The 57,671-nt window shown below is 68.3% G+C and carries 46 protein-coding genes and 2 pseudogenes; 25 read left to right on the forward strand and 23 right to left on the reverse strand.

Features of this window, described 5'->3' with window-relative positions:
• Together AC5Y43_RS12745 and AC5Y43_RS12750 are read left to right on the forward strand one after the other, a co-directional pair.
• A pseudogene (locus tag AC5Y43_RS12745) lies at positions 1–172 on the forward strand (class I adenylate-forming enzyme family protein); the annotation flags it as partial.
• A gap of 46 nt (positions 173–218) precedes the next feature.
• The gene (locus AC5Y43_RS12750; RefSeq protein ID WP_499972895.1) at positions 219–1,298 is read left to right on the forward strand and encodes an NAD(P)H-dependent amine dehydrogenase family protein; all 1,080 of its coding nucleotides are present in this window, start codon (positions 219–221) and stop codon (positions 1,296–1,298) included.
• On the opposite strand, the gene AC5Y43_RS12755 is transcribed toward AC5Y43_RS12750, so the two are convergent.
• Positions 1,295–2,077 carry an SDR family NAD(P)-dependent oxidoreductase gene (locus AC5Y43_RS12755; RefSeq protein WP_499972897.1) on the reverse strand — a complete coding sequence of 261 codons (783 nt, stop codon included), beginning with the start codon at positions 2,075–2,077 and terminating at the stop codon, positions 1,295–1,297. The genes AC5Y43_RS12750 and AC5Y43_RS12755 overlap by 4 nt on opposite strands.
• A 110-nt stretch (positions 2,078–2,187) precedes the next feature.
• On the opposite strand from AC5Y43_RS12755, the gene AC5Y43_RS12760 reads away from it, so the two are divergent.
• The gene (locus tag AC5Y43_RS12760; protein ID WP_499973398.1) at positions 2,188–3,000 is read left to right on the forward strand and encodes a mycofactocin-coupled SDR family oxidoreductase; all 813 of its coding nucleotides are present in this window, start codon (positions 2,188–2,190) and stop codon (positions 2,998–3,000) included.
• A 4-nt stretch (positions 3,001–3,004) separates the two neighbouring features.
• On the forward strand, positions 3,005–3,175 hold the full coding sequence (locus tag AC5Y43_RS12765; RefSeq protein ID WP_499972898.1) for a hypothetical protein: 171 nt from the start codon (positions 3,005–3,007) through the stop codon (positions 3,173–3,175).
• A 246-nt stretch (positions 3,176–3,421) separates the two neighbouring features.
• Here AC5Y43_RS12765 and AC5Y43_RS12770 read toward each other — a convergent pair whose 3' ends face one another.
• Positions 3,422–4,621: a cytochrome P450 gene (locus tag AC5Y43_RS12770; RefSeq protein WP_499972900.1), complete on the reverse strand. Its 1,200-nt coding sequence runs from the start codon at positions 4,619–4,621 to the stop codon at positions 3,422–3,424.
• Positions 4,622–4,920: 299 nt separating this feature from the next.
• Here AC5Y43_RS12770 and AC5Y43_RS12775 point away from each other — a divergent pair, with 299 nt between their 5' ends.
• Complete coding sequence (locus AC5Y43_RS12775; RefSeq protein WP_499972902.1) at positions 4,921–5,604, forward strand: TetR/AcrR family transcriptional regulator; 684 nt, start codon at positions 4,921–4,923, stop codon at positions 5,602–5,604.
• A 104-nt stretch (positions 5,605–5,708) separates the two neighbouring features.
• Here AC5Y43_RS12775 and AC5Y43_RS12780 read toward each other — a convergent pair.
• Positions 5,709–6,619 (reverse strand): annotated as a pseudogene (locus AC5Y43_RS12780) (dihydrodipicolinate reductase).
• 234 nt (positions 6,620–6,853) lie between these two features.
• Positions 6,854–7,903, reverse strand: coding sequence for a hypothetical protein (locus tag AC5Y43_RS12785; protein WP_499972905.1), 1,050 nt, complete (start codon positions 7,901–7,903; stop codon positions 6,854–6,856).
• A 123-nt stretch (positions 7,904–8,026) separates the two neighbouring features.
• Here AC5Y43_RS12785 and AC5Y43_RS12790 point away from each other — a divergent pair, with 123 nt between their 5' ends.
• The gene (locus AC5Y43_RS12790; RefSeq protein ID WP_499972907.1) at positions 8,027–8,785 is read left to right on the forward strand and encodes an SDR family oxidoreductase; all 759 of its coding nucleotides are present in this window, start codon (positions 8,027–8,029) and stop codon (positions 8,783–8,785) included.
• Between the two features lie 131 nt (positions 8,786–8,916).
• Positions 8,917–9,942: an NAD(P)H-dependent amine dehydrogenase family protein gene (locus tag AC5Y43_RS12795; RefSeq protein ID WP_499973401.1), complete on the forward strand. Its 1,026-nt coding sequence runs from the start codon at positions 8,917–8,919 to the stop codon at positions 9,940–9,942.
• Here the strand turns inward: AC5Y43_RS12795 and AC5Y43_RS12800 are convergent.
• Positions 9,939–11,177 (reverse strand): cytochrome P450, encoded by a 1,239-nt coding sequence (locus AC5Y43_RS12800; RefSeq protein ID WP_499972909.1) that lies wholly within the window; start codon positions 11,175–11,177, stop codon positions 9,939–9,941. The two genes, AC5Y43_RS12795 and AC5Y43_RS12800, sit on opposite strands and share 4 nt — an antisense overlap.
• 424 nt (positions 11,178–11,601) lie before the next feature.
• Here AC5Y43_RS12800 and AC5Y43_RS12805 point away from each other — a divergent pair, with 424 nt between their 5' ends.
• Positions 11,602–12,396, forward strand: coding sequence for an SDR family oxidoreductase (locus tag AC5Y43_RS12805; protein WP_499972912.1), 795 nt, complete (start codon positions 11,602–11,604; stop codon positions 12,394–12,396).
• 19 nt (positions 12,397–12,415) lie between these two features.
• Positions 12,416–13,579, forward strand: coding sequence for an NDMA-dependent alcohol dehydrogenase (locus AC5Y43_RS12810; RefSeq protein ID WP_499972915.1), 1,164 nt, complete (start codon positions 12,416–12,418; stop codon positions 13,577–13,579).
• A 145-nt stretch (positions 13,580–13,724) separates the two neighbouring features.
• Here the strand turns inward: AC5Y43_RS12810 and AC5Y43_RS12815 are convergent, their stop codons facing one another.
• The gene (locus tag AC5Y43_RS12815) at positions 13,725–14,447 is read right to left on the reverse strand and encodes a hypothetical protein (RefSeq protein ID WP_499972916.1); all 723 of its coding nucleotides are present in this window, start codon (positions 14,445–14,447) and stop codon (positions 13,725–13,727) included.
• On the opposite strand from AC5Y43_RS12815, the gene AC5Y43_RS12820 reads away from it, so the two are divergent.
• From AC5Y43_RS12820 to AC5Y43_RS12840, 5 genes are read left to right on the forward strand one after another with little or no spacing between them, the layout of a single operon-like run.
• Positions 14,440–15,294, forward strand: a complete 855-nt coding sequence (locus AC5Y43_RS12820) for an alpha/beta hydrolase (protein WP_499972918.1) — start codon at positions 14,440–14,442, stop codon at positions 15,292–15,294. The genes AC5Y43_RS12815 and AC5Y43_RS12820 overlap by 8 nt on opposite strands.
• Before the next feature lie 2 nt (positions 15,295–15,296).
• Positions 15,297–16,160 (forward strand): SDR family NAD(P)-dependent oxidoreductase, encoded by an 864-nt coding sequence (locus AC5Y43_RS12825; protein WP_499972920.1) that lies wholly within the window; start codon positions 15,297–15,299, stop codon positions 16,158–16,160.
• Between the two features lie 39 nt (positions 16,161–16,199).
• On the forward strand, positions 16,200–17,120 hold the full coding sequence (locus AC5Y43_RS12830; protein ID WP_499972923.1) for a ferritin-like domain-containing protein: 921 nt from the start codon (positions 16,200–16,202) through the stop codon (positions 17,118–17,120).
• Entirely contained in the window at positions 17,117–18,622 is a 1,506-nt protein-coding gene (locus tag AC5Y43_RS12835; protein WP_499972925.1) for a flavin-containing monooxygenase, read from the forward strand. Before AC5Y43_RS12830 ends, AC5Y43_RS12835 begins: the two co-directional genes overlap by 4 nt.
• Positions 18,591–19,514: a MerR family transcriptional regulator gene (locus AC5Y43_RS12840; protein WP_499972927.1), complete on the forward strand. Its 924-nt coding sequence runs from the start codon at positions 18,591–18,593 to the stop codon at positions 19,512–19,514. The genes AC5Y43_RS12835 and AC5Y43_RS12840 overlap by 32 nt, the downstream gene beginning before the upstream one ends.
• On the opposite strand, the gene AC5Y43_RS12845 is transcribed toward AC5Y43_RS12840, so the two are convergent.
• The 3 genes from AC5Y43_RS12845 to hemW form a co-directional block, all read right to left on the reverse strand.
• Positions 19,501–20,517 (reverse strand): acyl-ACP desaturase, encoded by a 1,017-nt coding sequence (locus AC5Y43_RS12845; protein WP_499972929.1) that lies wholly within the window; start codon positions 20,515–20,517, stop codon positions 19,501–19,503. The genes AC5Y43_RS12840 and AC5Y43_RS12845 overlap by 14 nt on opposite strands.
• Before the next feature lie 106 nt (positions 20,518–20,623).
• Positions 20,624–21,976, reverse strand: a complete 1,353-nt coding sequence (locus AC5Y43_RS12850) for a salicylate synthase (protein WP_499972931.1) — start codon at positions 21,974–21,976, stop codon at positions 20,624–20,626.
• A gap of 50 nt (positions 21,977–22,026) precedes the next feature.
• On the reverse strand, positions 22,027–23,199 hold the full coding sequence (gene hemW / locus AC5Y43_RS12855; protein ID WP_499972933.1) for a radical SAM family heme chaperone HemW: 1,173 nt from the start codon (positions 23,197–23,199) through the stop codon (positions 22,027–22,029).
• A gap of 151 nt (positions 23,200–23,350) precedes the next feature.
• On the opposite strand from hemW, the gene AC5Y43_RS12860 reads away from it, so the two are divergent.
• The 4 genes from AC5Y43_RS12860 to AC5Y43_RS12875 all read left to right on the forward strand — a co-directional run bounded on the left by AC5Y43_RS12860 (position 23,351) and on the right by AC5Y43_RS12875 (position 26,682).
• Positions 23,351–23,449, forward strand: coding sequence for an Ms4527A family Cys-rich leader peptide (locus AC5Y43_RS12860; protein WP_499972935.1), 99 nt, complete (start codon positions 23,351–23,353; stop codon positions 23,447–23,449).
• 121 nt (positions 23,450–23,570) lie between these two features.
• The gene (locus tag AC5Y43_RS12865) at positions 23,571–25,250 is read left to right on the forward strand and encodes a nitrite/sulfite reductase (protein WP_499972938.1); all 1,680 of its coding nucleotides are present in this window, start codon (positions 23,571–23,573) and stop codon (positions 25,248–25,250) included.
• Entirely contained in the window at positions 25,247–25,990 is a 744-nt protein-coding gene (locus AC5Y43_RS12870) for a phosphoadenylyl-sulfate reductase (RefSeq protein WP_499972940.1), read from the forward strand. Before AC5Y43_RS12865 ends, AC5Y43_RS12870 begins: the two co-directional genes overlap by 4 nt.
• On the forward strand, positions 25,969–26,682 hold the full coding sequence (locus AC5Y43_RS12875; protein WP_499972941.1) for a sirohydrochlorin chelatase: 714 nt from the start codon (positions 25,969–25,971) through the stop codon (positions 26,680–26,682). The genes AC5Y43_RS12870 and AC5Y43_RS12875 overlap by 22 nt, the downstream gene beginning before the upstream one ends.
• 12 nt (positions 26,683–26,694) lie before the next feature.
• Here the strand turns inward: AC5Y43_RS12875 and AC5Y43_RS12880 are convergent, their stop codons facing one another.
• From AC5Y43_RS12880 to AC5Y43_RS12900, 5 genes are all read right to left on the reverse strand, one after another.
• Positions 26,695–27,789, reverse strand: coding sequence for a sulfate/molybdate ABC transporter ATP-binding protein (locus AC5Y43_RS12880; RefSeq protein ID WP_499972943.1), 1,095 nt, complete (start codon positions 27,787–27,789; stop codon positions 26,695–26,697).
• Between the two features lie 20 nt (positions 27,790–27,809).
• On the reverse strand, positions 27,810–28,622 hold the full coding sequence (cysW, locus tag AC5Y43_RS12885; RefSeq protein WP_499972944.1) for a sulfate ABC transporter permease subunit CysW: 813 nt from the start codon (positions 28,620–28,622) through the stop codon (positions 27,810–27,812).
• On the reverse strand, positions 28,619–29,497 hold the full coding sequence (cysT, locus tag AC5Y43_RS12890) for a sulfate ABC transporter permease subunit CysT (RefSeq protein ID WP_499972946.1): 879 nt from the start codon (positions 29,495–29,497) through the stop codon (positions 28,619–28,621). Before cysT ends, cysW begins: the two co-directional genes overlap by 4 nt.
• Entirely contained in the window at positions 29,494–30,540 is a 1,047-nt protein-coding gene (locus AC5Y43_RS12895) for a sulfate ABC transporter substrate-binding protein (RefSeq protein ID WP_499972948.1), read from the reverse strand. Before AC5Y43_RS12895 ends, cysT begins: the two co-directional genes overlap by 4 nt.
• 320 nt (positions 30,541–30,860) lie before the next feature.
• Positions 30,861–31,055, reverse strand: a complete 195-nt coding sequence (locus AC5Y43_RS12900; protein ID WP_499972949.1) for a hypothetical protein — start codon at positions 31,053–31,055, stop codon at positions 30,861–30,863.
• A 156-nt stretch (positions 31,056–31,211) separates the two neighbouring features.
• Between AC5Y43_RS12900 and AC5Y43_RS12905 the strand changes: the two genes are divergently transcribed.
• The gene (locus tag AC5Y43_RS12905; RefSeq protein ID WP_499972951.1) at positions 31,212–33,239 is read left to right on the forward strand and encodes a glycoside hydrolase family 15 protein; all 2,028 of its coding nucleotides are present in this window, start codon (positions 31,212–31,214) and stop codon (positions 33,237–33,239) included.
• A gap of 19 nt (positions 33,240–33,258) precedes the next feature.
• On the opposite strand, the gene AC5Y43_RS12910 is transcribed toward AC5Y43_RS12905, so the two are convergent.
• The 3 genes from AC5Y43_RS12910 to lepA form a co-directional block, all read right to left on the reverse strand.
• Entirely contained in the window at positions 33,259–34,002 is a 744-nt protein-coding gene (locus AC5Y43_RS12910; RefSeq protein ID WP_499972952.1) for a sensor domain-containing protein, read from the reverse strand.
• A 139-nt stretch (positions 34,003–34,141) separates the two neighbouring features.
• Entirely contained in the window at positions 34,142–34,861 is a 720-nt protein-coding gene (locus AC5Y43_RS12915) for a sensor domain-containing protein (RefSeq protein WP_499973403.1), read from the reverse strand.
• Positions 34,862–34,896: 35 nt separating this feature from the next.
• Positions 34,897–36,804, reverse strand: coding sequence for a translation elongation factor 4 (lepA, locus tag AC5Y43_RS12920; RefSeq protein ID WP_499972953.1), 1,908 nt, complete (start codon positions 36,802–36,804; stop codon positions 34,897–34,899).
• 24 nt (positions 36,805–36,828) lie between these two features.
• Between lepA and AC5Y43_RS12925 the strand changes: the two genes are divergently transcribed.
• Entirely contained in the window at positions 36,829–37,443 is a 615-nt protein-coding gene (locus AC5Y43_RS12925; protein WP_499972955.1) for a type II toxin-antitoxin system PemK/MazF family toxin, read from the forward strand.
• 85 nt (positions 37,444–37,528) lie between these two features.
• On the opposite strand, the gene AC5Y43_RS12930 is transcribed toward AC5Y43_RS12925, so the two are convergent.
• On the reverse strand, positions 37,529–37,957 hold the full coding sequence (locus AC5Y43_RS12930) for a CBS domain-containing protein (RefSeq protein ID WP_499972956.1): 429 nt from the start codon (positions 37,955–37,957) through the stop codon (positions 37,529–37,531).
• 174 nt (positions 37,958–38,131) lie between these two features.
• On the opposite strand from AC5Y43_RS12930, the gene AC5Y43_RS12935 reads away from it, so the two are divergent.
• Positions 38,132–38,974, forward strand: a complete 843-nt coding sequence (locus tag AC5Y43_RS12935) for a ribonuclease Z (protein WP_499972958.1) — start codon at positions 38,132–38,134, stop codon at positions 38,972–38,974.
• On the opposite strand, the gene AC5Y43_RS12940 is transcribed toward AC5Y43_RS12935, so the two are convergent.
• A complete protein-coding gene (locus tag AC5Y43_RS12940; RefSeq protein WP_499972959.1) occupies positions 38,942–39,595 on the reverse strand; it encodes a hypothetical protein in 654 nt (217 codons plus the stop codon). The two genes, AC5Y43_RS12935 and AC5Y43_RS12940, sit on opposite strands and share 33 nt — an antisense overlap.
• A gap of 147 nt (positions 39,596–39,742) precedes the next feature.
• Between AC5Y43_RS12940 and rpsT the strand changes: the two genes are divergently transcribed.
• On the forward strand, positions 39,743–40,003 hold the full coding sequence (rpsT, locus tag AC5Y43_RS12945; protein ID WP_499972960.1) for a 30S ribosomal protein S20: 261 nt from the start codon (positions 39,743–39,745) through the stop codon (positions 40,001–40,003).
• 9 nt (positions 40,004–40,012) lie between these two features.
• Here the strand turns inward: rpsT and holA are convergent, their stop codons facing one another.
• From holA to AC5Y43_RS12960, 3 genes are read right to left on the reverse strand one after another with little or no spacing between them, the layout of a single operon-like run.
• Positions 40,013–40,972, reverse strand: coding sequence for a DNA polymerase III subunit delta (gene holA, locus AC5Y43_RS12950; RefSeq protein ID WP_499973404.1), 960 nt, complete (start codon positions 40,970–40,972; stop codon positions 40,013–40,015).
• A 30-nt stretch (positions 40,973–41,002) separates the two neighbouring features.
• The gene (locus tag AC5Y43_RS12955) at positions 41,003–42,511 is read right to left on the reverse strand and encodes a ComEC/Rec2 family competence protein (protein ID WP_499973406.1); all 1,509 of its coding nucleotides are present in this window, start codon (positions 42,509–42,511) and stop codon (positions 41,003–41,005) included.
• Between the two features lie 59 nt (positions 42,512–42,570).
• Positions 42,571–43,425, reverse strand: a complete 855-nt coding sequence (locus AC5Y43_RS12960) for a ComEA family DNA-binding protein (RefSeq protein ID WP_499972962.1) — start codon at positions 43,423–43,425, stop codon at positions 42,571–42,573.
• A gap of 196 nt (positions 43,426–43,621) precedes the next feature.
• On the opposite strand from AC5Y43_RS12960, the gene AC5Y43_RS12965 reads away from it, so the two are divergent.
• Genes AC5Y43_RS12965 through AC5Y43_RS12975 form a run of 3 tightly spaced genes read left to right on the forward strand, consistent with a single transcriptional unit; the run spans position 43,622 to position 46,332 of the window.
• Positions 43,622–44,782, forward strand: coding sequence for an acyl-CoA dehydrogenase family protein (locus tag AC5Y43_RS12965; RefSeq protein ID WP_499972963.1), 1,161 nt, complete (start codon positions 43,622–43,624; stop codon positions 44,780–44,782).
• Positions 44,783–44,789: 7 nt separating this feature from the next.
• A complete protein-coding gene (locus tag AC5Y43_RS12970) occupies positions 44,790–45,896 on the forward strand; it encodes an acyl-CoA dehydrogenase family protein (RefSeq protein ID WP_499972964.1) in 1,107 nt (368 codons plus the stop codon).
• 13 nt (positions 45,897–45,909) lie between these two features.
• A complete protein-coding gene (locus AC5Y43_RS12975) occupies positions 45,910–46,332 on the forward strand; it encodes a PPOX class F420-dependent oxidoreductase (protein ID WP_499973409.1) in 423 nt (140 codons plus the stop codon).
• A 12-nt stretch (positions 46,333–46,344) separates the two neighbouring features.
• Here AC5Y43_RS12975 and AC5Y43_RS12980 read toward each other — a convergent pair whose 3' ends face one another.
• Entirely contained in the window at positions 46,345–57,465 is an 11,121-nt protein-coding gene (locus tag AC5Y43_RS12980) for a type I polyketide synthase (RefSeq protein ID WP_499972966.1), read from the reverse strand.
• Between the last annotated feature and the right edge of the window lie 206 nt (positions 57,466–57,671).

Below are 57,671 nucleotides of genomic sequence, written 5' to 3' on the forward strand. Positions count from 1 at the left end.
GACACTCGACGGCGAAGCCCTGCGGACGCAATTGCGTGGGCGGCTGGCGGCGTACAAGGTGCCGAAGTTCATCTGGGTCACCGACAAGCAGGGCCTTCCGTTCACCGCGACCGGAAAGCTCAAGAAGTCGGAGCTGGCGCAGCAGCTCAGCGGACTGTTGGCGGGCCGCTGAAGGGTGGCAAACACCCGTGTCGAGATCAAGGCAAGGAGTAAACATGATGGGCGACAGAGTCTTACGCGTGGCGGTCATTGCGACGGGAGGGGTCGGCAGCATCGCATTGCGCGCGATCAGCCGCCGCCGGCACCTCGACCTGGTCGGTGTGTGGGTGCACAGTCCCGAGAAGACCGGCCGCGATGTCGGTGAGATCGTCGGGCTCGGCCCCATCGGCGTGACGACCACCGCCGATCTCGACGACATCATCAAGCTCAAGCCCGACTGCGTGGTCTACACGGCGACCAGCGCCGACATGGACGCGGCTGCGGTTCGCGACTACACCCGCTTGCTGAAGGGCGGCGTCAACGTGGTTACCACCAACACGCCGGGAATGATGTTCCCCGACAGGTGGATTCCCGCATTGGCCGACCAGGTTCGTGCCGCGGCGCTCGCCGGCGGTGTCACGATATACACCTCTGGCATCGAACCGGGATTCGCCGGCGACCAGTTCGCCGTCCTGCTGTCGACCCTGTCCAACACCATCCGCTCGGTCCGCGCGCAGGAGATCTTCGACTACTCGGCCTACCCGAACGAATACTTGATGTTCGACGCGATGGGCTTTGGCCGGCCGCTGGACTTCACGCCGCTGCTGGAGCTCGAGGGGGCACAGCAATTCGCCTGGGGCCCACCGATCGGTCTGGTGGCGCGCGCCCTCGGTGTCGAGCTCGACGAAATCACCGAAAGCTACGAACGCGTAGCCACGCCCAGGGACTTGCACGTGGCATGCGGGCTGATTCCCGCGGGCACCTGTGGGGCGGTGCGGGCCGAGACCACCGGGGTCGTCGACGGCCACCCGATGATCACCATCGAACACATCAACAGGATGGCGCAAGACCTGGCCCCGGAATGGGCGTCGGCGCCGAATGGCACCTACCGCATCGTCATCGAGGGCGAACCACACATCCACTGCGATCTTCGCTTCGGCACCGAGGACACCGCGGCTTCGGCGAATGACAACGCCATGGAGGCGACGGCCATGCGCGTTGTCAACGCCATCCCGTACGTCGTCGACGCAGCCCCGGGCATCGCGACGTCACTGGACCTGCCGATCACCGCGCCCCGCAACGCGTTGGATTTCGACTAGACGGTGAACATTGGGCCGCGCGGTGCGCCCCTGACCTCGTTGCCGCCGTCGATCGCGAAGCTCTGCCCGGTGATCCAGCTCGACTCGGGGCCCGCCAGGTACCGGACGCCGGGAGCGATATCGTCCGACGCCCCGAGCCGCCCCAACGGAACGCGCTCGAGAAAGCTGCTGGTCAACTCCTCCAGGTGTATGTAGCCCTGAGTCGTGGCCGCCTCGGTCAAGCCCGGACGGACGGCGTTGACGCGGATTCCCTTCGGGCCCAGCTCAGATGCTGCGACCCGAATCATCATCTCGAGCGCGGCCTTGCCCGCCGAGTAGTGTCCCAGGCCCTCCATCGGAATCTTCGAAGAGGTCGACGAGATGAACACGATCGACCCACCGTTCGTCATGAGCGGTGCGGAGTACCGCAACGCCAGGAAGTTCGATCGGAGATTTCCCATCACAAAGTTGGTGAAGGTGTCGAGATCTTGTTCGATAAGCGGGCCGGTGCCCCCGGATGCCACAGTGCCGACGACGATGTCCAGTCGCCCCTTGACGTCATAGGCCGCCTGCGCGGCTGCTGCGACGGTGGGTTCGTCCTCCGGATCTCCCTTCTGCAGCACGATTTCGGCTTCCGGAGCCACCGCAAGGATCCCTTCGCGAGTTGCGTCGAGGCGCTTGCTCGATCTGCCGAGCAGATACAGCGTGGCGCCGTCCGCGGCCAGGAGCCTGGCGCTGGCCTGGGCGATTCCCGCCGATGCTCCCAGGATGAACGCGGTCTGTCCGTTGAGCACGCCCATGGACCATTCCCTCTCGGTTGTGTACCACCGGTAGAATACTCATTCTCACAGCAAGGTAAAGACCATTCTCACCAGCTGGCGCGTTGGTGTAGCGTACCGGTGTGCCAGACATGACGGGCAAGGTCGTATTCATCACTGGGGCCGCCCGCGGCCAGGGCCGCGCTCACGCTGTCCGGTTGAGCGCCGACGGCGCCGACGCAATCCTTGTCGACCTCGCCGGCCCCCTGCCGCCAAGCGTCCCATACGATTCCGCAAGCCCCGATGACTTGGCGGAGACCGCCGACCTCGTCGCGGCCAATGGCAGGCGCGCTGTCACCGCGATCGTCGACACCCGCGATCACGACGGCCTGTGCGCGGCCGTCGACAAGGGGGTAGCCGAACTGGGCCGGCTCGACGTGATCGTCGCCAACGCCGGCATATGCTGTCCGGCTCCTTGGGATAAGGTTTCCCCCAGCGACTTTCAGGACACGATCAACATCAACTTGGTCGGTACGTGGAACACGGTGATGGCTGGCGCGAAACACCTCATTGCCGGGGGACGCGGCGGGTCGATCATTCTCATTGGATCGGTGGCGGGAGTGAAGATGGAACCCTTCATGGTCGCCTATACGGCAAGCAAGCACGGCGTCACGGGACTCGCGCGATCATTCGCGGTGGAGCTCGGCCGCTACGACATCCGGGTGAACAGCCTTCACCCCGGGTCGGTCGCGACGCCGATGGGGAGCGGCCGGATGATCGAAGCGATGCAGCAGGCGGCGGATTCCTATTCCCATCCTCAATATGGATTCAGCAAGCAGCTGCTACCCAACGCGGTGACGATGCCCGAGGATGTGGCAAACGCCGTCTCGTGGCTGGCCTCGGATGAGTCGAAATTCGTCACCGCGGCCGCGATCTCCGTGGATGTCGGAGTCGCTCAGGCGTAGCAGGATGGCGCTCAGTTCGGCCGGGCGGGAAAAGGAGGGTGAGTGGCCGCCGTCCAATTCGACGACCTGTGCCCTGATCCTGGCGACCGCACTGCGCCGGGCCCACGACTCCCCCACCGTGCGGTCGTCCCGCATCAGCACGTGGGGCGCGATGCCGCATCGGGCCAGCGGTTGATCGGGCACCGCTCGGTGAACACGGTGAACGATTGGTACCTCAGTTCGTCGAATGCATAACGCGCCAACGCTTCCGGGCAGTCGTGGTAGAAGCCTTCCGCACGACCCCCAGCTGAGCCCGAACGGCGTCACCATGCTCTTGTGGCTGAGGAGACGTGATCGCATCGGGTTGGCGTACGGGTGTTCGACGAACGACTGGCCGGGGACGGGCAGGAGACCACCGACGAACACCGCCGATGCGTCTGAGCTAGATGAACGCGGGCATCGATTCCCAGCCTCGGACAGCCGACGCTGATGATAAGTGTGCGTTCTGGGTGTCGATGTCCCATTCGGGGAAGCGCTTGAGGATTTCCTCGAGCGCGATTCGTGCCTCCAGCCTGGCGAGTGCCGCTCCTAGGCAAAAGTGCGCTCCCACGCTGAATGCCAGGTGCTGACGCGGCTGGCGATGGATGTCGAACGTGTCTCCGTCAGGCGGGAATTGGCGATGGTCACGGCAAGCTGATGCGATCAGCGGCATCATGACGCTGCCTTCGGGCACTGTGTGGCCGTACCACTCGGCATCACGGGTGACGTAGCGGGCGAGGTGCGGTACGGGGGGTTCGTAGCGCAGCAGTTCCTCGATTGTCTGTGCAATCAACCGATGATTGGCCGCGATTTGGCGCCGCTGGTCGGGATGATCGGCGAGAACCTTTCCTGCCCAGCCGAGGAGTCGGGTGGTGGTCTCGTTGCCTGCGGAGGCGACGAGGCCGATGTACAGCAGGATTTCGTCGCGGGTCAGCTTTCGGCGGACCCCTGTCTCGTCGTCGAACTCGACGTTGAGGAGTTCGGTGGTGATGTCGTCGGAGGGGTGTTCGGCGCGCCAGTCGAGATAAGTGGCGAACACCTCGTCGTAGTGGACGCCTTCTGAGGCCAGGGTCATGGGCTGGCCGGCCTCGGTGAGCAGCGCGGCATTCGAGCGTTCCCGGACCTGTTCTTGGTCGTGCTCGGGAATGCCGACCAGCATTCCGATGACTCTCATCGGCATCTGAGCGCCGAGGTCGGCGATGAAATCGAAACGTCCAGTGCCGACGAGAGGGTCGAGACATTGTGCGCAAAACGCACGGATCTTGTCCTCGAGTTCGGCAATCTTGCGGGGGGTGAACATCCGCGCGAGCAATTTGCGATGGATGTCATGAACCGGTGGGTCTTCGAAAACGATACAGCCGGGCGGTATCTCGATGTTGGCCTTGATCACTTCGAGGATCATTCCGCGGGCTGAACTGAAGGTGCCGGTGTCGACGAGCGCGCGGCTCACGTCCTGGAAACGACTGAGCGCATAGAAATCGTATTGCTCGTTGTAGTACAGCGGCGACTCCTCGCGCAGCCGCCGGAACACTGGATAGGGATCGGCCAAAAGTTCCATATCGTAGGGGTCGTACCGAATGTCGTTGACCTCAGTTACGGTCATGGTCCGCCTCCGGGTGCAGTGGAACCTGCCGCGATTCCTTTCATGTATCACAGCAGACCTAGCGCCAACTGACAAGACAAGTCACAGCAAAATGTTGCGTCGTCGTTGACTGTTGCGGATTCGCGTGGTGTGGTGAAGAGGAATTCCTGCGCGCCAGTCGCGCATGTGTTCTTGAGAGTTCATACGAACTGGCACGTGTGAAGCGACAAGATATCGTTGACCTCGGCCCCGGTTCGCAATACTACTAGCTACAGGTTGTCACGTCATACCGAACTGGAGCACGATGATGGGCCTTCCCCTTGCGTAGCCATGGATGGTCGGGCCGCACGCCGGCCTCCGATGAGGAAGCCGTCAACAGGATTCTCGACGCGGTTGACTCCTTGGTTGCCGAAGGCGGATCGGCCATCCGCGTCAGCGACTTGGCCCGCGTTCTGGGAGTGAGCCGCCAGACCATCTACCGTTACTTTCCCGGGGCCGAGGCGCTTGTGGTCGGCAGCCAGATGCGTTCGGCTAACGGCTTTCTCGATCGTTTAGCCGATCACCTGCGTGGGTGGACAAATCCGGCGGCTGCCGTCGTCGAGGGCGTCGCATTCGCGGCCGAGGAGTTCGCCGACGACCCGCTGATGGCGCGCGTCCTAGACGCACGGTTACCGGGTGGCACGTCGGCCTCGTTCACCGCCGGTGCGGCATTTGGCCTCGGACGAGAAATGTTCCGACGCTATGACGTCGACTGGGCCGCCCATGGCTTCGACCACGCTGCGATGGACGACCTCATCGAACTCGCTGTACGCACGCTGCAGTCGATTCTGCTCGATCCTCCCGAGCGGCCGCTCAACCCGGTGGCACTCCGCAGTCTCGTGGGCAGATGGCTTGGACCGGCCGTCCTCTACCACCAGCTGACCCGCGACATCGATGCACTAACCGCTCTCACGCAGGCCAGCCAACGGGCCTCCAGCGCTCGCGGATCAGTCAAATTGGCGTGACCAGAGCGCATCCAGCCACCCGGGGCTGGCGTCCCCCCGCCCGCTACGCTGCCGCCTGTACCCACCGATGAACGGCTCTCGTTCGTGCAGCAGCGCGAAAAGGGTCACCGTCGGGTGCGGGAGAGTCGACTAACGATTCCAGTTCCGGCCAGCGGTGATCCGATGACGCCCGGCGGCGCGTCCACCACGCACGGAATGGCGTTCACCGCGGCCATCGCGGTGGCCGTGATCCCCGGATTGATCCGGCTTTCGCTCGACTGTTCCAAATACAGTTCCAGGCTCATACTGGGGTCGCCTTCGACACGAAAAACCATGCCACCCTGTCCGTCGCGCGAAGGCTTGGGCCAATGTTCGGGCCACGGGGTGGAACTCACGGTCGCGAAGTATTGCACGGCCACCACTTTTCGGTCGTCGACGACTCCGGCCAGCTGCCAGCGGTGTCCACAAGTACCACGCCGAGGGCCGTTGGTAGATCGGACGGGGCCAGCAATGTCTCCCAGTCGAGTTCTACGCCGTCGAGTTCAATGCCGAGCAGGTCCGCTACATAGCGCACGACCGTCTCCCAGTCATGATTTACCTTGCCCGAGGCTATGCGGACCGGGACGTGGCCGTCCGGTTTGCCGAAACCCATCGATTCATGCAGCACATCCCAAATGGGATAGGCCTTGTCCAAGTCGACCGCGTATTCATCCATCCGGTACGAGGTCACCCTACCCGCGCCGGAGAGAAGGGCAGTCGGAAGATTGAGGCTGATGAAGCCGGGCTCACTACCGGTCGCGTAAAACGTTGAATTGCCCTTCTTGGCAGCCGGATCGAGCACGGCGCGCCAGCGTTGCGGCGCTGCCGCCGGGTACACCATCGGAATGGTCGAGATCGTGACGACGTTGATGCCCGATTCCAGGAGTGCGGCAATGTCCGCGATTGCCTCATCCTCGCGGCGGACCGCCGTCGCGCAGTAGGACACACAGTCGGGTTTCAGCGCAATGATTTCTGCCATGTCAGCCGTTGCCGTCACGCCAACGTCCGCCACACCGCAGAGCCGGCCCACATCGGTTCCGACCTTGCTCGGCGTCGAAACTTTTACACCGACAAGCTCCAGTGCCGGGTCGAAGATCGTGGCTCGAAGCGCCTCCCGGCCGGTAAGACCCGTCCCGATATGGACGACACGGTACCGATCGATGGCGTCATCACTCATCGTCGCTCCTTCCGTTCAAATATCACCGAGCCCGTACGGCTCGAACGAATTGGATCACTTGTAGAAAGGCCCCGGCTTACCCGATTCCTCGAGATGGCCGTACGGGTCGTACACCTTGACATTTGGATATGGGTTCTGCTCGTAGGCGGATTCGGACAGTCCCGCGGTCCGCAGCCCGGCCAGCACCGCCAGCGGTACCGCGAACGACACCAGGCCCACCGCAACCGAAACGAGCAGCTGGCGTGTCACCGTCACCTTGCTGCGGCCCGGTCGCGCCGGGAGTCCGCGGGCGATCCGGGTGATCAGCATCAACTCGCCGCCGTCGTCGCGGACGCACATGACGGCGACCATCGCGAAGATGAACGAGTCATACACCGCCATGATGAGCGGGAAGTGGATGTGGCCGATCCGCAGGGTCGGCCCGACCGCCTCGGTGTAGTAGAAGATGCCGAATTTCATCCAGGTGAACTGGATAAGGCCGTTGAGCGGTATCGCGATGACGACCGTTCCGAGGAAGACCGCGACGAGCCGGTGGCGCGCTAATCGGGTGCGCCGAGCCCACGGATCCAGCAGTCGGTCGTGCAGTTGCAGCATCCCCAGCCCGGTGAGCAGGTAGTAGGCCGCATAACCCCCGAGGAACGACAGCGCGGGCTCGAGGTCCGGAGAGATGTTCACATACGGCCAGGACAGCGGGAAGTGCAACATGCGCGGGTCGAAGATCGCGAACGTCGCCCAGTTGGCCAGCGGATCCAGCGCACCGGTGATGAGGCCCGCGAACGCGATCACCACCGCCCAGTGCACCTTGCGCTGTCGCACCGAGAGCCACACCAGCGTTCCGATCAGGCCGATCGCCATGGGGATGGAGCTAATAGACACCGCCAGCGGCCAATTTTCGACGCCGAGGAACGGCGGATACGGCGGCGGCCCCGGCAACGGGTTGGTGATCCGCGGATCGCCGTGCGTACCCGATTGGATGGTCGCGACGGTCGCGACCGCGAAGGCCAGGTACGCAAGGACGAACACGCCCCACCCCACGCTGACCGCCGACGGCGAACCGCCCGCCTCGACGGGCTCCGAATCGGGGTCGGCAACGGTATTCGTCATGTCACGCTTTCTGCCAAGTTCGCTTCCCACGCAGAGCGCGGTCTTACTTACCCTGCGCCCTCGCAGAGAATATTAATTCTCATATGCGAGAATCGGATCAACTTTGCGCAAGGGAAGCGGGATATGAGCGACCGGCACTCCAACATCGCGGGGACGCGCATGCTGATCATCGGGGCGTCCTCCGGCATCGGGCAGGCGCTGGCGATCGCCGCCCGCGCGAGGGGCGCCGACGTGGCCCTCGCCGCACGACGAGTGGGTCTACTCACTGAACTCGCCGATCGGCTCGACGGTTCGGCTTACGAACTCGACGTGTCCGACCCGCACGCGGTTGAGTCCGTCATCGGGGAGGTCGCGGCGAAGTTCGGCAAGCTCGACGCGGTGGTATTCACCAGTGCCGTCGTGCCGTTCGCGCTGATCGAAGACACCGACGTGGAGACCTGGCTGCACGCGTACGCCGTCAACGCCGTCGGCGCCTCGCATGTGCTGCGGACGGTCCTGCCGCACCTGGCCGACAATGCGACGATCGTCGTCGCGTCCAGCCACGACGTCGGCCGTCCCCGCGCGGGCGTGGCCGCCTACCACGCGAGCAAGGCCGCGCTCGACGAAATCCTGCGCTCGTGGCGGGCGGAGCATCCCGACCTCTCCGTCATCCGGGTGAGCGTCGGCCCCACCTGCGACACCGAGATACTGCGCGGCGCCGATCGCGACCTGTTGGCCGATCTGTACCGGACGTGGGCGCGGGAGGGTCAGATCCCGCTCGAGATGTCCGCAGTCGACGACGTGGCCAACGCGATGCTTTCCCTGATCGCGGTTTCGCGAGCGAACCCGACCGTGATCAGCGAGATCGTGCACCTGGCCCCACGAATCATCAAGAGCCGGTAGCTTTCACGCATACTGTCAACGGCGACGGCGGGTCGGACTTCGTCCGACATGCGAAGGGAGTCAAGCAGGTGACCGCAAAATCCCGACGGCTTCGAGTCGTCCAGTGGGCGACCGGTGCGGTGGGTACCGAAATGGCCACCACGATCCTCGACCACCGACCCGACCTCGAACTGGTCGGGGCGCGCGTGTATTCCGACTCCAAGAACGGTGTCGACATCGGCACGCTCGTCGGCCGCAGCCCGATCGGCGTCACCGCCACCACCGACGTCGCCGAAATCCTCGCGCTGGACGCCGATCTCGTGCTCTACGCGCCGTCGTTCACCAGCCTCGACGACGTGTGTGCGCTGCTGGAAAGCGGGAAGAACGTCGCGACCGTGTCGTTTCTGTTCCACCCCAGGCGCATTCCCGACGCCGACCGCCGGCGGCTGCTGGCAGCCTGCCAGAAGGGCGACGCCACGATCCACGCCAGCGGGCTCAACCCGGGCAACCTCTCCGGTGTGCTGCCCCTGGCGCTGTCCGGGATGAGTCGCTCGATCGAAAAGTTCACCCTGCAGGAGCGCGCCGACTGGTCGTTGTGGGAGAGCACCGACATCACCTTCGACGGAATGTGGTTCGGGCGGCCGACCGAGGACATCGGCCCGACGGCCAACGAGTTCTTGGCATTCAACACCGGCCTGTTCACCCAGCAGACTTGGTTCGTCGCCGATTCTTTGAACGCCGCGATCGACGATGTCACCGTCACGGTCGACGCGGTGCCGGCCACTAAGGACTTTGAGATCTTCGACCATCAGGTGCGCGCTGGCACCACCGCCGGGCAGCGCTGGAACTTCGTCGGGCACCGCAACGGCGAGCCGCTGATCGAGTTCGAGACGCTGTGGACGGTGGGCGGCGAGTACCCGGCGCACTGGCCCAAACCAGACGACGGCTGGACCCTCACGCTCGAAGGGGACCCGTCGATGCGCGTGCACTTCTTCTGCCTGGCCAGCTTTTCGCGGCCGGCCTCGATCGAGGAGCATGTGCGGGCCGGCCTCGTCGCCGTCGCGCTGCAGGTCGTCAACGCCATACCCGCGATATGTTCCGCCCCAGCGGGTTTCGCCACCATGGCGGATCTGCCGCTGATCCGCAGCTATACCGGTTTCGGCGACGGATCTCCTTAATCCCACACGACGTCGAGGCGCGGCGGCGAACGGAACATCGTGCCGGTCACGTAGGGCGGCGGGGCGTCGGGGTCGAGGCGCAGCCCCGGCAATTGATCGAGCAGCGCATCGAAGATCTTGGTGCTCTCCAGGCGCGCCAGGTGCATCCCCAAACACACATGCGCGCCGTGGCCGAACCCGATGTGCGGCTTGCGTTCCCGGAAGATGTCGAAGGACTCGGCGTCCTGCCATCGCGTCTCGTCATGGTTGGCGCTGCCCAGGTTCATCATCATCGTCGAGCCCTGCGGGATCTGGACGCCGAAGAAATCGATGTCGGTGGTGACTTCCCGCATGAAGTTCAGCAGCGGTGTCTCCCAGCGAATGCCTTCCTCGATCGCCTGCGGCAGCAGGCTGCGGTCGGCGCGCACCGCGTCGAGTTGGTCGGTGTGGGTCAACAGACCGAACGCGAGGCTCGCCGTCGACCGCGATGTGGTCTCCGCCCCCGCGGGCAGCAGATTGCGCATGAACCCGTAGATTTGCTCGTCCGACATCTTGACGCCGTCGATCTCGGCCCGCGACAGGATGCTCACCATGTCGTCTTTCGGCGACTTGCGGCGGTCGGCGAGCACGCCGACGAAGTACTCCTTCATCTCCGCCGACGCTTTCAGCGCGGTGTCCATGTCGCCGCGAAAACCCAGCAGGTCGATGGCGAGCCGGTGGAACTCACCGATATCGGACTGAGGCAAACCGAGCAGAGCCGCGATGATGCGCACCGGGATCGGCATGAACACCGCCTCGACCAGGTCGACCCGCTTCTTGTCTCGAAACTTCGCGATCGTGCGATCCACGAGGGGCCCGACGAGTTCGGTGTCCCAGCGTTTCATCGAGGACCTGGCGAACGCGAACTCGTGCAATCGGCGATAGGTCGCGTGCTCGGGCTCCTGCATCTCCAGAATCGTCGGCCCCTGCAGCGGCCGGACCACGTCCTCATAGATGCGGGTGCTGAACGTGATGTTGTCGGTGAAAACACCTTTGACGGCGTCGAACGAGTACGCGGTGAACGTCTTCTTGCCGTCGGCGCCGTCCCCGGGTACGCCCATCTCCGGCCAGCCCGGGTGGACGGCGGCCTTCGCGCGCAGTTCGCGCAGCAGCGGATAGGGGGTTGCGTCGCCGTCGGCGCCCATGCCGGCGTTGAACTTCTCCTGCGCCTCGCGGATGCGCTGGTCGATATCACCTGTGACGGTCGGCTCGGCCACGTGCCACCTCCCTACGGTCGTCGAACCTGGGTGCAAACCTACATGATGTATGTTGGTGCGACCAGGATCCGGCCGAATCGCGAAAGCACAGCCCGGCGCACCGAACATGGGTGTTATGGACGCAAATCCGAACGATCACATCCATATCCCCCACACTCGCCCGCCCGGTTGATGGCAACAGCGCGGTGTCACGCACCGGCGTCGGTCATTGGCACTCAACATACGACCTGCATGTTGCTACGATAATTCGTGCAGGCGGAGCGGTTCCTGTGGAAATGAATGTTTCCAGTAATCGAAATGGTTCCTTCTACCAGCTGATAACCTCGCTCTCAACTTAGAAGGAGACTGATGAAGCCAGACGACATGATCCTGGTGAGGTCGACCAGAATTGTGCGCCAAACTCGATGTCTGACAAGGGCTGACGATGCCTGACGACAAACAGCCACCGCTGCGGGTCGCGGTCGTCGGCGCCTCCGCCGGCCTGGGCCGGTGCATCGGCACCGGGCTCGCCCATCGGGGTGCACATGTCGCGCTGCTGGCACGCCGATACGACAGGCTGGTCGACGCCGCAAAGGACGCGGGCAACGGCGCGGTCGCCGTCGCCTGCGACGTCACGGTGACCGACAGTTGTCAGCAGGCGATGTCCGAGGTGGTCGGCGCGCTCGGGGGTCTCGACGCCCTGGTGTACACGACCGGCATGGGCGTGCTGGCGCCACTGCGCGATGTGACCGCGGAACAGTGGGCGCAGTTGTTCGCCACCAACGTCACCGGCGCCTCGCTGGTCACCGCGGCCGCCGCGCCACACCTGGCCGCGGCGGCGGGCTCGGCCGTATACCTGTCGTCGCTGAGTGCGTCCTACACGACGCCGTGGCCGCTGCTCGGGTCGTACGCGGTGACCAAGGGCGCGTTGGACAAGCTCGTCGAGGCCTGGCGCATCGAACATCCGGAGATCGGCTTCACCCGCCTCGCGGTGGGCGACAGCCTCGGCGGCAGCGGCGACGCCCAGACCGAGTTCAACAAGAACTGGGACCCCGACGCTCTGGAAACCGCGATCAAGTACTGGATGGAGAACAAGTACATGCTGGGCGGGCTGGTTGACGTCGAGCATCTGACCGAGGTCGTGAACGCCGTGATTCGGTGCGGCAACAGCAGTTTCATCCCGTCCCTAACCCTGGCCCCGCGCGCCTCCGATGCGGTGAAGGAACTCCGGCAATGGTGACCCAACGAAAGGGACCCAGATGAAGTCGAAAGCAGCGGTGTTGCGCGGTGTCGGTGTGGACTGGGAAGTCACCGAAGTAGATCTCGACCCGCCGCACGCGGGCGAAGTGCTGGTCAAGATGGCCTACGCCGGGATCTGTCACTCCGACGAGCACTTCTATACCGGCGACAGTGTGCCGACCGCGGAGATGGAAGAGATGATGCGGGTGGCCGGCGTACCGGTGCCCGAATGGTTCCCGATGCTCGGCGGACACGAGGGTTCCGGGGTCGTCGAGGCGGTCGGTCCCGAGGTGAAGGCGCTGAAACCCGGTGATCACGTGGCAATCTCGTTCTTTCCCGCCTGCGGTAGCTGTCGATGGTGCGCCACCGGCTACACCTACCTGTGCGACGTGGGCGCCGACATCTACGACAAGGCGATGACCACCGACGGCACCCGTCGTCGCCACCTCGGCGGCGAAGACCTCATGGCGATGATGCAGGTCGGCACCTTCTCCGAGTACGTGGTGGCCTCCGAGCGCTCGCTGGTGAAGGTGCACGACTGGATCCCGCTGGAGGCCGCCTCGCTGGTGTCGTGCGGTGTGACAACGGGATTCGGCTCGGGCTCGGTCGCGGCAGGTACCGAGGCGGGCGACACCGTCGTCGTGGTCGGCGTCGGTGGAATCGGGATGAACGCCGTGCAGGGCGCGAAGGTCGCCGGCGCCAAGCACATCGTCGCCGTCGACCCCAACGAGTTCAAGCGTGAGGTCGCACCGACGTTCGGCGCCACCCACACCGCCGTCGACACCGGCGCCGCGCTGGAGCTGGTCAGGGAGATCACCTGGGGCGTGATGGCCGACCGGGTCGTGCTCACACCCGGGGTCGTGCCCGCGGACATGATCATGACGGCGATGATGTTGCTGCGCAAGGGCGGAACGTGCGTGCTGACCGGGATGCCCAAGATCACCGACCTGATGGTGCCGATGGTCCTCACCGACATGGTCAGCTCGTGCAAGACGTTCAAAGGTGTGCTCTACGGCGAGATGAACCCGCGCGAAGCGATGCCGAAACTGCTGTCGATGTACGAGGCCGGCCTGATCAAGCTCGACGAACTGGTCACGCAGAAATACAAGCTCGACGACATCAACGAGGCCATGAGGGACCTTCGCGCCGGCAAGAACATCCGCGGCGTCATCGCCTTCGAGTAGCGTTGCGTCAAGGACGCGTCCCGGACGATTTCGTCGGCTGACCCGCGGAGGAGCTTCCAGCCGACCCGGAAGCCGAACTGCTCCAGGCCCTGTCGCGGATCTTGTGCCGACGCGAGCCTAACCACACGGCGAAATTTTCTGCGATTTATCGCAGTGCGGTTCGACTCGCGGCGAAAAAGAGCGGCTCAGCGCTGCCGTCCCAAAATGGGCTCAGCCCGGCCCAGTCCCGATTGGTGATGTGGTCTTCGAGGGTTCGCGCCGCACCGGTGAGCGGATGGTCATCGCCGAGCAGGCGCACGCAATCGTCGACGAGGTTTCGGGCGCGTTGTCCGGCGGGGTCGAATTCGTGGCCTCGCCATAACCACCAGGCGAGGTAGTACCTCGACTGCAGGGTCTCGATGTTGTCGTTACCGCGGGTTCGCGCGGTGCGGGCGAACGCCTTTTTGACCTCGATGCTGTGCGCCCTCAGGTCGGCCCGGTCGGAACGTTGTTCGTCGGCGTCTTCGGCGACCTTGTCGTGGGCGTCTTCGTCGAGGTTGCCCGGGTTCATCCGCTCCCGGCCGGGCATGACATCGATGCCACGGTCCTCGGACTCGGCATCGACATACAGGTCGAAGGCAATATTGCGGGTCTCGTTGGGCTGTCTTTCTATGTCGCAACAACGCCCAAAACTGCCATTGACGAATGTCACCATTTGTTGTTGACTCCATGGCATGACGGACGTCGTTCCGGCCCGGGGTTCACTGCGTTCGCGCGGCGCGGCAGCGGTGAGCACGTACACATTGCGGCCGATCAGCGGGGTGATACCGCCCGAGCGGGCGTGGGGAATCTGGCTGTCGCGCCAGATCGTCGCGCGGATCATGGCCACGTTCGGCCCGTCGCTGGCGGGCACGCGCGTCGAGCAGGTCGACACCAGGTTGCCCGACGGGCGCCGCGTCAAGGGTGAATGGGTGTACGGCCCGCGCACGCCCACCAGCGAGGCCGCACACTCTTCCGCGAAAGCCGGTGCGGTTTACTACGTGCACGGCAGCGGCTACGCCGTGTGCTCGGCGAAAACCCACCGCCGGCTGACCTCCTGGCTGTCGTCGCTGACCGGCCTGCCGGTGTTTTCCATCGACTACCGGCTGGCGCCGCGCCACCGCTTCCCCACCGCGGCCGACGACGTGCGCGCGGGCTGGGACTGGCTGGTGGAGACCTGCGGCGTGTCGCCGAAACAGATTGTGGTCGGCGGGGATTCGGCCGGGGGGCATCTGATCCTCGACATGCTGCTGCAGCCCGACGTCACCGCGCAGCCCGCCGCCGTGGTGCTGTTCTCCCCGCTGTACGACCTCTCCTTCGCGCTGTGCCAGGCGCAGGAACGGATCCAACGCGACCCCGCGATCCGCGCCGCCGACGCCATCCGCCTGGTCAGCCTGTACCACACCGGCGTCGACCCCACCCACCAGCGGCTCAAGCTCAACGTCGCCGGCGGCCCGCCGCTTCCGCCGACGCTCATCCAGGCCGGCGGGGCCGAGATGCTGCAGGAGGATGCGCGTCACCTGGCCGCCGACATCCAAACCGCCGGCGGCCGTTGCGATTTGCAGATCTGGCCGCACCAGGTGCACGTGTTCCAGGCGTTGCCGCGGATGACGCCCGATGCGGCTAAGGCGATGGCTTATGTCGCGCGGTTCATCGCCCACGCGCTGCAGGACGCGCGCGCCCTAGCGGAAGGATGACCATGTTGGGCCCGTTGGACAGGCTGCTGAAGAGGAACGCGCCGAGCCACGGCGCGTCGGCGGTGGTGACCGGCGCCGGCAGCGGCATCGGGGCGGCGTTCGCCGAGGAACTCGCCCGCCGCGGCGGCGCGGTGGTGTGCAGCGACATCGACGAAGTCGCCGCACAACGCACCGCCGACGCGATCACCGCGACGGGTGCGAAGGCCACCGCGATCCGTTGCGACGTCTCACGATTCGATGACGTCAGCGCTCTGGCCGCGCAGGCACAGGAGTGGTTTCAAGCGCCGCCCACGCTGGTGATCAACAATGCCGGCGTCGGCGCCGGCGGCGCGGCCATCGGCGACGTGCCGCTCGACGACTGGGTTTCGACACTGGGCGTCAACCTGTGGGGGCCCATCCACGGCTGCCACGTGTTCACCCCGATCCTGCGCGAGGCCGGACCCGCGCCGAGGGGCATCATCAACGTCGCCTCCGCGGCGGCGTTCGGCGCGGCACCCGGCATGGCCGCCTACAACGTCGGCAAGGCCGGCGTGGTCTCGCTGTCGGAGACGCTCGCGGCCGAATTGTCCGGCACCGGCATCAACGTCACCGTGCTGTGCCCGACGTTCGTCAGGACCAACATCGTCGACGCCGGAGTCGAATCCGGCCGCATCACCGCCAAATCCAGCGAGCTGGCCAACAAACTGATGCGCTGGGCCGGGTTCTCGCCGGACAAGGTGGCCCGCGTCTGCCTCGACGCCCTCGACCGCGGCGAGCTGTACTGCATGCCGCAGCTCGACGCCAAGATCGGCTGGAACATCAAACGCCTGGCCCCGCAGGCGTATACGCGCACGGTGGGCCTGGCATCCCGGGTCAACCTGCCCTGATCAACCTGCCCTGATCAACCAACGGAAAGGGGGCCTGCGGTGGCCATCGACATGGAAGTCATGCTCGCCAAGATCAAGGACCGACAATGGGCGCTCGCCGACATCGACTGGGATGCGCCCGGCGCCGAAATGATCAGTGATGAACAGCGGCCACAGCTCAAGGCGTTCATGGCCGACCTGTGCTGGATCGAGAACATCGGCGCCAGGGGCTTCGCGGCGCTGGCGAAGAAGGCACCCACACCGACCATCGCCGAGATCTACCGCTACTTCCACGCCGAGGAGCAGCGCCACGCCAACGCTGAACTGGCGCTGATGAAGCGCTGGGGGATGCTCACCGACGGTGAGATCCCCGAGCCGAACGTGAACATCCGGCTGGCGATCGACTGGTTGGACCGCTGGGCCGACGACATGCCGCTGTCTCTGCTCGGCACCGTCATTCCGATGCTCGAAGTCGCACTGGACGGCGCCCTGTTGAAATTCCTGCTCGACGAGGTGCACGACCCCATTTGCCACCAGGTCTTCGAGAAGATCAACAATGACGAATCACGCCATCTGGTCGTCGATTTCGAAGTTCTCGACATGATCGGCAACGCGAAGATCCGACGGTTGCTGATCGACTTCGTCGGTCACAATGCCACGCCGGGTCTCATCATCGGTGCGATCACGGGCGCACCGCTGATCAACAGGATCCGCAACGAGATCACCGCCATGGGTATGGAGCCGGAGCGGCTTTACCGGGCGGTGAAGCGATTCAAGGAGCTTGGCGATCGCGGCGAACGCACCAGGCGGGTACCGACTTATCGTTTCCTGAGGCGCTACGCCGGAGTGGTCACAAATCCACGCCACCCGTATCACCTGCTGGCGAATTCGATGGTGTGGCTTTCCGACCGATACCCGCGGCCCCTGCTTCCGTCGGTACCGACCTGGGTTCAAGAACTCACCCACGAACCGGCGGCGTGAGCATGGCGAACAACAACGTTGCCCATGCGGCGCTGATCATCGGCGCCGGCTTCACCGGCCTCGGGGCGGCAATTCGGTTGCGGGAGGCCGGCGTTGACGACATCGTGGTGCTCGAGCGCGCCGATCGGGTCGGCGGAACCTGGCGCGACACCACGTATCCCGGCGCCAGCTGCGACGTCCCCTCGCTGCTGTATTCGTACTCCTTCGTCAAGAACCCGACGTGGTCGCGCACGTACTCGCCGGCCCCGGAGATCTGCCGGCACCTCGAGGAGATGGCGACCAGGTTCGACGTCCGCCGCCACATCCGGTTCGGGCATGAGGTCAAGGACCTGACGTTCGACGAGGACGCCGGTGTGTGGACCGCGACGACCAAGAACCGCAAGAGGTTTCGCGCCCGCACCGTCGTGCTGGCCTCCGGCCCGCTGTCCGACGTCAGCTTCCCCGACATCCGCGGGCTGGACAGCTATGCGGGGCACAAGATCCACAGCGCCCGCTGGGATCACGACTACGACCTCACCGGGAAGCGCGTCGCCGTCATCGGCACCGGCGCCAGCGCCATCCAGATCATCCCGGAACTGGTCAAGCGGGCCGGGTTCGTCAAGGTGTTCCAGCGCACGCCGTGCTGGGTGCTGCCCCGCGTGGACACCGCCACCCCGCCCGCGGTGCAGGCCCTTTTCGCGAAAGTCCCTGCCACCCAACAGCTTGCGCGCCAGGCGCTGTTCTGGGGACACGAGGCCAGCGCCACCGCGCTGGTGTGGGACACCCCGCTGACGTCGCTGGTCGCCCGGCTGGGGCGGGCGCACCTGCGCTCGCAGGTCAAGGACCCGTGGCTGCGCCGGCAGCTGACGCCCGACTTCCGGCCCGGCTGCAAGCGCATGCTGGTTTCCAGCGACTACTACCCCGCGCTGCAGCGCGACAACTGCAAGCTCATCGACTGGCCGATCGCGACGCTGAGCCCGGCGGGCATCCGCACCAGCGACGGAATCGAGCACCACCTCGACTGCATCGTGTTCGCCACCGGCTACGACGTGCACTTGACGGGCCCACCCTTCCCCGTGACCGGACTGGGTGGGCGAGAACTGGCCGCCGAATGGACCGGCGGAGCCCAGGCCTACAAGAGCATCAACGCCCACGGCTACCCGAACCTGTTTTTCATGACCGGACCCAACTCCGGGCCCGGCCACAACTCGCTGCTCGTCTACATCGAGGGCCAGCTCGACTACGCGGTGCGCGGCATCACCACGATCCTCGACAACAACCTGCGCTACCTCGACGTGCGCGAGGACGTCCAGCGGCGCCACAACGAGAGCATCCAGCACCGGCTCACCAAGACGACGTGGATGTCCGGCTGCCGCAGTTGGTACCTCACGAAGGACGGGTACAACGGGTCCATGTACCCCGGCTTCGCGACGCAGTACCTTCGCCAGATGAGGGATTTCCGCTACGACGACTACGTGGCGGTGGCCCGCCATGCCCAGACCCATGCCGTCTCGTCCGCCTGAACCCGGCACGATCGCCAGCGTGCTGCACAACGTGCGGCGCGCGCCGAAGCGGGTGCGCCGCCAATCGCGCGATTTCATCGAGACCGCGGTGGCACAGCTTTTCGACGCGGCGGTCCGCCACCCGCAGGGTCTCGGGGGCTCCGGTGAGTACCGCATCGACGACCTGGCCCGGCTGGCCGGCACCACCACCCGCAACATCCGGGTCTACCGCGACCGCGGGCTGCTGCCGCCGCCGCTGCGCGTCGGCCGCATCGCGTTGTTCAACGACACCCACCTGACCCGGCTGCGGCTGATCACCTCGATGCTGGATCGCGGGTACAACATTGCGCACGTGCGCGAAATGCTCAGCGCATGGGAGCAAGGCAAGAACCTCGGCGACGTGCTGGGGCTGGAGACGGCCATCGTGGGCACCTGGACCACCGAGAAGCCGGAGACCATGGCGCTCGCCGACGCCAAGCGCCTGGTCGGCGACCCGCGCGCGTTCGAGCGGTTGGTCGCGCTCGAGGTGATCCGGGTCGACGGGGCGAGCGCGACCGTCACTCGGCCCAAGCTTATCGAGGCGTTCAACGAAATCGGCGGCTACGGTGTCGAATTGGACAAGCTCATCGACCTGCACGAGCAGATCGTGCCCGAGATCGACAAGATCAGCGACATGCTGGTGCGCGCCGGCGCCGAACACGTCATCGACCGCATCAAGCCCGGGGAGCCGTTGCCGCCGGATGCCGAGATCGCCGAGCTGATCACCATGTTGGTGCGGTTCCGCACGCAGGCCGTGGCGACGGTCACGGCCACCCTCGCATCGTCGATCGAATCGAACATCGAGTCACTCGTCAGCCGCATCCTCGCCGACTACCTGCAGCAGTCCCCGGAAAGCGGGGCTATCGCCCGCTGAGCGTCAGCGTCCCTTGGGTTTTCAGCACCGTGTCCGCGGTGATCTTCTCGGCCATGCGAGCCTCACGCTCGAGGTAGCGCTGCTTGGATTCGTCGAATTTGTCGCTGGCCGCCTCGAGTTCCTTGACCAGCACGGCGAGGTCGTCGCGCATCCGCGCGGCCTCGCCGGTGAAGTCTTCGCGTTCGAAGATGCGCCACTTCCTCAGCACCGGCATGACGACCTCGTCGAGGTGGATGCGTGGGTCGTAGACACCGCCAACCGCGATGATCACGGCCTTGCGCCGAAATTCCGGCACCGTGAACCCGGGCATCTTGAAATTGCGCAGGATTCGGTGCACCGAGCGCATTGCCTGGTCGGGCGCGATGTCCAGCCCGGCGGCGCTGACGTCCCGATAGAAGATCATGTGCAGGTTCTCGTCGTGCGACACCCTGGCCATCAACTGTTCTGCGATCGGGTCGGCAGCGGCTTTGCCGGTGTTGCGGTGCGCGACGCGGGTGGCCAATTCCTGAAAGGACACGTACATGACCGAGTCGAACAGACTCTCGGCGAACATGTCGCCCTGATGATTCTGGCCCGGGCTGAAGCCTCGAGTCATTTGCTCCATCCGCAGCTTTTCCAGCTCGACCGGGTCAACCGCGCGCGTGACCACCAGGTAATCCCGCAGCGCGGTGCTGTGCCTGTTCTCCTCGGCGGTCCAGCGATTCACCCACTGACCCCACGGGCCGTCCATGGTGAAGTTCATCGCGATCTCGCGGTGATATGACGGCAGGTTGTCCTCCGTCAACAGGTTTTGCACCATCGCCACTTGCGCCACGTCGGAGAGTTGGCTCTGCCCGGGCTCCCAGTCCCGACCGTCCAGCGCATAGAAGTTTTCGCCGTCCGACCACGGCACGTAGTCGTGTGGGCTCCACTCCTTGAACAGCGACAAATGGCGGTTGAGCAGCTGCTCGACCACGGGTTCAAGTTCGTGCAAGAGCTGTACGTCGGTCAAGCCGTCGGACACGGACCCTCCCAGTTATGTGTGTCATCCAGTAACACCAAGATCGCACGCTGGGAATACCACAACTAGGGCCTAAAGTCCCACGGCAACAACGGCTCCTGGGCGGCAGCTATTGCCGTTCGATCAGGTACGGCGCGAGGGTCGACAGCTTTTCGCAGGTCTCCTCGAATTCGCGCTCGGATTCGGACTCCTCGATGATTCCGGCGCCGGCCCGCAGCCAGGTCTCCCCATCGCATTCGTAAGCCGCGCGCAGCGTCAGCGCCGCGTCCAGGCCGCCGTCCGCCGAAACCATCACGACCGCACCGGAATACAGCCCGCGCGGGCCTTCGTCGAGGCGCAGAATGGCCTCGACCCCGGCCGCCTTCGGGATGCCCGACGCCGTGACCGCCGGGAACAGCGCTTCCAGCGCGTCCATCCGGTCGCTCGAGGGGTCCAGCCGCCCGGTGACCGTGGAACCCAGGTGCTGCACGCTCCCCCGCTCCCGCACCGTCATGAAGTCGGCGACCACCGCGGTGCCCGGTTCGGCGATCTCGGTCATCTCCTGCAGCGAGCTGCGCACCGAAATGGCATGCTCGACAATCTCTTTGGAGTTCGACTCGAGCTCGTCACGGGCCTGGCGATCACGCACCGCGCCACGGCCGAGCGCCCGCGTACCGGCCAGCGGCTCGGTCACCACGGCGCCGTCGCGGTGAACGGCGGCGACCAGTTCGGGGCTGTAGCCCACGGCGCGCATCCCGCCCAGGCGCAGCAAGAACGACCGCACCGGGGTGTTGTACCGGCGGCCCAGCCGGTAGGTGGACGGGAAGTCCACGGGGAACGGGACTTTGACGCAACGGGACAGGATCACCTTGTGGTACTTGCCCGACGCGATCTCCCGGACGGCGGCCGCCACCCTATCGCGGTAGCCGGACGGGTCGGGGGTCACGTCGACCGCGCGCGCGTCCGGCACGCCGCGCATGCCGTCGCCCAACAAGTCGCGCACCGCCTCGCGGTGGCCGGAGTCGGCGCCCTCGACGCGAACCTCCTCCGAGGTCACCACGATGCGGGTGGCGGGCCAAAACATCCGCGCCAACGGCGTTCGGGGCGCCAGCCGTTCCTGCAGCCCGTAGCGGTAGACACCGAATTCGAACGCGACCCAGCCGAAAAGCTGGTCGGTCTCGAGAAGCAGCCGGTCGATGGCCTCGCCCAGAACCGGTCCCGGCCGGCCGGACCATTGTTGCCGCTGAATCGCGCCGTCGCGGATGATGCGAAGCTCGTCGCTGTCCAGCTCGACCATCGCCTGCACGCCGCTGGCCAGCACCCACTGCCCGTCGTGCTCGTAGAGCAGGTACTCCTCGCCCAGTCGCTCGGGCAGCGCCGCGGCCAGCTCGGCCGCCAGGTCGGCCGGATGGATGCCGGAAGGCAACGGGATCGGCGGTGACGTGGAGCCTGCGGGACTCGTCTCGACGCTGACCTCGGTCACGGTTAGTAAATGTAGCCTAACCTATCTAAGCCCGCGCAACCGGGCGGCGACTACCCCAGCAGCGTGCGAACCACCGCGTCGGCCAGCAGCCGGCCGCGCGGGGTGAGCACCAGCCGGTCACCGTCGGACGACAGCAACCCGTCGGCCACCGCGGTCTCGGCGCGCCCGCATTCGGCCGCGCCCAGCCGATCCAGCGGAAGCCCGCGGCGCAGCCGGGTTTTCAACAGCACCTCCTCGGTGTGCAACGCGTCGCCGTCGAGCTGCTCGAAACCCGATACCGGCAGCGCGCCATCGGCCAGCGACTCCGCATAGGCGTTGGGGTGCTTGACGTTCCACCACCGCGTCCGCCCGACGTATCCGTGGGCCCCCGGCCCCGCGCCCCACCACTCGCCGCCGTCCCAGTAACCCAGGTTGTGGCGGCACTCGCCGCCCGGCCGGCACCAGTTGGACACCTCGTACCAGGCCAACCCGGCCGCCGACAGCCGCGCATCGACCAACTCGTAGCGGTGCGCCAGGACGTCGTCGTCGGGTGCGGCCAACTCCCCGCGCCGCACCCGTCGGGCCAGCGCGGTGCCCTCCTCGACGACGAGGGCGTAGGCCGACACGTGGTCGACGCCGGTCTCGACGGCCGTGTCGACCGAGCGCAGCAGGTCGTCGTCGGACTCCCCCGGGGTCCCGTAGATCAGATCGAGGCTGACGTGCTCGAAGCCGGCCGCCAGCGCCTCGCGGGCCGCGTCCGCCGACCGGTTCGGTGTGTGGATGCGTTCGAGGACTCCCAGCACCCGCGGCGCCACGGACTGCATGCCCAGCGACACTCGGGTGTAGCCCGCGTCACGGATGGCCGCGAAAAAATCCGGCCAGGCCGACTCCGGGTTGGCCTCGGTGGTGACCTCGGCGTCGGGCGCCAGGGCGAAGTGGTCGCGCACCATGCCCAGCAGCCTGGCCATGCGCTCGCCGCCCAGCAGCGACGGCGTCCCCCCGCCGACGAACACCGTGCTCACGGTCGGCCCGCCCAATCGCGCGGCCGCCATCTCGAGCTCGGCACCCAGGGCCGCCAGCCAGGCGTCGGGGTTGACTCCGCCCAGCTCGGCCGGGGTGTAGGTGTTGAAGTCGCAATAGCCGCAGCGGGTGATGCAGAACGGGACGTGCACGTACAACCCGAACGGCCGCCCGGGGCTGGGCTCGACGGCGGGCAGCACGGCCGGGGCCTCGCGAAGTGGCATGCCAAATACTCCCACGGCGGCGCCGGTGTGCGCGAATAACGGCTGGTCACGCCGGTAAACCCACGGAACCGTCCCCGAACCGCCGCCGAGTTCGGGTCACCGTGAGAAAAAATATGACCTGCTCGCAACCCACCTCCGAGTCCATGGCAGAATGGCAGCCGTGACCGCCAACCGCAGCCTGCGCATTGCCCTCGTGGCGCGGCGGCACATTGATCTCAAGCGTGTCTGCAGCTGTTGCTGTCTGTCTTGATCTCGTAGACCCGCCCCCTGTACCTCAGCGGCTGTCGGATCTGCGCCGCCGAAATAAACCGGTGAGTTGCGCTGTTTGACGCCACGGAAATCCGCTGACATCCGCGAAGGAGAAGTCCGGAATGACAACAGCCCCTCCCGCTGGCACTGAAAAGAAACCCCGCAACGAGGGCCAGTGGGCGCTGGGACATCGCGAGGCGCTGAACCCCAACGAAGAGATGAAGCAGGCCGGCGCCCCGCTCGATGTGCGGGGACGCATCGAAAACATCTACGCCGAGGGCGGATTCGACAGCATCGACAAGAGCGATCTGCGTGGGCGCTTCCGCTGGTGGGGCCTGTACACCCAGCGCGAGCAGGGCTACGACGGGTCGTTCACCGGCGACGAGAACGCCGAGTTGCTCGAGGCCAAGTACTTCATGATGCGGGTGCGCTGCGACGGCGGCGCGCTGTCGACGGCGGCGCTGCGCACCGTGGGTCAGATTTCCGCCGAATTCGGCCGCGACACCGCCGACATCACCGACCGGCAGAACGTGCAGATCCACTGGGTCGAGGTGGAAAACGTCCCGGAAATCTGGCGGCGGCTGGACGAGGTCGGCCTGCAGACCGCCGAGGCGTGCGGCGACTGCCCGCGTGTGGTCCTGGGCTCGCCGCTGGCCGGTGAGTCGCTCGACGAGGTGCTCGACCCCACCTGGGCGCTCGACGAGATCGTGCGCCGCTACATCGGCAAGCCGGACTTCGCCGACCTGCCCCGCAAGTACAAGACCGCCATCTCCGGCCTGCAGGATGTCGCGCACGAGATCAACGACATCGCGTTCATCGGCGTCGATCACCCCGAGCACGGCCCGGGCCTGGACCTGTGGGTGGGCGGCGGCCTGTCGACCAACCCGATGCTGGCCCAGCGCGTCGGCGCCTGGGTGCCGCTGGAGGAGGTGCCCGAGGTATGGGTGGCGGTGACGTCGATCTTCCGCGACTACGGCTACCGGCGGTTGCGGTCCAAGGCGCGGCTGAAGTTTTTGATCAAGGACTGGGGCATCGAGAAGTTCAGGCAAGTTCTCGAAACCGAGTACCTGAAGCGCCCGCTGATCGACGGGCCCGCCCCCGAGCCGGTCAAGCACCCGATCGACCACGTCGGGGTGCAGCGGCTGAAGAACGGGCTGAACGCCCTCGGGGTCGCCCCGATCGCCGGGCGGGTGTCGGGGACCATCCTGTCGGCAGTGGCCGATCTGGCCGAGCGGGCCGGTTCGAACCGGGTCCGGTTCACCCCGTACCAAAAGCTGATCATCCTCGACGTCCCCGACGACAAGCTCGACGAGCTGACCGCCGGTGTGGAGGCGCTGGGTCTGCAGTCCCGCCCGTCGCATTGGCGACGAAACCTCATGGCGTGCACCGGGATCGAGTTCTGCAAGTTGTCCTTCGCCGAAACCCGCGGCCGGGCACAGGATTTGGTGCCCGAGCTGGAGCGCCGGCTCGAGGACATCAACTCCCAGCTGGACGTGCCGGTCACGGTGAACATCAACGGCTGCCCGAACTCGTGTGCGCGAATTCAGGTCGCCGACATCGGGTTCAAAGGCCAGATGGTCGACGACGGCGCGGGTGGCTCGGTCGAGGGCTTCCAGGTGCATCTGGGCGGCAGCCTGGGCCTCGACAGCGGTTTCGGCCGAAAGCTGCGCCAGCACAAGGTGACCAGCGACGAGCTGGGCGACTACATCGATCGGGTGGTACGGAATTTCGTCAAGCACCGCAACGAGGGTGAGCGATTCGCGCAGTGGGTCGTTCGCGCCGAGGAAGGCGACTTGCGATGAGCGGAGAAGCGACGAGGCCGACCGAGGCCGAACTGCGCGAGTTGGCCGCCAAGGGCGCCGCGGAGCTCGACGGCGCCAGCGCCACCGAAATGCTGCGTTGGGCCGACGACAACTTCGGCGGCGTCAACGGCCCGCGTGGCTGGGCGACGTGCAACTACGTCGTGGCGTCCAGCATGCAAGAGGCCGTGCTGATCGACCTGGCCGCCAAGGTGCGGCCCGGGGTGCCGGTGATGTTCCTGGACACCGGCTACCACTTCGTGGAGACGATCGGCACCCGCGACGCGATCGAATCGGTCTACGACATCCGGGTGGTGAACGTCACGCCCGAGCACACCGTGGCCGAGCAGGATCGGCTGCTGGGCAAGGACCTGTTCGCGCGCGACCCCGGCGAGTGCTGCCGGCTGCGCAAGGTCGAACCGCTGGGCAGGGCGCTGCGCGGCTACTCGGCGTGGGTGACGGGCCTGCGCAGAAGCGACGCACCGACGCGGGCCAACGCCCCGCTGGTCACCTTCGACGAGGGCTACAAGCTGGTGAAAATCAACCCGCTCGCGACGTGGACCGACGACGACATGCAAAACTACATCGACGAGCACGACGTGCTGGTCAATCCCCTTGTCTACGACGGTTATCCGTCGATCGGCTGCGCTCCCTGCACGGCCAAGCCGGCCGAAGGCGCCGACCCGCGCAGCGGCCGCTGGCAGGGCATGTCCAAGACGGAATGCGGGTTGCACGCGTCGTGACTGCCCTCGTGCTGACCGCGCACGGCAGCAAGGATCCCCGGTCGGCCGCCAACGCGCGGGCCGTCGCGCACCGGATCGTTCGCATGCGCCCCGGCCTGGACGTGCGGCTGGCGTTTTGCGAGCTGAACACCCCGAGTCTGGCCGACGTGCTCGAACCGGGCGCGGTGGTGACCCCGCTGTTGTTGGCCGACGCGTACCACGCCCGCATCGACATCCCGCGTCAGATCGCGGGTTTCGCGGGCGTGCGCCAGGCGCCCGTGCTGGGCGAGGACGCCCGCCTGATCTCGCTGCTGCGCCGGCGGGTCACCATGTTGGGCGCTTCGCGGCTCGACGACGGGCTCGGCGTGCTGGTGGCCGCGATCGGGTCGTCCGACCCACAGGCCAATGCGCGCACCGCGGCCGTCGCGCCGCGGCTGTTGGCGGGGACCCGATGGCATTCTGCGACAACGGCATTGGTGACGCGACCGGAACCGTCGCTGGCCGAAGCCGCCGACCTGCTGCGCCGCCGCGGCGCCCGGCGGGTGGTCATCGCGCCGTGGTTTTTGGCGCCGGGCCGGCTGCCCGACCGGGTGCAACATTTCGCCGACGACGCCGGCATCGCGATGGCCGCACCGCTGGGCTCGCACCCGCTGGTGGCCGAGACGGTGCTGGATCGCTTCGATCAGGTGCTGGCCGGGCGTATCGCGGCCTGAGCCGCCGTTAGCTCACGCCGACGTCAGCGTGCTGGTGTCGGTGGTTGCGCCGCCGACTTCGCCGTCGCGCGCGCCGGCCACGCCGTCGGGCAGGGGCGGCACCCGGGTGGCCCGCACGTAGACGGTGTCGCCGTCGGCAAGCGCGAGCGCCTCGGCGTCGCCGCGGGTGATCTGGGCGATGAACGAGCTTCCGGTCGCGGCGCTGGTCAACTCGACGCGCACCTCGAAACCCAGCGCCACCACCCGGTCGACGGTGGCGCGCACGACGCCGATCGATTCGGCGGTGCCGTCCCCGCCGGCGATCGCCATGTCGGGTCTGCGGCCGACCCGGATGTCGTGCGGACGCACCAACGCGCCATTGAGTTCGGACACCGCACCCAGAAACGACATGACGAACGCGCTCGCGGGGGCGTCGTACACGTCGCTCGGGGAGCCGACCTGCTCGATGCGGCCCTTGTTCAGCACGGCGATCCGGTCGGCGACATCGAGCGCCTCCGCCTGATCGTGGGTCACCAGCACCGTGGTGACGTGCACATCGTCGTGCAGGCGCCGCAACCACGTGCGCAGGTCCTCGCGGACCTTGGCGTCCAGCGCGCCGAACGGCTCGTCCAGCAGCAGCACCTGCGGGTCGACGGCCAGCGCGCGGGCCAGCGCCATGCGCTGCCGCTGCCCGCCGGAAAGCTGGTTGGGATAGCGGGTTTGAAAGCCGCTCAGGCCCACCACCTCGAGCAGGTTGTCGACCTTCTCCTTGATCTCCGCCTTGGACCGCTTGCGAATCTTCAACCCGTACGCGACGTTGTCGCGCACGGTCAGGTGCTTGAACGCCGCATAGTGCTGGAACACGAACCCGATACCGCGCCGCTGCGGCGGCACCCCCGTCACATCGCGGCCGTTGATCGTGACGGTGCCGCTGTCGGGATGGTCGAGACCGGCGATGGCCCGCAACAGGGTCGACTTGCCCGAACCGCTGGGGCCCAACAGCGCCGTCAGCGACCCCTTCGGTACGACGAAGTCCACGTGGTCCAGCGCGACGAAGTCGCCGTAGTGCTTGTACGCGTCGCGCACGATGATCGCGAGATCGCCGCGCGGGGCTTCGGTATCTCTCATAAAAAATCTCCTTGCCGGGCCTATTTGGTCGCTCGTGCCCGGCGGGCGTCGAGAACCACCTGGAAGATCAGGACCAACACGGCCACTCCCATCAGCAGCGTCGACAGCGCGTAGGCGCCGTACTCCGCCCCGCGGTTGTAGCGGTCCGAGACAAGCAATGTCAGCGTTTGCGACTGTCCCGGAAGGTTGGACGAGACGATGAGCACCGCGCCGTATTCGCCGAGGGTACGCGCGATGGTCAGCACGATGCCGTAGGTCAGCCCCCACCGGATGGACGGCAACGTGATCCGCCAAAACGTCTGCCACCAGCCCGAACCCAGCGTCGCCGCCGCTTCCTCCTGGTCGGTGCCCAGCTCGTGCAGCACCGGCTCCACCTCGCGCACCACAAACGGCAGGGTGACGAAGATGCTGGCCAGCACGATCCCGGGCAGCCCGAAGATGACCTTGAGCCCGAGGTCTCGTTCGACAAAACCCAGGGCGCCGCCCGATCCCCAGAGCAGGATCAGGGCCACGCCCACGATGATCGGCGACACGGCGAACGGCAGGTCGATGATCGCCTGCAGCACGCCTTTACCGCGAAACCGGTTGCGCGCCAACACCAACGCGGTGGGGATACCGAAAGCCACGTTGAGCGGCACGACGATGGCCACCACCAGCAGCGACAGGTTCAGCGCCGATACCGCCGCCGGGGTGCTGATCCAGTCGAAGAACTGGCCCAACCCGGGCCGGAAGGTGCGCCAGAGGATCAGCGCCACCGGGATGACCAGCAGCGCAAAGACATAGGCGAGCGCGGTGAACCTGAGCAGATAGCGGACGCGGGACGACGACGTCATGCGCCCAGCTCCCCGCGCTTGGCCGCACGGCCACCCACGACCCGCAAGATCAGCAACACGAGGAACGAAATGGCGAGCAGCACAATGGATATGGCGGCTGCGCCGGTGCGGTCGTCATTCTCGATCAGCGTCCGTATCCACTGCGACGACACCTCGGTCTTGCCGGGCACCGCGCCGCCGATCAGCACCACCGACCCGAACTCCCCGATCGCCCGCGAGAACGCCAGCCCCGCACCGGATAACAACGCGGGCGTCAGCGACGGCAGCACGACCGAAGTGAAGATCTTCGGGCCATTGGCGCCCAGCGACGCCGCCGCCTCCTCGGTCTCCCTGTCGATTTCGAGCAGCACCGGCTGAACGGCGCGCACCACGAACGGCAGCGTGACGAAGGCCAGCGCCACCGCGACACCCCACGGGGTGTGCTGCAGGTGCAGACCCACCGGACTGTTGCTGCCGTACAGGGCCAGCATCACCAGGCTGGCCACGATGGTCGGCAGCGCGAACGGCAGGTCGATGATCGCGTCGACGAGCCGTTTGCCGACGAAGTCGTCGCGCACCAGCACCCACGCGATCAGCAGGCCGAACACCAGGTTGACGACCGTGACGCCCGCGGCGATGGTCAGCGTGACCCGGAAGGACTCGAGCGCGGCGTTCGAGGTGACGGCGAGCCAAAACGCGTGCCAGCCGCCGGCGGCAGCCTGCCACGCGATGGCGGCCAGCGGGAGCAGCACGATCACCGAAAGCCACAGCGTCGCAACGCCGAGCCGCAGCGGCGTGCCGCCGGATCCGCGCGCCCGCCAGGCGAGGGCCTGGTGCGCGTCACTGTCGAGCTCGGGCCCGATCGCCTCCGGGTCGGGGATAATCGTCTCGGTCATCCGGTGGCCTGCGTGTAGATCTTGGTGATGCTGCCGTTGCTCTTGTCGAAAAGCTGCGGATCCGTTGTCCCCCAACCGCCGAGGTCGGCGATCGTCCAGAGTTTGACGGGCACCGGGTATAGATCGCGGAAGTCGGCGGCGACGGCCGGATCGACCGGCCGGAAGCCGGCCTGCGCCCACACCTTCTGCGCCGCCGCGGTGTATTGAAAGTTCTTGAACGCGACCGCGGCATCCAGGTGGCCGCTCGTGGTCACCACCGCCACCGGGTTTTCGATCTTGAAGGTCTGCGGCGGGTTGACGTGCTCGACGGCTTTGCCGGCCCGCTCGGTGGCTATGGCCTCGTTCTCGTAGCTGATCAATACGTCGCCGCTGCCCTGGACGAAGACGTCGGTGGCCTCCCGCCCCGACCCGGGACGCAGTTTGACGTGTTGGGTGACCAACTTGGCGATGAAGTCGACCCCGGCCGCAGCGTTGCCGCCGCCCTGGCTCTTGACGGCGTAGGGGGCGAGCAGGTTCCACTTGGCCGACCCCGAACTCAGCGGGCTGGGCGTGACCACCTCGACGCCGGGGCGCAACAGGTCGTCCCAGTCTTTGATGTTCTTCGGATTGCCCTTGCGTACCACCAGCGTCACCACCGACCCGAACGGGATTCCCTTGGTGGCGTCGGTGTTCCAGTCCTTGGAGACTTTGTTGGCCTTGATCAATCGGGCGATGTCCGGCTCGACGGAAAAGTTCACCACGTCGGCCGGTTTGCCGTCGACGACACCGCGGGACTGATCGCCCGATGCGCCGTACGAGGTGATCACCTGCACGCCCCTGCCCTCCTCGGAGGCGTTGAACGCGGGAATCACCTTGCTCCACCCCGGTTCTGGGACCGAGTAGGCGACCAGGGTGATGCTGGTGTGTGCGTTGGCCGGCCCGCCCCCGCCGACGATGTCGCTGGGGCCGCCCTGGCACGCGGCGACCACACCGACCGTCAGGGCGAGCGCCGCGGCGCACCGGGCGGGCCGCCACCGCGATGCGCTGCCGATGTCGTCGGGCATTGGTGGCCTTTCGGTGCGGATTCAGGACTTTGGGAACTGGTTAATCCGTGGCCGCGAACCAGGCGGGAAAGGCGCCTACAACTTCAGGAGAATTCACTGCTCCACACCGGGTCGCGCACGGGGTTGGGAGTCAGCGACAACAGTGCACGAGGGCAACGCATTCGAGAACACCTGATGCCGCGCGCATGTGGCGAAGCCTAACAGCTATTCGCCGGGCCGCCACCGGACTGCCAGGCCTCAGCGAGTCAGCAACCACGCGACGATCACCAGCACGACGAGCGCGATCAGAATCAGCGTCACCTGTGAGCGGGGCATACCGGCTACCGGGGCGCCCCATCGGCGTGCCGGATGCGGCGCATCGCGCTGATGCTCCAGCCGAGCAGTCCGTCGAGCACCGCCGCGGCGACGGAGGCCACCGCCAAGACGACAGGCATCACGATCAGGGCCTGCAGCACGAACGGCAGGCCGGAAAGCCACAGCTCGTTGCCGTCCCACCAATTCAGGAACCCGCTCACCCGGCTCACAGTATTCGTCGCGGCCGCCGAAGCCCAATGCGCCAGGATCCGCGCCGGCGGTAGAAGTCACGGTGAGGCAAAAGCAGGCCGGCATCCGGCCGCGACATCCTGGGCAAAAAATGGACGCGGAGCACGTCGAGAGTCGATGATGTCGGCATGGTCCTGCACGCCGAGCCCGCCGACGGCGCCCCCGAGGAGGCGTTTCGGCCAGCGGCCGGAACGCCCCTGCCGTCGCCGATCGATTTCAACGCGCCCGAGCCGCTCACGACCAGCGGGACGATGCGGAACCCCTTCCCGCCGATCGCCGACTACGCGTTCCTATCCGACTGGGAGACGACGTGCCTGATCTCCCCTGCGGGTTCGGTGGAATGGCTGTGTGTGCCCCGGCCCGACTCCCCGAGCGTGTTCGGCGCGATCCTCGACCGCAGCGCGGGCCATTTCCGGCTGGGGCCCTACGGCGTCTCGGTGCCCTCGGCCCGTCGGTATCTGCCGGGCAGCCTGATCATGGAAACCACGTGGCAGACCCACACCGGGTGGCTGATCGTGCGCGACGCGCTGGTGATGGGCAAGTGGCACGACATCGAGCGCCGGTCGCGGACCCACCGTCGCACCCCGATGGACTGGGACGCCGAGCACATCCTGCTGCGCACGGTGCGCTGCGTCAGCGGCACCGTCGAGCTGATGATGAGCTGCGAGCCGGCCTTCGACTACCACCGCACCGGGGTCACCTGGGAATACTCGGCCAACGCCTACGGCGAGGCCATCGCGCGCGCCAGCAAGCAGCCCGACGCCCACCCGACGCTGCGGCTGACCACCAACCTGCGCATCGGCCTGGAGGGCCGCGAGGCGCGCGCCCGCACCCGGATGAAGGAGGGCGACGACATCTTCGTCGCCCTGAGCTGGACCAAGCACCCGGCGCCGCAGACCTACGAAGAGGCCGCCGACAAGATGTGGCAGACCACCGAGTGCTGGCGGCAGTGGATCAACATCGGCAACTTCCCCGACCACCCGTGGCGGGCGTACCTGCAGCGCAGCGCGCTGACGCTGAAGGGGCTCACGTATTCACCCACCGGCGCGCTGCTGGCGGCCAGCACCACCTCGCTGCCGGAAACGCCGCAGGGCGAGCGCAATTGGGACTACCGCTATGCGTGGGTCCGCGACTCGACGTTCGCGCTGTGGGGCCTGTACACGCTGGGGCTCGACCGCGAGGCCGACGACTTCTTCGCCTTCATCGCCGATGTCTCGGGGGCCAACAGCAACGAGCGGCATCCGCTGCAGGTGATGTATGGCGTCGGCGGCGAGCGCAGCCTGGTCGAAGACGACTTGCACCACCTGTCCGGCTACGACCACGCCCGGCCGGTGCGCATCGGCAACGGCGCCTACGACCAGGTTCAGCACGACATCTGGGGCTCGATCCTGGACTCGTTCTACCTGCACGCCAAGTCGCGCGAGCAGATCCCCGAAACCCTGTGGCCGGTCCTGAAGAAACAGGTGGAAGAGGCGATCAAGCACTGGCGCGAGCCCGACCGCGGGATCTGGGAGGTGCGCGGGGAGCCGCAGCACTTCACGTCGTCGAAGGTGATGTGCTGGGTGGCACTCGACCGCGGATCCAAGCTCGCCGAGCGGCAGGGCGAGCGCAGCTACGCCCAGCAGTGGCGGGCCATCGCCGAGGAGATCAAGGACGACATCCTCAAGCACGGCGTGGACTCCCGGGGCGTGTTCACCCAGCGCTACGGCAGCGACGCGCTGGACGCCTCGCTGCTGCTGGTGGTGCTGACCCGCTTTTTGCCCCCCGACGACGCGCGCGTGCGCAACACCGTGCTGGCGATCGCCAACGAGCTCACCGAGGAAGGCCTGGTGCTGCGCTACCGGGTCGAGGAGACCGACGACGGGCTGTCCGGCGAGGAGGGCACGTTCACGATCTGCTCGTTCTGGCTGGTGTCCGCGCTGGTGGAGATCGGCGAGGTGGCGCGGGCCAAGCGGCTGTGCGAGCGGTTGCTGTCGTACGCCAGCCCGCTGCATCTCTACGCTGAGGAGATCGAGCCGCGCACGGGCCGGCACCTGGGCAATTTCCCGCAGGCGTTCACCCACCTGGCGTTGATCAACGCGGTGGTCCACGTGATCCGCGCCGAGGAGGAGGCCGACAGCACCGGAGGTTTCCAGCCCGCCAACGCCCCGATGTAGGCGCGGGTTCAGCGGCGCGTCAGATCAGCGCATCGGCCTTCTCCAACATGGCGCCGGCGACGTCGGTGGCGCTGTTGTCGATCGCGTGGGACTGGCCCCGCACTTTCGACGGGCTGAACACGTCGACCTCCACCTCGACCAAGCAGTTATTCCGCACCCCGACGGCGCGCAGCGTCCGGATGGCGTCGGGATCCGGAGCGGGGTCCGACTTGGAAGTCGTCCAGCCGATCGACACCGTCGCCGCCAGCACGGACGGGGACACCTGCACGTGGGAGATAGCACCCTTGAGCCGGAACACGCCGGCCGGCAGGGAGGTCGTCGCGCCGTCGCATTTCTGCCATTGCTGGGAAAACGCCGCGAACAGCGCGTTGGCGTCGGCGGCCGTGGGCAGGGTGACCGCCGCCTCCCGCACGCTCGTCACGGCCGCGGGCGTGGCGGTGTGCCGCCAGGTTTCCACCGCGATCTGCTGGACATCGGTGGACGGGTACGCGCTTTGCTGCAGCATCGCCGCGACGCCGAGGCAGCCGTCCGGCAGCGCCGTCCCGGCGTCCTGCAATTCCTCGGGGCCGCCGAACCGCGGCGGGAACCGGGGGTCAATCTCCAAGGGCTGCTTGACGATTCGGATCAACGCGGCGTCGTCCAGCAGCACGTGGTTGACGGTCTGTCGGGTGAGCGAGCGCGGTTTGGGGGTCGGCGCCGGTTGCGCCGCGCCGCCGACGGCCCCGGCGCAGCCGGCGGTCAGCATCGCCGCGAGCGCAACCACGGGAAACCCGCGGCTGCCCCGGCGCGACGATCGGCACCCCATGCTCATCCATTCCTTGGCCGTAACTTTTTGTTCACCGTGAGTTTAATTTTCCCCGGCGCGCGCGTCGATCCCCGGTGGCCGACTCTTGGGCGCCGGGTCAGCTCAGCGCGCTGACCTTGTCCATCATCGCGTGCGCGACGTCGATGGCGCTGGCGTCCACGGTGGCCGTCCCCGGGTCGGAGGAGCGGCGCTCACCGAAGAAGACCACCTGCACCTCGACGAGGCAGTTCAGCCGGACCCCGAGGGCGCGCGCCTGCGGGGTGGGCCGCAGGGCCGGCATGTTGGGCAGCACCGAGGTTGCGGTATTGGTCGCCGCGACAACGAGATTGGCGACGCGGACGTCGCTGATGGCGTTGGTCGTCGTGATCGGGCCGTTGCGTTCCGTGCTCGTGGTGCCCGCGCAGCGCTGCCATTGCTCGGAGAACTTCGCGAACAGCGCCTCGGCCTGCGCGGCCGTGGGCAGCGTGACCACACCCTCGATGACGCTGATCACCTGCGCGGGCTCGCCGTTGTTCCACCACGCCGCCGAGGCGACGTCCTTGACGTCGGCGGGCTGGTAGACGCTCTGCTGCAGCATCGCCGTCACGCCCAGGCAACCGTCCGGGGGCAGTGCCGTGTAGAGCTTCTCGGGGCCGCCGAACTCGGGCGGCTTGCGGGACACGAACGGCTGGCCGAGCATCCCCGACAGCGCGGGGCCGTCGAGCAGCACCTGTTTGACGGTCACCCCGGCGAGCGGCCGCGGCTTGAGGTTGGGCGCCGGCTTCGCGGTGCCGTCCACGACCGTGCCGCAACCCGCCGCCAACGCGGCCGTTACCATCGCCAACGCCGCCGCCAGACCACGTCTCCGCACGGCTACTTCTTACCCTTGTCCCCGCCGGAGTCGGTGGACAACGCGGCGACGAACGCCTCGTTGGGCACCTCGACCCGGCCGATGGTCTTCATCCGCTTCTTGCCTTCCTTCTGCTTTTCCAGAAGTTTGCGTTTGCGGGTGATGTCACCGCCGTAACACTTGGACAGCACATCCTTGCGGATCGCCCGGATGTTCTCGCGCGCAATGATCTTGGATCCAATTGCCGCCTGCACGGGCACCTCGAACTGCTGGCGCGGGATCAGCTCCTTGAGCTTGGTGGTCATCTTGTTGCCGTAGGCGTACGCCGAGTCCTTGTGCACGATCGCGCTGAACGCGTCGACGGCCTCGCCCTGCAGCAGGATGTCGACCTTGACCAGGTCGGCCTCCTGCTCGCCGGCCTCCTCGTAATCGAGGCTGGCGTAGCCGCGGGTGCGCGACTTCAGCGAATCGAAGAAGTCGAAGATGATCTCCCCGAGCGGCATGGTGTAGCGCAACTCCACCCGCTCCGGCGACAGGTAGTCCATGCCGCCGAGCTCGCCGCGCCGGGACTGGCACAGCTCCATGATGGTGCCGATGAACTCACTCGGCGCGATGATGGTCGTCTTCACCACGGGCTCGTAGACAGTGCCGATTTTGCCGTCCGGCCAGTCCGACGGGTTGGTCACCGTGGTCTCGGTGCCGTCCTCTTTCTCGACCCGGTAGACGACGTTCGGCGACGTCGAGATCAGGTCCAGGTCGAACTCGCGCTCGAGGCGCTCCCGGGTGATCTCCATGTGCAGCAGGCCCAGGAAGCCGCAGCGGAACCCGAAGCCCAGCGCCACCGACGTCTCGGGCTCGTAGGTCAGGGCGGCGTCGTTGAGCTGCAGCTTGTCCAGGGCGTCGCGCAGGTCCGGGTAGTCGCTGCCGTCGACGGGGTAGAGCCCCGAGTACACCATCGGCTTGGGCTCGCGGTAGCCCGTCAGCGCTTCCGCGGCGCCGTGACGTGCCGTCGTTACGGTGTCGCCGACCTTGGACTGGCGGACGTCCTTCACCCCGGTGATCAGATAGCCCACCTCACCCACCCCCAGGCCGTCGCTGGGCTTAGGTTCGGGCGAGACGATGCCGACCTCGAGCAGTTCATGGGTGGCGCCGGTGGACATCATCGCGATGCGCTCGCGCGGGGTGATCTTGCCGTCCACCACGCGCACGTAGGTCACCACGCCGCGGTAGATGTCGTAGACCGAGTCGAAGATCATCGCGCGGGTGGGCGCGTCGGCGTCGCCCTGCGGGGGCGGCACCTCCCGCACCACGTGATCGAGCAGGTCGGCGACGCCCTCGCCGGTCTTGCCTGACACCCGCAGCACGTCGCCGGGTTCGCAGCCGATGATGTGGGCGATCTCGCCGGCGTAACGGTCCGGGTCGGCCGCCGGCAGGTCGATCTTGTTGAGCACCGGGATGATGTGCAGGTCCCGGTCCAGCGCCAGGTACAGGTTGGCCAGGGTCTGGGCCTCGATGCCCTGGGCCGCGTCGACCAGCAGGATCGCGCCCTCACAGGCCTCCAGCGCGCGCGACACCTCGTAGGTGAAGTCGACGTGGCCCGGCGTGTCGATCAGGTGCAGGACGTAGTCGCGGTCTTCTACCTGCCACGGCAGCCGCACGTTCTGCGCCTTGATGGTGATCCCGCGCTCCCGCTCGATGTCCATCCGGTCGAGGTACTGGGCGCGCATCGACCGCTCGTCGACGACGCCGGTGAGCTGAAGCATCCGGTCGGCCAGCGTCGACTTGCCGTGGTCGATGTGAGCGATGATGCAGAAATTCCGAATCTGCGCCGGCGCGGTGAAGGTCTTGTCGGCGAAACTGCTGATGGGAATCTCCTGGTCGGCTGGGGTCCGGTGTGTGTCAAGGGTATCCGCGCGTAACGGCCCGGACACAATTGGCGCGTCTATGCTGCGAATATGGCCCCGGACAGGAAGTCGCCCGGAAAGTCACAGTGGAAGTCGTTTCAGCGGTTCGCGGAGAACCTGGTTTTCGATCGGGCTCCGCGGTTGGTGCGGCAGGTGCAGAACTCGCAGACCGTCCTGCGCGAGCTGCAGCACGCGGTGAAGATCACCGCGAACGTGATCGCCGCCGCCGCACCGCAACAACCGTCGGCGATCACTGCGGGCCGCCCGGTGACCAGCGCCAGCTTCCCCACCGCCCAGCGCGCCCGCAAACTCGTCTACGCGCCCGACCTCGACGGCCGCGCCGATCCCGGGGAGATCGTGTGGACATGGGTGGTCTACGAGGACGACCCGACGCGCGGTAAGGATCGCCCGGTCCTGGTGGTGGGGCGTGACCGCCGCGTGTTGCTGGGGCTGATGCTGTCCAGCCAGGAGCGCCACGCCGACGACCGGGACTGGGTCGGAATCGGTGCCGGCGCTTGGGATTACGAGGGCCGGGAAAGCTGGGTCCGGCTCGACCGGGTGCTCGACGTGCCCGAGGAGGGTATCCGCCGCGAGGGCGCGATCCTGGACCGCGAGCTCTTCGACGTGGTGGCCGCGCGGCTGCGCACCGAATACGCCTGGAGCTAGCCGCTTTTCGCCTTTCGCCGAGCGTGCCGCCACGGCGACTTTCGGCCGGCATTTCCGCCGTAGTCACACGTTCGGCGAAGTGGGGTTAGCCCTGCGTGATGTAGGAGTGCAGCTGCTGCTGCTCGGCCTCGAGTTCTTCCATCCGCGTCTTCACCACGTCGCCGATGCTGACGATGCCGATCAGCTTCTTGCCGTCGAGCACCGGCACGTGGCGCACCCGGTTCTTGGTCATCAGCACGCTCAGCGAGTCGACGGTGTCGGATTTCGTGCAGGTGGCGAGCGTGGCGGTCATGATCTTGGAGACCGGCCGGGACAGCACGCTGCCGCCGTGGGTGTGCAGCTGGCGCACGACGTCGCGCTCGGAGACGATCCCGACGACGCCCTCGTCGCCCACCACCACCATCGCGCCGATGTTTTGCTCGGCGAGCCCGGCGAGCAGCTCCTTGACGGTTGCATCGGGGTTGATCGTCACCACCGCCGCACCCTTGTTCCGCAAGACGTCCGCTATCCGCATCAAAGGCCTCCAGCCGGTTGTGATCCGCTTCACACCAGGCTACGGCTAACTCGCGCGGCGGGAAAGCCAACGCGAAAACCGGCAACCGTGGCCTCCCATACCCTCTGCCTCGCGGGCGAAACACGCGGCCGCGAATCACCGCGGCCCCCAGGCGCGGCTTGCAAAGATGGGGCCATGATCGAAATCACGTTGCTGGGCACCGGAAGCCCGATCCCCGACCCCAACCGTGCCGGGCCGTCGACCCTGGTGCGCGCCGGCGGCCAAGTGTTCCTGGTGGATTGCGGGCGCGGCGTGCTGCAGCGCGCCGCGGCGGTCGGGGTGGGCGCCGCCGGGTTGTCGGCGCTGCTGCTCACCCACCTGCACAGCGACCACATCGGCGACCTCGGCGACCTGCTGATCACGCGCTGGATCACCACCTTCGAGCCCGATCCCGCGCCGCTGCCGATCATCGGGCCGCCCGGGACCGCGGAGGTAGTGGAGGCGACGCTCAAGGCGTTCCGCCACGACATCGGCTACCGCATCGCCCATCACGCCGACCTGACCGCGCCGCCGGCGGTCGAGGTGCACGAGCACACCGACGGCCCGGTGTGGGACCGCGACGGCGTGTCGATCCGCGTGGCGCCGACCGATCACCGGCCGGTGACGCCGACCATCGGGTTCCGCGTCGAATCTCCGACGACGTCGGTGGTGCTGGCCGGCGACACGGTGCCCTGCGCCGGCCTGGACGAACTGGCAAGCGGCGCGGATGCGTTGGTGCACACCGTGATTCGCAAGGACATCGTGCTCAACATCCCGCAGCAGCGGCTGCAGGACATCTGCGACTACCACTCGTCAGTGGAGCAGGCGGCCGCGACCGCGGCCCGCGCGGGCGTGGGCACGCTGGTGATGACGCACTACGTGCCGGCGCTGGTGCCCGGGCAGGAGGAACAGTGGCGCGCGCTGGCCGCCTCGGAGTTCGGCGGGCGCATCGAACTCGGCGACGACCTACACCGGGTCGAGGTGCACGCGCGGCAGTAGCGCCCCGGCCGCCACCAGCCAGCCCAGGCCACAGACCCGCGCGATCGGCAGGATCATCCCGAGCCCGGGCCAGACCAGGACCAGCATCGTCAACTCCGCGAGGACGGCGGTCGCCAGTCCCGACCAGGCCAGCGGCCGCGGCAGCAATCCCGCGGCCAGGGCGGGCACCGCGATGCCCGCGATCAGGAGGCCCAGGGCGACGAGGTGCCCGGCGCCGCCGACCAGAAAGACCAGAAAGTACAGCGCCCGCACGGCGGTCGCGTCGGCGCCGACGTCCGGTCGCGACAGCGTCCAGCCCAGCAGCCCGGTCAGTCCCAGCGAGCCGGCGGCCAGCGTGCCCGCGGTCAGCGCGACCGCGGGCCCGGGCGCAACGACGCCGAGCCGCCGCAGCCGGGTGCTTGCGGTCGCGGCGTAGACGGCCAGGGGCACCGCCGACGCGAACGTCGCGGTGGCGATGACCTGCACAGCGACCGGGTGCGCGCGGACATACGCCGTGACCGCGGTGGCCGGCCCGTACGGCAACGGCGGCACGCCGCCCAGCGCGACCCCGGCGGCGATCCCCCCGAACAGCACGCCCACGCAGAGCGCGGCCAGCCACGCCAAGGGCCGCGCGTCCTTCATGGGTGAAACGATATGCCCGCGTTCCGGCAGGCCACACGCACCTTTTTTGGGAGAACACGCGGCCGGCTGATAACCTGGGCAGTCGCCATCGGGTGTGGGACGCCCCCCGAAAACCCCGCAGCACGGATTCGAAGAAGGAACTGACGCGTGGCCAACATCAAGTCGCAGCAGAAGCGCAACCGCACCAACGAGCGCGCCCGACTGCGCAACAAGGCGGTGAAGTCGTCGCTGCGTACCGCCGTGCGCGCGTTCCGCGAGGCCACCCACGCCGGCGACAAGGAGAAGGCCACCGAGCTGCTGGTGGCGACCAATCGCAAGCTGGACAAGGCGGCCAGCAAGGGCGTGATCCACAAGAACCAGGCGGCCAACAAGAAGTCGGCCCTGGCGCGGGCCCTCAACAAGATCTGAGCGCCCGCTTCACCGGCCGCGATCGGCGGCCAGCTCGGCCACCCGCCGGACCGCGGATTCCAGCGCGTAGTCCGCGTCGGCGACGGCCCCCTTCACGTTGGCGTTGAGGGCGGCCACGACCTTCATCGCCGTCGCGACCGTGTCACGCGACCAGCGCCGCGCCTGTTTCTGGGCCTTCTGCACACGCCACGGCGGCATCCCCAGCTGCGCGGCCAGGCGATACGGGTCCCCGGACAGCGGGCCCACCCGGCCGATGGCGTGCACGGCCTCCGCCAGCGCGTCGGCCAGCACCACCAGGGGCTCGCCCCGGATCATCGCCCAGCGCAGCGCCTCGGTGGCCCCGGCGATGTCGCCGGTGACCGCCTTGTCGGCGATGTCGAAGCCCTTCACCTCGGCCTTGCCGCTGTGATAGCGCCGCACCGCGGCGGCGTCGACCTCGCCGGCGGTGTCGGCGACCAGCTGTGAACACGCGGCGGCCAGCTCGCGCACGTCGGAGCCGACGGCGTCCAGCAGGGCGGTCACGGTTTCCTCGTCGACCTTGATCCGCAGCGCGCGGAACTCCTTGCGGATGAAGTCGATGCGCTCGCTGAGCTTGCCGATCCGCGCGCACGGATGCACCTCGGCGCCGAGCGACTGCAGCTCGGTGGGCAGCGCCTTGGCGCGCCCGCCGCCGGAGTGGACCACCACCAGGACCGTGCCCGCCGGGAGGTCGGCGGCGGCCGCGGCGATCACCGCGACCGCGTCCTTGCCCGCTTCGGCGGCCGCCTCCAGCACGACGATGCGCTCCTCGGCGAACAGCGACGGGCTCAGCAGTTCGGCGAGCTCGTAGGCGTCGACGTCGCCGGCGCGCATCCGGTTGATCGGGACGTCCGGGTTCTCCGCGCCCCCGGCCCGCTTGCGCGCCGCGCGCAGCACGTCGGCCACGGCCCGCTCGACCAGCAGCTCCTCGTCTCCCAGCACCAGGTGCAGCTGCGCCACGTCGCTCACCCCACGATGGTGTCACGTGGGTGCGACGAGACCGGACACAGACCACGCCACCTGGCACACCACGACGGCCACGGCGGCCAGGCCCGCCGACCGCCGAAACCAGCCCCACCGCCACAACAGAACCGCGGCCAGGGCGCCGGCCCCGACCGCCACCACCCCGGCCGTACCGGCGGGGACGGGCACCGTCGCCGCCGGTACGCCCGCGGACCACGTGGCCACGTGCAAGACCCACCACAGTTCCGGGCCGGTGAACCGGATCAACAGCTGCGCCCCGGCCGGCCACAGCATGCACAGCGCGGCCGCCGCGCTGCCCAGCACGGTGATCGGTGCGATCACGGGCGCCGCTGCGAGGTTGGCCGCCGCGGCCACCAGGCTGAGCCGGCCCGAGATCCCGGCCACCAACGGGGCGGTCACGGCATGCGCGGCGCAGGCGACGGCCACCGCGTCCGCCAGCGGTTTGGGGCACCCCCTGCCGACCAGGCCCCGCGACCAGCCCGGCGCGACGACGACCAGCGCGGCCGTCGCCAGCACCGACAGCGCGAAACCCACGTCGACGGCCAGGTGCGGGGCCAGCCCCAGCAACAACAGCACCGTGGCCGACAGCGCCGGAATCGCTTGGCGCCGGCGGGAGGACAGCATGCCGGTCAGCGCGATGGCGCCCATCACGGCGGCCCGCAGCACGCTGGGAGTCGGCTGCACCACGATGACGAACCCGACTAACGCCGCGGCGGCGAGCACAACCGCGGCGCGCGGGCCGATCAACCGCGCCGAAAACAGCACCGCCGCGCACACGATCGTGACGTTGGCGCCCGAGACCGCCATCAGGTGCGTCATGCCCGCGGCCCGAAAATCGCGGGCGGTCTCGCCGGTGACCGCCGAGGTGTCGCCGAGGACAAGGGCGGGCAGCATGGCGGCCTCGTCGGCGGGCAGGGCGTCGCGGACGGCGAGGGCGAAGCGGCCGCGCACCGCGTGGGCGGCCCGTTGCGCCGCGCCGGCGGTGCCCAGGACCGGGCGGCCGGACGCATTGAGCACCGCGACCGTCAGGTCACGGCGGGCCGGGCGGCTGATGCGCGCGGTGAACCGCACCGGTCGGCCCACCATCAGGTCGCCGAAATCCGGCGCCCGGGCGAACACGACCACCCGGCCCGACACCTCGTCGTCGCGGAGGCGCTGCAGGGTGGCCCGGAACAGCAGGCGGCCGCTGCCTACCGGCAGCGGGCTTTCGGTCGGGGTGACGGTCACCGGGACGGCCGTGCCGAACGCCGCGGTGACCGGGTGGCGACCTATCGCCTCGGCGCGCAACGTGATCGCCAACCCGAAGCCCGCGCCCACCACGCCGATCGCGAGCAGTCCGGCGCCGACCGCCGGCAGTCGCCGGGTTCCGCGCCCGGCGTGCCAGGCCAGCGCGCCACCGGCGGCGGCCAGCACCACGCAGCAGGACGCCACGACCGGCCCCACCGGCCACCAGATCCCTGCGGCGGTCACCACCCAGCCGGTCAGCGCGGCCGGTACCAGGCGCACGTCGACGTGCGCCACGTCGCGCGCGGCCGATTCGGTGTGGCCCGGGCGGCGCACCCGGGTCAGACACGGACCAGCGCGCGCAGCTTCTCCAGCCGCGCCGGACCGATGCCGTCGACGTCAGCGAGCTGATCGACGCTGGTGAACTTGCCGTGGGCCTGCCGCCACGCCACGATCGCGGCGGCGGTGACCGGCCCGACCCCGGGCAGGGCGTCCAGCTGCGCCACGGAAGCCGTGTTGAGGTCGATTACCTCGCCGGCCTTCGGCTTGGCCGGCCCCGAAACCGGCGCCGACGTCCCGGCCGAGGGCGACGCACCGGCGGCGACCGAGCTACCGAGCGCCGTCGGCTGCCCCGGCGCGGGGGCGAGGCCCACCACGATCTGCTCGCCGTCGCCGACCGGCCGGGCCATGTTCAGTCCGATGGTGTCGGCGCCGTTCACCGGGCCGCCGGCGGCCTGCAGCGCGTCGGCGATGCGCGCGCCGGGCGCCAGGGTGACCAGCCCGGGGGTGCGCACCAGGCCGACCACGCTGACCACCACCGGCCCATCCCGGACGGCGTCCGGGTTCGCCGACGATCGGGGGGTGGCGGTGTGCGCCTTCTCCACCGGCGGGAGCTTGGCGGACATCACCGGCGCGGGCCGATCACGCATCAGGGTGAACACCGTGACCAGGACGGCGAGGGCGGCGACGATCGCCAACGCGATCGCGCCGGCGCGGCCCGGGTCGGCGCGCAGTCTCGCCATCCAGCCGCGGCCCTCGGCGGCGTCCGGCAACCACCGCGGCAGCAGCGAATTCTGGTCCTCGTCCGCCGCACCGTCCGCGTCGTCGGGGTCGGGGTCGGGGTCGGCGCGCGAATCGGTCTCCGGGTCGGCGCCGAGCCGGCGCTGCAGCCGCTCGGCGGGCAATTCTGTTCGCATGCGCCGACCGTAGGCGCGCCGACCGCCGCGACGTCCTCCCGCGGCGGGGTCACCGAGGCCCGGTGTGGACTAACCCGAGGCTGTGCACAACCGCCGGACCGGATGGGCCAAGATGGATGACGGAGCGATCGACCGGGACCGGACAACCTCAACCGCGGCGGGTCGCCGCTCTCATCCCCAGACGAAGGAGGCTGCCATGCAATTGGCGCTCACACCCGAGGAAGCCGCGTTCCGCGACGAGCTGCGCACCTTCTACACCACCCAGATCCCCGAGGAGCTGCGCGAGCGGGTGCGCCGGGGATCGGCTTCGGTGCGCAAAGACGACATCGTCACCAGCCACAAGATTTTGCACGAGCACGGCCTGGCGGTGCCGAACTGGCCGGTCGAATGGGGCGGCAAGGATTGGACGCCCACCCAGCACCAGATCTGGGCCGACGAAATGCAACTGGCGTGCGTGCCCGAGCCGCTGAACTTCAACACCAAGATGGTCGGCCCGGTGATCGCCGAATTCGGTTCCGAGGAGATCAAACAACGCTTCCTGCCGCCCACGGCCGGCCTCGACATCTGGTGGTGCCAGGGTTTCTCCGAGCCCGAGGCCGGCTCCGACCTGGCCTCGCTGCGCACCACCGCGGTCCGCGACGGCGACCACTACGTCGTCAACGGCCAGAAGACCTGGACGACGCTGGGCCAGTACGCGGACTGGATCTTCTGCCTGGTGCGCACCGACCCACAGGCGCCCAAGCGCCAGGCCGGGATCTCGTTCCTGCTCTTCGACATGAAGACGCCGGGCATCACGCTGCGGCCGATCAAGACGATCGACGGCGGCCAGGAGATCAACGAGGTCTTTTTCGAAGACGTCCGGGTTCCCGCCAATCAGCTTGTGGGAGAAGAGAATCAGGGCTGGACGTACGCGAAGTTCCTGCTCGGCAACGAGCGCACCGGAATCGCCGGGGTGGGCCGGACCAAGGTCCGCCTGGCCGAGGTGAAAAAGCACGCCGCGGCCACCGGCCTGCTCGGCGATCCGCTGTTCGCGGCCCGGTTGGCCGAGGCCGAAAACGAGCTGCTGGCACTGGAACTCACGCAGTCCCGGGTGGTCTCGGACTCCGCCGACGGGCAGCCCAATCCCGCGTCGTCGGTGCTCAAGCTGCGCGGCAGCCAACTGCAGCAGATCGCCACCGAGCTGCTCGTCGAGGTGGCCGGCCCGGACGCGCTGCCCGCCAACGGTGAAGACGTCGCGTCCCCCGGCTGGGCACAGGCCAGCGCCCCGCACTATCTGAACTACCGCAAGACGTCGATCTACGGCGGCAGCAGCGAAGTGCAGCGCAACATCATCGCGTCCACCATTCTGGGATTGTGAGGCAGCCATGGACTTTCAGCTGAGCGGCGAGCAGGCACTGCTCCGCGACACCACCCGCGACCTGCTGTCGCGCACCTACGATCCGGAGAGCCGCAACAAGGTCATCGGCACCGACCTCGGCTGGAGCCGCGAGGTGTGGAGCCAGCTCGCCGACACCGGGATTCTCGGCCTCGGGTTCGAGCCGGACGAGGCGGGACAGATCGAGATCGCGGTGGTGCTCACCGAGGTCGGGCGCCGGTTGGCGCCCGAACCGATCCTGCACGCCGCGCTGGCACCCGGGGCGCTGATCGCCGAGCTGGGCAGCGACGCCCAGAAACAACAGCTCGACGACGTCGCGGCCGGCCAGCGCCTGCTGGCCTTCGCACACATGGAGCCGGGTCAGCGCACGCCGACCCCCGCGGTCACGACTCAGGCCGTGCGGCAAGGCGATTCGTGGACGGTGAGCGGGCGCAAGAACCCGGTGCTGGCCGGTGACTGCGCCGACGCGCTGGTGGTCAGCGCCGCGCTGCCCGACGGCGGCACCGGGCTTTTCCTGGTCGACGCCGGTGCCACGACCCGGCACGCGTACCGCACCTTCGACGGGCAGCGCGGCGCGCAGGTCGAACTGGACTCCGCGCCCGCGGAAGCCCTCGGGGAGGGCTCGGATGCGTCGCCGGCCATCCGCGACGCCGTCATCCGCATCCAGTCGGCGCTGTGCGCCGAAGCCCTGGGGGCGATGGAGGAGGCGCTGCGCCTGACCACCGACTACCTCAAGACCCGCAAGCAGTTCGGCGTCACGCTCAACAAGTTTCAGGCGCTCACCCAGCGGGCCGCCGACATGTACGTGTCGCTGGAGTTGGCGCGCAGCATGAGCCTGTACGCCGCGATGTCCATCGCCGACGGCACCCTGGACCCGGTGATCGCGTCGCGCGCCAAGGTGCAGATCGGCCGGTCCGGCCGGCACATCGCGCAGGAAGCGATCCAGATGCACGGCGGCATCGGGGTGACCGCCGAATACCCGGTCAGCCACTACGCCGCCCGGCTCACCGCGATCGAGCACACCCTGGGCACCTCGGGCGACCATCTGCACAACCTGATCGACCACCTCGGCGACTACGAGCTGGCCCGCCTCTAACGCCATGGCCGAGCTGGCAGAGCTGTCCGAAAGGGTTGTCGCATTCCTGTCGGCCGGCACGCGCACCGGCATGCTGGGTTACGTTGCCGCCGACGGCCGGCCGCTGGTCGCTCCGGTGTGGTTCGTCGTCGAACAGGGCGAGCTGGTGTTCAACACCGGGCGTGACACGGCGAAAGGCCGCGCCCTGCAACGTGATCCGCGCGTGGTGATCTGCGTCGACGATCCGCACCCGCCGTACTCCTTCGTGCAGGTGCAGGGGCGAGCGTCCGTGCAGGACAGCGCCGAGGACCTGCTCGACATCGCTACCCGCATCGGCGCCCGCTACATGGGCGCCGAGCGCGCCGACGAGTTCGGCCGCCGCAACGCCGTTCCCGGCGAACTGGTGGTGCGCGTGCGTCCGACGAAGGTCAACGTGGCCTTCGATATCGCCGACTGACCCGCCCGTACCTCAGCCCTGCGCCGGCGCCCCAACCGATTCCGCGACCGGTTCCGTCTGGGCCGCCTCCGACTCCGGCTCGGGCAGCTGGCCCGCGAGGTACTCGCCGAGCCCCCCGATCGTCGGATAGTCGAACACCGCGGTGGCGTTGATCGTGAACGCACCACCGAACTGGCTGTGCAGCCGGTTGCGCAGTTCGACCGCCATCAGCGAATCGGTGCCCAGGTCCAGGAACCGGCTGGTCGCGGCGGGCGGCTGCGCGAGCCGCAGGAAGCCCTGCACCTCGCGCTGCAGGAACTCGGTGATGAAGCTGGCGCGCTGCCCCACCGGTATCTCCTGCAGCTGCCGGAGCAACTCGCTGTCGCCGGCCGCCTCGGTCACCGCGCTCGGCAACACGAGGTCCAGGATCGGCGGGCGAGAAGCGCCCAGCACCTTGGCGGCGCGTTGCCAGTTGGCCTTGATCACGGTGGCCTGCCCGGCGCCGTTGGCGACGACCTCGGCGAGCGCGGCGAGCGCGGCCGACGGTTCCAGCGGAATCAGGCCCTGCGCAGCGACGTTGGCGCGCGCAGCCTCCGAAGAAGCCATGCCGCCCTTGGCCCAGGGACCGAGGTTCAGCCCGGTCGCCGGGAGGCCCTGCGCCCGCCGTTGCGCGACCAGCCCGTCGAGCAGAGCGTTGGCCGTCGAGTAGTTGGCCTGGCCCGGTGAACCCAGCAGGCTCGACACCGAGGACGACACGATGAAGAAGTCAAGGTCGTCGTCCCGCGTCAACCGGTCCAGGTAGCAGGCGCCGAACGCCTTGGGCGCCAACGTCGTCCGGAAACGCTCCACGTTCTGCTGGGACAGCAGCGCGTCGTCGAGCACGCCCGCCAGATGCACCACCCCCGCGAGCGGCGGCAACTCCGCGCGGATCCACTCCAGCAGCTTGGTGACCTCGGACTCGTCGCCGACGTCAGCCGAGAAGGTGTGGACGCGGCAGCGGTAGCGCTCGGTGATGTCCTCGATCGCCCGCTGCGCGTCCGCGTCGGGCGCGCGCCGGCTGGTCAGCACGATGTCACCGGCACCGAGTTGGGCCAGATACGACGCCGTGTGCAGGCCGATGGCCCCGAGGCCGCCGGTGATCAGGTAGCTCCGATCGCCGCGCGGCTGCAGCGGATTCGGCATCTGCAGCACGATCTTGCCGATGTGCCGCGCCTGCTGCATGCGACGGAACGCCGTCTTCGCCTCCGTCAGCGGGTAGATCTCGGCGGGCAGCGGCGTCCACTCCCCCTTGGCCAGCCCGTCCGAAACCTCGCCCAGCAGGGCACGAATGCGCTCGGGCTCACAGAAGGTGACCGTGTCCAGCGCGACGATCTCGTAGGCGATGTCGGGACGCGCCGCCGCCATCTGCTCCGGGGTCCAAATGTCGCGCTTGGCGATCTCGGCGAACCGGCCGTTGCGGGCGGTGGCCCGCACGGTCGCCTCGACGAACCCCTCATTGGTCAGGCTGTTGAGCACCACGTCGACGCCCGCGCCGTCGGTGTCGGCGAGGATCTGGTCGGCGAAATCCGTTGTGCGCGAGTCGTAGACGTATTGCACGCCGAGTTTGCGCAGCGTCGCGCGCTTGTAGGTGCTGGCGGTGGCGAAGACGGTCGCGCCGTGCTGGTGGGCCATCTGGATGGCAGCCAATCCGACGCCGCCGCTGGCGGCGTGGATGAGCACTCGGTCACCGGGCTCGAGCTGCGCCCAATCGAACGCGAGCCGGGCGGTGAGCGCCGCGGCGGGAATGGTCGCCGCATCCACCGCGCTCACGCGCGAGGGAATCGGCGCCAGCAGCTGCGCCGGCACGTTGAACCGGCTGGCGAACGCGCCCTGCATGAAACCGTAGACGCGCTGGCCGGTTTCGAGCCCGGAGACGCCGTCACCCAACTGCGTGACGGTGCCGGCGAAGTCGCCGCCGATCGGACCCGGATCGCCGGGATACAGGCCCAGCACGTTGAGCACGTCGCGGAAGTTCAGGCCGGCGGCCTCCACCCGGACCTGCACGTAGCCCTCGCCCGGTGGCGGCACCTCCGCCTCGGTGAGGCGCAGGTTGTCGATCGCGCCGCGCTCGGTGGGCGCCAGGGCGTAATCGGTCCCCCGCGGCACCGCGAGCTGGCCGCTGCGCGACCACTGCAGCAACCGGGACGCCAGGAACTTGCCTTGCCGCAGTGCGAGTTCGGGCTCCTCGATCGGTTCGCCGAGAAGACCGGCCAGCAGGCGCACGGCCTCGGCCGAGCCGTCGCAGTCGACGATCCTGCAGCGCAGCGCCGGTTCCTCGTTGACGATGGTGCGTCCCAGCCCCCACAGCGCCGCCTGCACCGGGTCGACGGGCTCGCCGGCTTCGGTCGCCACGGCCCGTTCGGTGACGATCCACAGGCCGCCGGGAAGTTTGACCGCACCGTCGGCTTGCAGCGTGTGCACGGCGCTGAGCAGCTGGGCGATCTCGGTCTCGAGCCGCGCGGCGGATTCGGCGCTCGACTCGTGCGCGCCCGGCCCGGCGCTGCGCCAGACGATTCCGGAGAACGGCATGCCGCGCTCGTGCGCGTCCGCCAGCAGCTGCCCCAAATCCGAGGCCCGGTCGAACGGGATGCAGCCCGGCAGCTCGGCGGCCAGCTCGTCGAACCCGGCCACCAGCCAGGTGCCGATCGCGTTGCCATCCTCACCGCCCGGCGCGGGCAGCGGCACCTCGTGCCACCCGAGGCTGTACAGCAACCGGGTGGCATCGCCGCCGAGCCCGCGCAACAGCGCCTCGCGGGGCGCGCGTTTGACGGTGAACTCGCGAATCCCGCCCAGCGGGCGGCCACTTCGGTCGACGAAATCGAGATCGAAGACCTGGGTTTCGCTGTCGAGGCCGCTGGTGTGCCACCTCGCGCGGCAGTAGAACCGCCGGGGCATCTTCTCCCGCAGCTCCACCGCGCCGTACCGCAACGGCAGGAACAGGTCGCTCACCCCCTGCTCGGCGGCGAGCAGGGCGGGGAAGGCCGGGAACGCGACACCGGTGCACAGGTCGAGCAACACCGGGTGGATCGGCTCGGTCCCGAGATGTTCGGTGAGTTCCTCACCGACGGTGACGTCGCCGATCGCCTCGCCCTCGCCGACCCACAGCGATTTGAGGGAATTGGACCAGGCGGGCCCCCAGGCCAGCTCCATGTCGGCGAAGGTTTCGAACAGCTGCTGCGGGCGCAAGCGCTCCATCCGCTCGATTTTCGCGTCGAAGGAATCCTCCGGTTCGGCTTCCGGCCCGTCCCGGCCGTCGGCGACGCCGGCAGCCCCGGTCATGACGGTCCCGTCGGCGTTCAACGACCATTCGGCGTCGCGGACGCCGTACGGGCGACTGTGCACCCGGAAGCTAAAGCCACCGTCTTCCAGTGGATGCAACGTCAGCTGCACCTCACGAGAGCTCTTCTCGGGCAAGATGATCGGCTCGTAGAAGAAGACGTCTTGCACCCGCGCCGGCGGCCCCACGGCGGCCAGGGCCATCGCCGCATACGTCGCCCCCGGGACGACCACGGTGCCGTAGATGACGTGATCGGCAAGCCACGGCTGCGACTTGACCGACAGCCGGCTGGTGTAGACGGAGTCGCCGGACGCGAGATCCTTTGCACCACCGAGGATTCCGGACACACCGGTGCCGTCCACCGCGATGCCGCTGGCGCCCGCAGTCCTCGGCCAGAAGCGACGGCGCTGGAACGGATAGGTGGGCAGTTCGAGCTTGCGGCGGGGCTGGCGTTGCAGCGCGGCGAACTTGGGCCGGTGACCGCTGACGTAGGCGGCGCCCAGCGCTTCGGCGATCTGGCGACGGTCGCCGACGCCCTTGCGCAGGGGAACGATCGCACGCGGTACGGCCAGGTGTTCCGGCCAGATCTGCACCGCGGCCCCGGTCAGCACCGGTTGCGGACCGATTTCCATCAGCACCGAGCAGCCCAGCGCCGCCACCGTGCGCACGCTTTCGGCGAACTGCACCGGCTGGCGGGAATGCCGCCGCCAATACTGGGCGTCCAGCGGGTTTTCCGCCGTGAGTACCGCGCCGGTGCGGTTGCAGACCAGCGGCAACGTCGGCACGGCGAACTGCATCCGCGCCGCGTAGGACTCGAACTCGTCGAGCACCGGCTCCAGCAACTCCGAGTGGAAGGCGTGGCTGGTTTCCAGCCAGCTGCACCGGACCCCGTCATTGCCGCAGCCGGCGACGATCTGTTCCAGGTCCTCGCCCGGGCCCGACAGGACCGTGTTGGGGCCGTTGTAGGCGGCGACCGAGACGCGGGGGAACTCACCGGCGACCTCCTCGACGTACTTGGCGTCGGCGAACACCGCCACCATCCGCCCGCCCGCGGGCAGGCTGCCGAACAGCCGGCCGCGCTCGGCCATCAGCCGGGCACCGTCCTCGAGGCTGAACACGCCGGCCACACACGCCGCCGCGTACTGGCCCACGCTGTGCCCCAACACCACGTCGGGCTCGACGCCCCACGACTGCCACAGCCGCGCCAGGCCCATCTCGACGGCGAACAGCGCCGGCTGGGCAAAAGACGTGTGCCGCAGCGTTTCTCCGGCCTCACCGCCGGTGGCTCTGTCGGTGGCGAACATCACCTCCAGCAGCGGGCGCGGCAGCATCGAACTGACCGCGTCGGCGCACCGCGTCAGAGTGTCGGCGAAAACCGGCTCGGCGTCGAACAATTCGCGTGCCATCCCCGGGTATTGGCTGCCCTGACCGGTGAACAGCCACGCCGTCGTCGGCGGATCCGCACACTCGCCGCGCAGCACGCCCGGCCGCATCCGGTTCTCGGCCAACTCGGCCAGCCCCTCGCGGGCGCTTTGCACCGAATCCACTACCAGCGCGGCGCGGTGTTCGAAATGCGAACGCCCGGCCCCGGCCGTGAAGCACACCTCGGCAATGTCGACCTTGGGGTGGGCATTCAGCCAATCCCCGTACCGCTGCGCCAGTGCCACCAGCGCCTGCGGGGAGCGCGCGGACAGCGGGAGCACGTCGACCGGTTCGCCCTGAGCTTCCGACGCCATTGCCGCGGCGTCGGCCGGTGCGGCGCCCGTCGAGTACTCGTCGGCGGTCGCCGATTGCGACGGCGCCTCCTCGATCAGCACGTGGGCGTTCGTGCCGGTGAACCCGAAGGAACTGATGCCGGCGCGCCGCGGTCTGCCGTTGGCCTGCCACGGAACCGCCTGGTCCACGACCCGCACCGGCAGCGAGTCCCACGGGATATGCGGCGACGGTGTCTCGAAATGCAGGCTCTGGGGAAGCATTTCGTGCTGCAGCGACAACACGACCTTGATCAGGCCGGCGACCCCGGATGCCGACTCGAGGTGCCCGATGTTGGTCTTCACCGAGCCCATCAGCAGCGGCCGGTCCGCGTCACGAGTGGCGCCAAAGACGGCCCCGGCCGCCTGCACCTCGATCGGATCGCCCAGCGCGGTGCCCGTCCCGTGCGCCTCGAGATAGTCGACATCCCCGCCGGCCAGACCCGCCCGAGCCAGTGCCGCGGTGATAAGCCGTTGCTGCGCACCGCCATTGGGCACCGTCAAACCGCTGGAGGCGCCGTCTTGGTTCACCGCGCTGCCGGGGATGACCGCGCACACCCGATCGCCGTCGCGCACCGCGTCGCTCATCCGCTTGAGCACCAGGATCCCGCAGCCTTCGCTGCGGACATAGCCGTCGGCGGAGGCGTCGAAGGTCTTGCACCGACCCACCGGAGACAGCATCCTCGCGCGCGACGCGGCGATGATGGACACCGGACTCAGCAGGACGTTGACCCCACCGGCCAACGCCAAATCGCAGTCCCCGGAATGCAATGCCTGGCAGGCCTGGTGGACGGCCACCAACGACGAGCTGCACGCGGTGTCGACGGCCACCGCCGGTCCTTCCAGCCCGAGCGCAAACGCCACCCGACCCGAAATGGCGTTGAGCGCATTGCCGGTGATGAAGTGCGGCTCGAGCTTGTCGACCGAGTCCGCCGACAGCAGATGCGAGTACTCGTTGGCGCCGACCCCCACGAAGATGCCGCTTCGGCTGCCGCGCAGCGCCCCCGGCGAATACCCGGCACGTTCGAGGCCTTCCCACGCGGTTTCCAGCATCAGCCGCTGCTGCGGATCGATCCACACCGCCTCGCGCGGGGAGATGCCGAAGAACTCCGGATCGAATCCGTCGATTTCGTCGAGGAACCCCCCGAACCGGCTGTAGATCTTGCCCGGGGTGTCCGGATCGGGGTCGTAGAACTCGTCGATGTCGAAGCGGTCCTCCGGGACCTCCCGGATCGCGTCGACACCGCCGGACAACACCTCCCAGAAGGCTTCGGGGTCGGGGGCGCCGGGAAAGCGGCACGCCACCGCGACGATCGCGATCGGCTCGTCCGTGCGCGCCGTCACCACCGTGGCCGGCCGGGCCGAAGTGCCAGTCTGCTCGCTGAGCCCGAGCACGTCGCCGAGCAGGTAATCCGCGACGTCGGACAGGCGCGGGTAGTCCATCGCCAGGGTCGCGGGCACCTCCCTGCCCACCGCCTGCTCGATGCGGCGGCGCAATTCGACGGCCATCAGCGAATCCATGCCCAGGTCGAAGAAGCCGGCGTCCTCGCGGATCTCGGCGGCGTCGACGCGCGTCACCTCCGCCACGGCCTCGCGCAGGTGATCCGTGAGAAGTTTCTTGCGGCGCTGCACCGGCGTGTGCGTGAGCTGCTCGACCAGCTGGGTCTTGCCGGACGGCCCGGACACGGACGGCGCCGCCGCCGCCTCCGGCACCTCGCGCTCCAGCTCCGCCAAAAAGGCGCGCCGCCCCGCCTGCTGGTAGAGCGGCAGGAAGCGGGCCCAGTCGATGCGGGCCACCGTTGCCTGTACGGGTGCGGGCGCCTCCCCCTGGGGCGAAGCCATGAGCTCGGCCATGCCCGCCAGCGCGTCGGCGGGCGACAAGGTGCGGACCCCGCGCTGAGCCAGTCGCGCCCGCGCCTCCTCGTCGGCCATGCCGGCAGACCAGGGACCGAAGTTCACGCTGATCCCCCGCACACCCTGCGCGCACAGCCGCCAGGCCAACCCGTCGAGGAAGGCGTTGGCCGCGCCGTAGGCGGTCTGACCGAACCCGCCCCACACCGACGCGATCGACGAGGTGCTCAGGAAGAAGTCCAACTGCAGGTCCAGGGCTGCTTCGCTCAAATACCAAGCGCCCCAAACCTTCCCGGCAAACACCCGATCGACTTCGCTGTCGTCCAGTGTGCGCAGCGGGGTGGTGCCGATCTCGCCTGCGGCGTGGACGATACCGGCCAGCGGCGGCAGTTCGGCCCGCACCGCGGCCAACAGGCGCGCGACGTCGTGCGCGTCGGCGACATCGGCCGCGACAACCCGGAATTCGCAGCCGTGCTGCGCGCGCAACGCATCGATGCGCGCTTGGGCGGCATCGCTGGGGGCGCGCCGGCCGGTCAACACCAGGTGCCGGGCACCGTGCGCCGCAAGGTATGCGGCGATTTCCAGCCCGACCGAACCCAGCCCCCCGGTCACCAGGTACGTGGCGTCGTCGCGCAGGGCCGGTGGCGTTGCGATCGGCTGCCCGACCCGCCGCACCAGCCGGGGAACGTAGACCGCGTCGTCGCGCAGCGCGACCTGGTCTTCCCGGGACGCCGCCTCACGCGGCGCCGTGATCTCGTCGATCAGCAGCGACCATTGCGACGTCGACGGCAGCGCGGGCCCGCCGGGCAGGTCCGCCAGCCCGCCCCACACCTGTGGGTGTTCCAGCGCGGCGGCGCGACCGAATCCCCACAGGCAGCTCTGGTCCGGTGCCACGGTGTCCGCGTCGACGATCCGTTGCGCGCCGCGCGTGACCACCCAGATGGGTGTGCGCAGTTCGGCCGCGGCGGCCGCGCGAAAGAGCCGGCGCGTCCCGCCCAAAACGTGGTGTTGCATCCGCAACAGCGAGCGCATCGACGGCGCGGTGTCGGTGTCGAGCGCCGCGACGTGCAGGATGCGCAGCGCCGGTTCGTCGGCGACCGCGGCGCGCAACTCGGCTTCGAGCGCTTCGGTGTCCGCGTCGGAGGCCGGCAACCCCAGCATCCGGTGCCGGTGCCCGCGCCCGTCCAGCGCGTCGAGCAACGGCCGCACGACGCCGGCGGCATCGGCGTCACCGATGACCAGCCAGGCCGATCCCTCGTCCGCATCCGAGAACCCGGCGGCGGATTTGTGCCAACGCATCTCGTAGCGGTCGTCGGCGATGGACTGCGAGTTGCGTTGTTGGTTGTGTTGTGCGGCAAGCTTTGTCAGCACATCGACGGTCTGCTTTTTGCCGCCGGCGCCGTCGAGGAGCGCGGCGAGCTCCTCGAGCCGGCCGTCCTCGAGGAGCCGGACGGCTTGGCTGCCCGCGGTCGAGGTCCGTTGGGTGGGCAGGACCCGCTTCTCGCGGTACCAGTACTGGCGATGCTGGAACGGGTAGGTGGGCAGGTCGAGCTTTCGCGCCGGTCCGGAGACGGCGCCGAAGTCGGGCAGGTGGCCCAGCACGTACGCGTCGGCGAGGGCTTCGCTGATCTGGCGGTGGTCGGCGGTGTTTCGACGCAGTGACGCGATCGCCCGCGGCGCGGGGGCCGGGTCGGGCCACGCCCGCAGGGCGGCCGCGGTCAGCACCGGTTGCGGGCCGATCTCGAGCAACACCTTGCAACTCAGGTCGGCCAGGGTGCGCACGCTCTTGGCGAATTCGACCGGTTGGCGCGCGTGGCGACGCCAATAGGAGCCGTCGAGCTTCACGCTTCGGCCCAGCGCGGCGCCGGTGCGGTTACACACCAGGATCCGTTGCGGCGGGCTGAAATCGAACCGGTTCGCATACGACTCGAACTCGTCGAGGATTGGATCCAGCAGCGCCGAATGGAACGCGTGGCTGGTGTCCAGCCAGTCGCAGCGCACACCGTCGCCGGCCAGGCCGGCCACCGCCCGCTCCAGGTCCGCCGCGGGCCCCGACAATACGGTGTTGGCGCCGTTGTAAGCGGCGACCGACAGGCTGGGGAACTCGTCGGTGAGGCCCTCGACCCGCTCGGCGGCGGTGAACACCGCGACCATCCGGCCGCCCGCCGGCAAACTGCCGAACAAACGACCGCGCTCCGCCATCAACAGCGCCCCGTCCTCGAGGCTGAGCACGCCCGCGACGCAGGCCGCCGAATACTGGCCGACGCTGTGGCCCAGCACCACGTCCGGTTCGAAGCCCCACGACTGCCAGAGGCGGGCCAGTCCCATCTCCACCGCGAACAACGCGGGCTGGGCGTATGAGGTCTGGCGCAACGTCTCTTGAACGTCGTGGCCGGCCGCACCGTCCAGCTCGAAAATCACGTCCAACAAAGGCTTTTCGAGAACCTCGGCGACCGCCGCCGCGCAGCGGGCCAGCGTCTCGGCGAACATCGGCTCGGTGTCGAACAGCTCCTTCGTCATGCCCGCGTACTGGCTGCCCTGGCCGGTGAACAGCCACGCCGTCTTCGGCGTGTCGTCGGATGTTCCGCGGACCAGCCCGGGTGCGGGGCGGTCGTCGGCGAGCGCGCCGAGCAATTCGCGCGCGGATTCCAGCGAATTGACCACCAGTGCGGCCCGGTGCTCGAAGTGTGCTCGCCCCGCGCCGGCGGTGAAGCACAGGTCCGCCAGGGTGGCCTCCGGGTGCGCGCGCAGCCAGCTGCGGTAGTGATCGGCGAGCTGCACCAGTGCGGCGGGCGTGCGCGCGGACAGGGGAAGGACGCTGAACCGCCGGTCCCCGGGCGTCGCGACCGGCGCAGGCGACACCGCGGCCCCGGCGGCCCCTTCGACCGGTAGTGGGGCCTCTTCGATGATGACGTGCGCATTGGTGCCGGCGAACCCGAACGAGCTGACGCCCGCGATGCGGGGCCGGCTGTTGCGTTCCCAGCCGGTGGGCTCCTGCACGACCTGCACCGCCAGCCGGTCCCAGGGGATGTGCGGCGACGGATTGCGGAAGTGCAGGTGCTGGGGCAATACCCCGTGCTCGAGCGACAGGATGACCTTGATGACGCCCGCGATGCCGGCGGCGGCTTCCAGGTGCCCGATATTGGTCTTCACCGAGCCCATCAGCAGGGGCCGGTGCGACTCGCGCCCGGCGCCGAGGACCGCACCCGCGGCCTGGGCCTCGATGGGGTCGCCCAGCGACGTCCCGGTGCCGTGCGCCTCCAGGTACCCGACCTCGGCGGGCGCGATCCCGGCCCGCTTGAGCGCCTCGGCGATAACTCGTTGCTGGGCAATGCCGTTGGGCACCGTCAAACCACCCGAGGCACCGTCCTGATTGATCGCGCTACCCCGGATGACGGCCCGGATCCGGTCGCCGTCGCGGATCGCGTCCTCGAGCCGCTTCACGACGATGATGCCGCACCCCTCGCCGCGCACGTAGCCGTCCGCGGCCGCATCGAATGTCTTGCACCGGCCGTCGGGCGCGAGCATGTGCGCGTGCGAAAAGGTGATCATGGTGGCCGGGGTGAGCAGCACGTTCGCGCCGCCGGCCAGCGCGAGGTCGCACTCCCCGAGGCGCAGCGCCTGGCACGCCTGGTGGATCGCCACCAACGACGAGCTGCACGCCGTGTCGACCGCGACCGACGGGCCCTGCAGCCCCAACCGATAGCTGATCCGGCCGGCGGCCGCGGCGTTCGACGTCCCGATGGCCATATAGGCCTCGATCTCGGGGTAGGTCAGCTCGTCGGACGCCATTCCCAGGTAGTCGTGCGTGGCCAAACCGACGAACACGCCGGTGTTGGTGTTCGCCAAAGCCGTTGGCGCGGTACCCGAATGCTCGACCGCCCGCCACGCCGTCTCCAGCAGGAGCCGATGCTGGGGGTCCATCAACCTGACCTCACGCGCCGACATGCCGAAAAACGGTGCGTCGAACCCGGTTACGTCGTCGACGAATCCCGCCCGACGGGTCACGACCTTCCCGGGAGCATCGGGGTCGGGGTCGAAGAATTCGTCGGCATCCCATCGGTCGGAGGGCACCTCCGAGATCGCGTCCCGCCCCTCGGCCAGCACCTGCCAGAACTCGTCCGCGTCCGCGGCGCCCGGAAAACGCGCCGCGTAGCCGACGATCGCGAACCCCGCAGGACCCTCGGAACTCGCAGGACTCGAAGCCCCCCGCTTCGGGTCTTCGACGGATGTCATGCGGTTATCCTCCCCGTTTCGATCGGAAGATTCGGTGCCTGCGGGCTCTCGCGGCGCCGACGGCGTGGTGGCCCGAACCACCTCGCACGCCGCTCATCACACCCACCCAGGACCAGGCCTGGCGGTACTCCCCCCGGCGTACTGCCCGCAGCGACCGTCGTGGCGAATGTACACATGCCTGATCGCCTTGCCGCAGCCGAATCACC

The sequence above is a fragment of the Mycobacterium sp. NGS57 genome, assembly GCF_059812405.1.

Excerpts from the sequence above, each read along its gene's own strand:
- AC5Y43_RS12750 (WP_499972895.1), top strand. The coding sequence starts at position 219 with ATGGGCGACAGAGTCTTACGCGTGGCGGTCATTGCGACGGGAGGGGTC.
- AC5Y43_RS12755 (WP_499972897.1), bottom strand. The coding sequence starts at position 2,077 with ATGGGCGTGCTCAACGGACAGACCGCGTTCATCCTGGGAGCATCGGCG.
- AC5Y43_RS12760 (WP_499973398.1), top strand. The coding sequence starts at position 2,188 with ATGACGGGCAAGGTCGTATTCATCACTGGGGCCGCCCGCGGCCAGGGC.
- AC5Y43_RS12765 (WP_499972898.1), top strand. The coding sequence starts at position 3,005 with ATGGCGCTCAGTTCGGCCGGGCGGGAAAAGGAGGGTGAGTGGCCGCCG.
- AC5Y43_RS12770 (WP_499972900.1), bottom strand. The coding sequence starts at position 4,621 with ATGACCGTAACTGAGGTCAACGACATTCGGTACGACCCCTACGATATG.
- AC5Y43_RS12785 (WP_499972905.1), bottom strand. The coding sequence starts at position 7,903 with ATGACGAATACCGTTGCCGACCCCGATTCGGAGCCCGTCGAGGCGGGC.
- AC5Y43_RS12790 (WP_499972907.1), top strand. The coding sequence starts at position 8,027 with ATGAGCGACCGGCACTCCAACATCGCGGGGACGCGCATGCTGATCATC.
- AC5Y43_RS12795 (WP_499973401.1), top strand. The coding sequence starts at position 8,917 with ATGGCCACCACGATCCTCGACCACCGACCCGACCTCGAACTGGTCGGG.
- AC5Y43_RS12805 (WP_499972912.1), top strand. The coding sequence starts at position 11,602 with ATGCCTGACGACAAACAGCCACCGCTGCGGGTCGCGGTCGTCGGCGCC.
- AC5Y43_RS12810 (WP_499972915.1), top strand. The coding sequence starts at position 12,416 with ATGAAGTCGAAAGCAGCGGTGTTGCGCGGTGTCGGTGTGGACTGGGAA.
- AC5Y43_RS12820 (WP_499972918.1), top strand. The coding sequence starts at position 14,440 with ATGGCCACGTTCGGCCCGTCGCTGGCGGGCACGCGCGTCGAGCAGGTC.
- AC5Y43_RS12825 (WP_499972920.1), top strand. The coding sequence starts at position 15,297 with ATGTTGGGCCCGTTGGACAGGCTGCTGAAGAGGAACGCGCCGAGCCAC.
- AC5Y43_RS12840 (WP_499972927.1), top strand. The coding sequence starts at position 18,591 with ATGCCCAGACCCATGCCGTCTCGTCCGCCTGAACCCGGCACGATCGCC.
- hemW (WP_499972933.1), bottom strand. The coding sequence starts at position 23,199 with ATGCCACTTCGCGAGGCCCCGGCCGTGCTGCCCGCCGTCGAGCCCAGC.
- AC5Y43_RS12860 (WP_499972935.1), top strand. The coding sequence starts at position 23,351 with ATGGCAGCCGTGACCGCCAACCGCAGCCTGCGCATTGCCCTCGTGGCG.
- AC5Y43_RS12865 (WP_499972938.1), top strand. The coding sequence starts at position 23,571 with ATGACAACAGCCCCTCCCGCTGGCACTGAAAAGAAACCCCGCAACGAG.
- AC5Y43_RS12870 (WP_499972940.1), top strand. The coding sequence starts at position 25,247 with ATGAGCGGAGAAGCGACGAGGCCGACCGAGGCCGAACTGCGCGAGTTG.
- AC5Y43_RS12875 (WP_499972941.1), top strand. The coding sequence starts at position 25,969 with ATGCGGGTTGCACGCGTCGTGACTGCCCTCGTGCTGACCGCGCACGGC.
- AC5Y43_RS12880 (WP_499972943.1), bottom strand. The coding sequence starts at position 27,789 with ATGAGAGATACCGAAGCCCCGCGCGGCGATCTCGCGATCATCGTGCGC.
- cysW (WP_499972944.1), bottom strand. The coding sequence starts at position 28,622 with ATGACGTCGTCGTCCCGCGTCCGCTATCTGCTCAGGTTCACCGCGCTC.
- cysT (WP_499972946.1), bottom strand. The coding sequence starts at position 29,497 with ATGACCGAGACGATTATCCCCGACCCGGAGGCGATCGGGCCCGAGCTC.
- AC5Y43_RS12895 (WP_499972948.1), bottom strand. The coding sequence starts at position 30,540 with ATGCCCGACGACATCGGCAGCGCATCGCGGTGGCGGCCCGCCCGGTGC.
- AC5Y43_RS12905 (WP_499972951.1), top strand. The coding sequence starts at position 31,212 with ATGGTCCTGCACGCCGAGCCCGCCGACGGCGCCCCCGAGGAGGCGTTT.
- AC5Y43_RS12915 (WP_499973403.1), bottom strand. The coding sequence starts at position 34,861 with ATGGTAACGGCCGCGTTGGCGGCGGGTTGCGGCACGGTCGTGGACGGC.
- AC5Y43_RS12925 (WP_499972955.1), top strand. The coding sequence starts at position 36,829 with ATGGCCCCGGACAGGAAGTCGCCCGGAAAGTCACAGTGGAAGTCGTTT.
- AC5Y43_RS12930 (WP_499972956.1), bottom strand. The coding sequence starts at position 37,957 with ATGCGGATAGCGGACGTCTTGCGGAACAAGGGTGCGGCGGTGGTGACG.
- AC5Y43_RS12935 (WP_499972958.1), top strand. The coding sequence starts at position 38,132 with ATGATCGAAATCACGTTGCTGGGCACCGGAAGCCCGATCCCCGACCCC.
- AC5Y43_RS12940 (WP_499972959.1), bottom strand. The coding sequence starts at position 39,595 with ATGAAGGACGCGCGGCCCTTGGCGTGGCTGGCCGCGCTCTGCGTGGGC.
- AC5Y43_RS12960 (WP_499972962.1), bottom strand. The coding sequence starts at position 43,425 with ATGCGAACAGAATTGCCCGCCGAGCGGCTGCAGCGCCGGCTCGGCGCC.
- AC5Y43_RS12965 (WP_499972963.1), top strand. The coding sequence starts at position 43,622 with ATGCAATTGGCGCTCACACCCGAGGAAGCCGCGTTCCGCGACGAGCTG.
- AC5Y43_RS12970 (WP_499972964.1), top strand. The coding sequence starts at position 44,790 with ATGGACTTTCAGCTGAGCGGCGAGCAGGCACTGCTCCGCGACACCACC.
- AC5Y43_RS12980 (WP_499972966.1), bottom strand. The coding sequence starts at position 57,465 with ATGACATCCGTCGAAGACCCGAAGCGGGGGGCTTCGAGTCCTGCGAGT.